The sequence below is a fragment of the Mucilaginibacter sp. P4_C11 genome (genome assembly GCF_056402115.1).
Genome location: NZ_JBFUIA010000019.1, coordinates 115,344 through 159,154 on the forward strand (window position 1 = coordinate 115,344; position 43,811 = coordinate 159,154).

Sequence of the window (43,811 nt, forward strand, 5' to 3'; positions counted from 1 at the left end):
GGGACATGTGAACCGTCGCCGCCGGTATCGGCAGCCTGTGTGGCCACCTGGCCGTTTTGATGAGGGTTGTTACTATGCTTATGCGCAGGGCATGACAGTGCCATAAAAATGGCGAAAAAAAATTCAAACATTTCTCTAAAAATTAATGGTTAACGATCCTGCTGTTCCTGCGGGACTATCCCGCGGATGGCAGATTAATTTTTGGGAAGTGAGCGTCTGAAAACGGGAGTTTGATCTGCCTCCCAAGCCGGATACTGGCTCCCGCTTTCGTCGCGCTGTTTTAAATCAATTTCGTGCACTGCCCCGACCGGCCGACCAGAGGTTGTTTTGATTATGAAGCAAAGGTATGGCGGCCCAAACGCACGGTGGTACGTTCTTCCGTTTCTTCCTTTACTTCCATTGTTATTCCGTACATTCCTTGAAGTTTCCGGAAATACCTTATTTTTAGGGTGATGTATACAGATAAATTAAATCTCTACAAGGAAGTCGTTGTTAACGCTTATTTTCAAAAGCGCGCCAAAGGAGAAGATGATTGGCTTAACCGGCTCACCCGGGATAGGATTAGGCGACAGTGCAGTCAAAAGATCGAAAACGGGTTGGAGAGGCGCGACGAACGTACCTTGCATCGCTTTCTGGAAATGGATTTGACTGACGCTGATTATTTAACTGCAATAAGGGATACCGATGGAGACGATTTTCAGGGCTTCAAGAATTTCCTGGATAATCCGGGGATAAAGACGTCACAGGAAAATGTAGAGTTATTGGCCTGGTTAATTGATTTTCCTGATCGGCCGTATTCAAAATATTTAGACGCCGGAAAGGATAGACCGGATATATCTGAAGAGGAAGAAGTTGTTCCTCCGACAACAGATCAAGATGAAGAAACCAGGCAGCCGCAAAAAAGCACGCCACCGGAAATTCGCCCAACACCCCCACCAGTTAATAGGAAAGTTTGGCGATGGTTGCTCGGGCCTGCTGGTCTTTTGATAGGAGCGTTGGTATGGTGGCTTTTACCGCAGGATAATAAATGCATGTATTGGGATAATGACCATTACGTCGCAACGTCCTGCAGCGTGCCCCGGTTAGATACGCCGCTAATCGCGTTTGACGGTGCCAAATTGCGCGGGTTTCGCCGGATCAAACGGGTAGATACGCTGACGGGTTATTCTGTTGGTAGATTGTGGTGGGCGAGAGTTGGAGATAGCATAGAAGTGTTCACCGCGGAAGGGAGGCATCCGCTGCATCCGGATAAAAAGCTCAAGAAAGTTACGGACTATGTCGTAAATTTTTGCCGAAATCGACGCGACGGGGGCAAATAAGCCGAGGTTACGGAAAACCGTAAGAATGCAAGTGTCGGTTGCTTAATTTTGCCATAAACTTACTGATTACCAGAAGAAATACGAAATTTAATCGAACTATTGATTTGACCTTACATGAAAACCCTCTCACTGTTCCTCGTGCTTTCGATGTGCAACCAAACTAAGCCCAAAAGTGCGGCTTATCTTTGCGACAGTCCCAACGCGAAAAAGTACCATCTTAGAAATGACTGCCGCGGCTTGAGCCGATGCACGCATCATATCATTGAAATTACGCTGGAAGACGCGAAAAGAAGGAAACTGGAACTTTGCAAGTTTGAGCAATAGCTACAGATGCTTTCCGCAATGCGGACAACATTTGGCCGCGTGTCCTTCTTTCCGCTTGAATTCCTCGGAAAACCCGGACGCAAGTATGCCAGCGGGCAGGGCAAACATGCCGATACCCAGGATGGAGATGCATGCCGTCAGCGTCTTTCCAATGCCGGTAATTGGGTAGACATCGCCGTAACCGACCGTTGTCAGCGTAGCCACGCTCCACCACATGGTTTCGGGGATACTGGAGAATTTATCCGGCTGCGCGTCGTGCTCCACAAAGTACATAACGCTTGCGGCGACCAGGATCAGCGTAAACACCAGCAGCATGCTGATCATCAGTTCCTCTTTCTTAGAGGCGAACACCCTGCGTATAACCCGCGAAGCGTTCAGAAACCTGCCGAGCTTGAAAAAGCGGGTGAACCGGATCATTCTCAAGGAACGAAGCGACCGCAAGTCCAGCCCTGATAACGGCAAATAGAACGGCAGTATCGCCGCCAGGTCGACCAGCGCGCCGGGTGAAGCGATGTACCGCAGCCTACCCTTGACGGGGTGGCCATATTTCTGGACGCTGGTGCAGGACCAGACTCTCAAGAGGTATTCGATGGTGAAAATGGCGACGGAAAGCAGCTCGAAATTGTTGAACCAAGAACGGTAGCTATGGTAAAGGCCCTCGACGGTTTCCAGGCAAACGGCCAATAGGTTCAGCAGGATTAGCGACACTATGATGCCATTTACTACCCGATCCCAAAAGGTGCCGCCATCGGCAGGATCCAACAGCAAATGAACTTTTTTCTTTAATGACCTGTACGGGCCATGTCGGTCCGCACGATTAAGGGAGGGGGATTTTGCAAGCATAGCGGCAAGTTTAAAGGTCCAATCGGGATTGAAAAGATATTAGGCGGATGATCCAAATGCAAAACTTAATTGAAGATGACCATGGGGTCGTAGCCAATCTTTGCTACAAGGTTCTTGTAACTGACGAGTCTTTTTGACAGCGCACTTCTCTTTTCGCCGGGCTCGTTCGGCATCCAGTAGCAAATGATGGTGTCGCCCCGTGCGTCGCGTTCGCGGTATTGAATTACCTTATAGTAATATGCCGGCACCGTGGCGGCGAGCGCGTTGAGCGCATAGCATTGCTTCGCACCAAACGTTCCGCACCAGATTTTCACGGTGTCCGTAGCCGCTTCGCCACGGTGCCCCGTTAGCCTTCTGCAAAGTTCCTCGGTTGCCAGCTCTGTGCCGATGTTCTGTCCCTGATATTCCATCCCGGCATTAAAGGTATAGGTATTCGACAGGACGGCCGCGTCGGCGCACCAAGCCAGTAAAATCCAAGGCTGGCAGTGTCCCCTTGCGATCATATCCGTCGAATTCTTGTTGGCATATCGATAAAGCTTCGTTTCCTCGGGCTGCCCGCTTGCCGCATGCCAGGCGGCATAGGCTCCGTTGCGCGGCAACCCCAACGCTTCCTGCTGCAGCCGGTGCGCTTTCGTATAGACGTAGTAGGTAAGAAGAGGCATGTGCCTGGCGGTATCCGCGATTGACTTGTAGTAGGGGTTTACCCACAGCTTGCAGCTGGCGCAGAAATCGGATTTTTGAGCGGGATATTTTTCGTAAAGCGCCTTGACGTAGGTCGAATTGATTTCCTGAGCGGGAAGGTTTCCCGCAAAGAAACAGAAGGCAAGCAGCGTAAGGACTGATCGTTTGGGCATGACCAAATATAGTGATCGGCAAGGAAAGGAGACCTACGGTTTTCCGTAAAAGAAAGTGGCACTTTGTTTTTTCCTTTACCAAAAAAACAATTACGTCATGATGAATACTATTGAAGCAATCAAGCCAGGACCGAAACGGGAAAACGAAGACGGGACGCCCGACAGGAGACAGCGCGTGGATCCGCCCACCGCACCGAAGCACCCGGCCTTAAAACCGCACGTGCACAAGCCCGGAGAGAAGAAGCGTTAGGAACCCCAGTGGCGGCGTAGGTAACTTTGACCTATGCCGCTATTGTCAAAATCAAGCCCTCATTTTTTTTCACCTGTTGCGGTGATAAACCTTTGTCGGAAAGTATCAGTTAAGTGGTCCAAAGCGTTATAAAAACACCCCTAATAGGGGTGTTGTGGCATGCGATTAGGCAATCGTTGCCAGATGTTTTCGATCAGTTGCCTTGTGCTTGGGTATGCCACTGGCTTGCCGAACTCCCACCGCTTCGCCGCGTCAACCGAAACCTGTAGCATAGCGGCGCACTGCCTGAAGTTGAGGCCGTGGCAGTGCCGTATCTGCTTCAGCTTTCCCGCAAGGCTGTCCGTTTCGTGGCCAAGGGGATAGTAGCCGAGAAAGGAAATTATCGCCGGATAATGATGAATTTGCGGCAGGGAACGCTCGTTTTCCCAGTAGGTAAGCGTATCCTCAGAGACGCAGAGTTGTTTCGCAATATCCTTTTGCAATAGCCCGCTTTCGATGCGCTTCTTCCTGATATGCCCGCCAACCGTCTGCGGATAGTCCTCGTAGTGCTTCGTTCCGCGATTTTTGAATATATTCGTGCATGGGAGAAACGTGTACGGATGAATGCCCCTGCGGCTATTACAACCACCCCGAAAAAGAATGCATTTGCCCGCCCGGAATGGTGCAAAAATACCTGAGCAAGATATCGGGCCCGCTGCTGGATAGGATAGATTTGCATGTGGAGGTTACCCCGGTGAATTTCAACGAGCTATCGTCAGACAGGCTGGCCGAAAAAAGTGAAAACATCCGCGAACGCGTGATCAAAGCCCGCGAAATACAGATAGAACGCTTTGGCAACCGCCCCGATTTACATGCCAATGCCCAAATGAGCCCCCAAATGGTACGCGACCTCTGCAAAATAGATGCCGCCGGCCAAACCCTTCTGAAAAAAGCCATGGAAAAACTTGGCCTGAGCGCCCGCGCCTATGACCGCATCCTCAAGGTAGCCCGCACCATTGCCGACCTTGCCGCCAGCGAAGAAATTAAGCTGGAACACCTGGCCGAAGCTATTCATTTCAGGAGTTTGGATAGAGAGGGATGGGCAGGGTAGCGTAGTGAGAAGGAGACTCAAAAACACGGTAGTTTGAAGTCATAGAATCGAAAGGTAGGCTGAAAAAGGGTAGCTTGATAAAAACAGGTATGGGAATTTTAAAGAAGACGACTTTAAAAATAGCAGTATTTTCATTAATCTTATTAAGCTGCAACAGAAACGGAAGCAATTTCAATAAAAACAGGTATATATGTATCTATAAGTACAATCTAAATAATATGACGAAGGCCAAACCTATATTGACGGCTATAGCCATGATAGATGATGAACTTTATTATTTTGCACAGGATTCAATGCTTATGGCTTATAAGCAACTACCCCTTTCATCAGCAAAAAAAATCGACGACAAAGAGTTTCTGAAAATATTACAAACGTTAAATATTAATAGTCTACAGTCGCTATCGTTAAAAAAAGACTATTTGAATTGTAGTTGCTTACCACAAACAATAGAAGAATTTGTAATCAGCAAATCGAGTAAATCCAGGCTGATAGGGTTTGCTATTTCGGGAGGCTTTGCGAATTGCAGTGCAGATTCCAAATGTAAAATCCTTGAAATTATCAGTAAAAAATTCGCTGAAATTGAGGGTTTATAATGTCCATGCTTGTGTTGTTACATTGCGAATCCCCCCGGGGTATTAAAGTGGGAAAGATTATCAACAACTTACATCACAAACATCCCGATGGAATATGAGCAAAAATATTCAGTTTGCTATGACAAAGGTAGAGCCAATAAACGGCAACCCCGACCAATACCCAGTTTAGCCCTACATCCTTTGGGGCAGGCTATTTTTTATGTAAAAACAAACCTGGTTGTTTTTTGCAAATAAATTAGCTGATAAAAAAAGACATCCTGTATATGGGATATCTTTTTAGCTTAAAATAGCCTTAAAATATAAGAGAATTCGTAAGCGATAAATAAAATTACCAGCATGGCATGAAAAGTTTTGTTATTCACTTTCATGGCCACCATGCATAGTACAAAATGACCTATATTACGGATAGGGTATTCCAGTGTATAGTGGCTGTAATAGGCCTGTCCTTTTATAAAAGTATCCACCATATCTAACAGGTAACTTGCACCTAATATGCCGAATATCCATTTACGGCGCGAATAAAAGTAATCGTTGTAATCTTTATAATCGTTCAGGTCTTCGGGGTATAGCAGGGCGCATACGCTGTAATAAATTACAATATAAAAAATGACGAAGAAATACTCCAGGAACAGCCAGTGTTTAATATCGTGCAGGTTAAACTCCCACCACCAAAAATGCAGCAATAACAGGAACATGTAAAAGGCCCACAGGTTGTGCACCCAATAAGGTTTATTGCGCCCCGGATGCTGAATTTGCTTAGCCGCCCCTTTAAGCAAATGGGTAATGCTAAGGCCCAATATAATACCAATAACAGATTTGATGTGGCTGAAAAAATCCATAGATAGTAACGTGGATGGTAATAGTTAAATGTAGATATTTGATAATTAGCTTTTAAGAAAAATATTAAATATCGCGCTCCCAATGACACAAGACCTGAAAGACGAGGCTTTAGAGCAAATAGAACTGGATGTAAAGTTTGGATTTGAAAATGAGCAACAGATTTTTGAAGGTTTAGAAGATATGTTTTATGAAGAGGATGACATTGACGAAGAGTGGTTAAAACAAACCATCCACCAACAATACAATCAGCATCAAAAGGAAGCTTTGCAGTGGACAAAACCAACCGGATTTGAAAAGCTGGCCAAAGCATTCGACCAACTGATTGTGCAAAAGATAGTATGCCTGCACAACGCCGGTTATACCAAACAAGATGGCGAAGGCGATTGCATGGAGACCATAGAACGGTTGGATGAATTAGGTGTTAAAGCTAATAGCTTTTGCTATTATCACTCGCAGGATTTAGCCAGGGCTGTTGACCCTAATACCCGGAACTTGTACTTAGGTTTTGATAGCGTTACGCAAAATGATGATGAAGCTTTGCAGGTTGCCCAAATGATTGTTGCAGCACTCAGGGAAAACGGCCTCCAGGTAAAGTGGCCAGGCACAGTTACCCAACGGATAGAAATTGTAAACATCGACTGGAAAAAAATACCCGACGATGAAGAATGGGGAGCAGAGCGGGTTATACAAATGTTGACTAAACCGCGATCAGATCAGAAACCTTTTTGGAAGTTATGGTAGCGAGAGTAAACAAAGTAACAGGCTTACAAACAAAAAACGATGCCCTTACTTTAGAACATCATTTTCACAATAGAAAATCTTAATAGCCCACTAAAAAATCGCCTCCGCAATCCTTTTAGTTGGCCCGGCGTTGCTCATGGTATAAAAATGCAGTACCGGTACGCCAAAAGCTATTAACTCGCGGCATTGGTTTATCATCCATTCTACACCGATATCCCGTACGTCTTTTTCTGATTTGCAGCCGTTAACCGCGTCGCATAAATCTTCGGGCATATCAATATGGAAGGTTTTTGCTAAACCGATTAACTGTTTTGAGTTAGTAACAGGTTTTAACCCTGGTATGATAGGCACATTGATGCCGTTGGCCCGGCAATTATTCACAAAATCGAAGTATTTCTGGTTGTCAAAAAACATTTGGGTAACAATAAAATTTGCACCCATATCCACCTTTTGTTTCAGGTATTTAAAGTCGGTTTTAAGGTTTGGTGCCTCAAAATGCTTTTCGGGGTAGCCGGCAATGCCAATGCAAAAATCGGTTTTCAGGCTATCGTCGTTATGTTCATGCAGGTATACGCCGTTGTTCATGTTCACTACTTGTTGCAGCAAATCGGTAGCGTAGTTATGCCCGTTGGGGGTTGGCACAAATGATGCATCGCCCCGGCGTGCATCCCCGCGCAAAACCAACACATTCTCGATGCCTAAAAACTGCAAGTCGACCAGGCCATTCTCCGTTTCATCCTTTGTAAAGCCACCGCACAATAAATGTGGAACGGTATCTACCTTGTACTTATTCATGATAGCCGCGCAGATGGCGATGGTACCCGGGCGTTTGCGATAGCTCAACTTCTCCAGCAAGCCATTATCATGCTGCTTGTAAATAAAGTCCTCGCGCAGCGAAGTAACATCAATAAACGGCGGCTTAAACTCCATTAATGGGTCAATGGCATCGTAGATGCCCTGAATGCTCTGACCCTTCAGTGGTGGGATAAGTTCAAAGGAAAAAAGTGTTTTGCCTTTTGCATTAGCAATATGTTCCGTTATTTTCATTGTTTGTTCTGGTACGAGTTTCTTATTATATCCGTCATTGCGAGGTACGAAGCAATCCCCGATTTGCAAATCCGCCCTGTATAGTTCGGGATTGCTTCGTACCTCGCAATGACGGTTTGTTGTATGTTATTATCAATATTTTTTAATGTAGTGACGCAACATTTTGCGTCTCCCGCATGCAAATCCAACCTTGCAAATCCGCTTGTCTGGTGGGAGACGCAAAATGTTGCGTCTCTACAACAACCCCGGTTGCAGCCATGTCATTACTTTTTTTTCCAGCTCCGCTGGTGAATACTCGCAATGACGGTTTTTTGTTTATTCTACTTTTAATAATTTATGTTAGGACCAAGCCAACGTTCAACATCCTCAATTGTCATTTGCTTCCTCAAAGCATAATCCTCCACCTGATCTTTACTTATCTTACCTAATCCAAAATACCTGGCCTGAGGATGCGCGAAGTAGAACCCGCTTACAGCTGCTGCAGGTGTCATGGCTAAACTTTCGGTAAGGTGCATTTTGGCATTGTCCTCGGCCTTCAATAACTCAAATAAGGTTGTTTTCTCTGTGTGGTCCGGGCAGGCAGGATAGCCTGGGGCCGGGCGGATGCCTTGATATTCTTCCTTGATGAGGTCGTCGGTGCTTAGCTGTTCGCCTTTGCTGTAGCCCCAGTATTCTTTACGCACCAGTTCGTGCATTTTTTCGGCAAAGGCCTCGGCAAGGCGGTCGGCAAGGGCTTTGGCCATAATGCTGTTATAATCGTCATGGTCGGCCTCAAATTCAGCAACCAGTTCATCACAGCCAATACCTGTGGTTACGGCAAAGCCGCCAAAATAATCGGGCACACCGCTTTCTTTTGGTGCGATAAAATCCGATAGCGCATAATACGGGTCGCCTTTAACCTTTTCGGCCTGTTGGCGCAGGGTATGGATGCGGGTTAACAAAGTAGTGCGGCTTTCGTCGGTATACAATTCAATATCGTCTCCAACACTATTGGCCGGCCAAAAACCGATAACACCGTTGGCGTGTAGCAGCTTTTCTTTTACTATCTTTTTTAACAATACCTGTGCATCATCAAAAAGTTTTTTAGCCTCATCGCCCACAAATTTATCGGCAAATATCTTAGGATAGCTGCCGCGCAATTCCCAGGTATGGAAAAACGGTGTCCAGTCGATATAAGGGACTAATTCTTCCAGTGGATATGATTCAAATACTTTGGTACCGGTAAACGTTGGCTTAGGCGCTACATCGCCGTCCAGGCTAACCTGGAAACGGGCTTGCCTTGCCTGGTCGATAGTAACAAAACGTTTATCCGATTTTTTATTCAAATGCGCTTCGCGCGATTTTGCGTATTCTTCTTTAATATTTTTGATATAGGCATCCCGGCCATCACGGTTCATCAGGCTGCTGCACACGGTAACACTGCGCGATGCATCAAGCACGTGGATTGCAGCACCCGAGTAATGCGGATCGACCTTAACAGCCGCATGGATACGCGAGGTAGTAGCCCCGCCAATGATTAACGGAATAGTAAAACCTTCGCGCTCCATCTCTTTGGCAAAGTGGACCATCTCATCCAGCGATGGCGTAATCAAACCACTGAGGCCGATGATATCTACATTTTGTTTTTTAGCCTCTTCAATAATGCGTTGCGCCGGTACCATTACGCCCAGGTCAATCACCTCGAAGTTGTTACAGGCCAAAACTACGCCTACTATATTTTTGCCAATATCGTGCACATCGCCTTTTACGGTGGCCATCAATATTTTACCGGCATTGGCACGGCTGCCGCTGCTGTCTTCGCCGGCATCAATAACCCGTTGTTTTTCCAGTTCGATGAATGGCAACAGGTAAGCCACCGCCTTTTTCATAACCCGGGCCGATTTTACTACCTGTGGCAAAAACATTTTGCCGGCGCCAAAAAGGTCGCCAACAATGTTCATACCGTCCATTAGCGGGCCTTCAATAACCTCCAGTGGTTTGCTGTATGTTTGGCGGGCTTCTTCCACATCGTCATCCAGGTATTCAATAATACCTTTTACAAGCGCGTGCGATAATCTTTCCTGAACGGTTCCTTTGCGCCATTCTTCATCGCGCACAACTTCTTTGCCTTTACTTTTTATAGTATCGGCGTATTCAACAAGGCGTTCGGTGGCATCATCGCGGCGGTTAAGCAGTACATCTTCTACCAGCTCAAGCAGGGTTTTATCTATTTCCTGGTAAACCTCCAGCATGCCGGCATTCACGATACCCATATCCATGCCGGCGCCAATGGCATGGTACAAAAATGCCGAGTGCATGGCTTCACGCACCACATTGTTGCCCCTGAAAGAGAAGGAGATATTACTTACCCCGCCGCTCACTTTGGCATGTGGCAGGTTTTGTTTTATCCAGCGCGTGGCTTCAATAAAATCAACCGCGTAATTGTTATGTTCCTCCAAACCGGTTGCAACGGTTAGGATGTTGGGATCGAATATGATATCCTGAGGAGGGAAACCAACCACATCAACCAGTATATCATATGATCTTTTACATATCTCAATACGGCGTTGTAACGAATCGGCCTGGCCGGTTTCGTCGAAGGCCATTACAACCGTGGCAGCGCCATAGCTCAGGATTTTGCGGGCCTGCTCAATGAACTTTTCTTCGCCCTCTTTAAGCGAGATGGAGTTTACGATACCCTTACCCTGGATGCATTTTAAACCAGCCTCAATAACGGTCCATTTTGATGAATCGATCATGATAGGCAGTTTGGCAATATCCGGCTCGGATGCTACCAGGTTCAGAAATTTTACCATTACCGCTTTCGAATCAATCATGCCCTCGTCCATGTTGATGTCGATAACCTGGGCACCGCCCTCTACCTGTTGCAGGGCAACGGCCAAGGCGGCTTCATAATCTTCAGATAAAATAAGTTTCGAGAATTTTGGCGAACCGGTGATATTGGTACGCTCGCCCACATTTACAAATATGCTGTCGGGCTTTATGGTAACCGCTTCCAGGCCGCTCAGGCGCAGGTCGGGTTCAATTTCGGGGATAAGTCTTGGGGGATATTTGGCCGCTTTATCGGCTATGCATTTGATGTGTTCCGGTGTGGTGCCACAACAACCACCCACAATATTAACCAACCCGGCTTTAATAAAATCATCAACCTGGTGCGCGGTTTCATGCGCGGTTTCGTCGTACTGGCCAAACTCGTTTGGTAAACCAGCGTTAGGATATGCAGAGATAAATACGTTTGCCTTTTCAGAAAGTTCGGCCAAATGCGGCCTCATTTCTTTGGCACCCAAAGCGCAGTTTAAGCCCACTGAAAGCAGGTTGGCATGGCGTATCGAGTTCCAGAAAGCTTCAACAGTTTGCCCCGATAAGGTACGACCAGAGGCATCGGTAATAGTACCGGAGATCATGATAGGCAAATGCTTGCCCGACTCATGGGCGTATCTATTGATAGCGAACAAGGCCGCTTTGGCGTTCAAGGTATCAAATATGGTTTCAACCAATAATAAATCCGATCCGCCATCAACCAGGCCACGTACCTGGTCGTAATAGGCATTGGCCAAATCATCAAAGGTAACGGCGCGGTAACCAGGGTCGTTAACATCTGGCGACAAGGACGCTGTACGATTGGTTGGCCCAACGGCACCCGCCACAAAACGCGGCTTTGATGGATTTTTTTGATTGTATTCGTCGGCCACTTCGCGGGCAATACGCGCGCCTTCGTAGCTAAGTTCGTAGGCCAGCTCTTCCAGCTTATAATCGGCCAGTGAAATAATTTGTGTGCTGAAGGTATTGGTCTCGATGATATCGGCACCGGCATCCAAATACTCGGCATGAATGGCCTTGATGATATCCGGGCGTGTAATATTCAAAAGGTCATTATTCCCCTGTAGATCGCTGATGTGATCTTTAAACCTTTCACCACGAAAATCCTTCTCGGTAAGCTGGTACCGCTGTATCATGGTACCCATAGCCCCGTCAATTACAAGGATGCGTTTTTCTAATTCTTTTCTAATGTCCATGGTTAGTATCAAGTAGTTAGTATCAAGTATCAAGTACGGAAACTCCGGCCCATGATTTTTAATTAGATCAACACAAAAAAATCTTGCTACTTGATACTAACTACTTGCTACTAAAAAAAGCTTACATCGAAAAGTCGGGTGTTCAATTGACTTTCGCTTATCTTTCCAGGGGCTGTTTAGCCGGCCGGGTAGAATGTAGCACCTTGTGAAGCACAGGTTGCTAAGACATCGCAGGGTCTAATCCCTCCGTCTTTCTCCATAAGCACTGCAAAGGTGCATAATAAAGCCGTAAAATGCAATAGTTTATATGCCCGGCTATGTGTACGCTAAGTAAATTTATGTGTACAAAAAAAGCTGCCTTTGCGGGGCAGCTTTTAAATAATAAATATTGGTTGCTTTATTACCTTCTTCTGCCAAATAAACGCAGAATCATCAGGAAAAGGTTAATGAAATCAAGGTATAAGGTTAAGCCACCCAATAGCGCCATTTTTCCCGCAGAAGCATCGCCATATTCAAGGCCTGCACCAATACGTTTTAATTTTTGCACATCGTAGGCGGTTAAGCCAACAAATACCGCAATACCAATATAGCTAATAATGTATTGCAATTGACTGCTGCCTATAAACATGTTGAATACTGATGCGATGATTATTCCAATTAACCCCATCATCATTAACGAGCCAAACTTGGTTAAATCGGTATTGGTTGTATAACCGGCAATTGCCATTATCCCAAAAACAAGCGATGCTGTAACAAATACGCCGATTACGGAGCCGGTGGTGTAAACAATGAGTATATAGCTTAAGCTGATACCCATTACCGCCGAGAAAGCTACAAATAGCAAGGCCGCCATAGCATATGAAAGGCGCTGAAAGCCAAAAGAAATGATTAAAACAAATGCCAGCGGCGCAAACATTACTAATGTGCCTAAGCCGGTATTACGCCCGGTTTCCGGATCTCTGAGCGTTTCATATAGAGCTTGGTTTTGAGAAAACACATAAGCACAAATAGCTGATATGCCTAAAGCCACAAACATCCATAAAAATACATTGGCTATAAATTTACGCGATGCGTCTTGTTCTGTTATTTGGATTACATTTTTGTATTCGTATCCAGGATCTTTAATTTCCATTTTTTTATTAATAAATTAATACACGAATATACGAATAATCGGTGAATATATTGTGAAGGAAAGTATCAGGTATCAAGGCAATTTTGCATATTGAACCAGTCCGGAAGTCAAAAATCTTGTTCCTTGATACAGGGCAAACGTATCTAATTGGGTTAACATAACTTAACACATTTTCGATAAAATTATTGCAAATATTTAATAATCAATATTTTATATTTTATCATGGTTAACATCAAACTGACCGCGCAATTTAGGCGCGTCCAAATACTGTGCCTGTTGTTGGCCAATATAAGCCTCTTCGGTAGCTGAATCATGTAACCAGCATCAGCCGATAAAAACAAGGTGTCGTTTGAAGCTTATATCTTCCCGACGCCATTAGCTATTTCTATTTAGATGGTTTTGTCCTGCTACGTGATACCGATTACTTGCTGCTATCCTTACTTGCGTCCGTTTTTAAATGACCCTGAAGCTGTGGATTTTGCGGGGGGAGCTTTTTTACATCCCTTTCTACCTCGGTTTGCTGTACAGATACGGCATAATCTGCAGGTTCGATGTGGCTGCCCGATGCTTCGGCATAAACCTGGGTAAACTCGGCACCAATGTATAGGATAGCTGATGTGTAATATATCCAAACCAGGATAACTATTATTGAACCGGCAGCGCCATAAGCCGAGCCCTGCGCCGTGTATTGAATGTATAAGCTGATAACGTACTGGCCCAGCATAAACAACAGGGCGGTAAAAAATGCACCTGAGCGCACATCGCGCCACTTGATTTTAACATCGGGCAAAAATTTAAAAATGATGCCAAATAATGTGGTAATTACGATAAGGGTGATTGCCAGGTTAATTCCTTTTAAAAGAAAACCGGTTACAACCGGTATAAAATTATGTATCTTTTCTTTAAGCGCATCAAGAATAAGATTAATAGCAAGGGTTGTCAATAATAAAAAACCAAGGCTGATGATAAGTGAAAATGAAACAAATCTGTTTTTGAGCAATTGTACCCAACCGCGTTTAGGTTTGGCTTTTACACGCCAGATGATATTTAATGAATCCTGTATCTCGATAAAAATACTGCTGGCACCTAATAATAAGGTAATTACGCCAATTACCACAGCAACACCTGATTTGCCCGAAAGCGCTAAGTGTGTTAAAGCATCCTGGATTTGCTGCGCAGGTCCTGGGCCAACGTAGTGAGCTATTTGTGGATAAAGCCGGTGGGTTGCAGCATCCTGGCCAAAAACAAGGCCCGCAACAGAAATGATGATGATTAATAAGGGGGCTATGGAAAAAACAGTATAATAAGCCAAAGAGGCACTTAGCTTTAAGCCATTATCGCTTATGAAGCCGCTAAATGTGGCTACCAATACTTTCCAAAGTTGCTTTAAATATTCTTTGCTCAAAACTTTCATGCTTACCATTTTAATCAATTATTACCCGGCGATAGCTAAGCAATTATAATGCCTTGGTGTAGCCCGCCTCTAAATATCTGCTCATAAATTTAATTTATAATGCCGTAAACGGAATATCGGCCAGTTGATAATTGCGCCATCCGTCAAAATCATAATGCCACCACTCGGTGGGCAATACGGTAAAGCCATGCGCGTGCATAATTGTTTTAAGTAGCTCGCGATTGGCGGTTTGTAGTGTTGTAGCCCCGGGGTAATTGGCCGATGCCTTTTTGCTAAAACTATCAAAGCCAGTGGGCATCTGCAGTTCTTTTCCCGTTTTAAGGTCAATCAGCGTAAGGTCGATAGCGCAGCCCCGGTTATGTTTGGAGCCGAATTTTGGGTTGGCCACAAAATTAGTATCGGGCGTGGTTTCGTAAAACGCTATGGTGACTGCGTAAGGCCGGTAGGCATCAAATATTTTTAAGCCCAGCCCCCGCGTTTTTAAATCAGCCTGAATATCCTTTAAAGCTTTTACAACCGGCAGTCTGGCATATGCTTTAGCTTGTTTGTACATAACCCGATGCATAAAGTTGTTGGTTGTGGCGTATCGGATATCCAGTTTTATAGCCGGGATGTATTTTACAATCTCGACAAGGCGTTTATTTGAATCGGCCTTTACCTGTGCTTTATACCCTGCAATACCACAAACGCGGGTACTGTCGATATATTTATAGTGCTGCGCATGGGCATTAAGGCTAAGCAAAACAAAAGCAAACAGGCAATAACGCATCATACCATTACCTGTGCGATACGATGAGGAGGTCAAGATCCTTACACGGAATGGAAAACCGCTCGCCAATGTACTTATTGGTGAGCTGGCCCTGGTAAATATATACCGCGTTGCGTACACCCGATTTTTGCCATATCACGTTTTTAATACCTCCCTGTTCGCCTATATCCAGCAAAATAGGAGCAAAAATATTGGTTAGTGCATAGGTGGCAGTACGGGCAACCCTTGAAGCTATGTTGGGTACGCAATAATGAATAACATCATATTTGCGGAAAACCGGGTGCGTATGATTGGTAACCTCCGAGGTTTCAAAACAACCGCCCTGGTCAATACTCACATCTATGATAACCGAATCGCGTTTCATGCGGCTTACGGTGGCTTCGGATATGATACACGGGCTGCGACCATCTTCGGCACGGATTGCGCCAATAGCCACATCGCAGGTAGTAATGGCTTTCTCTAACACAATGGGCTGCACCACCGATGTAAATACCCTTGCGCCAATGTTGTTCTGCAAGCGCCGCAGTTTGTATATTGATGGATCAAAAACTTTTACTTCAGCTCCTAATGATATGGCTGTACGGGCGGCATATTCGCCAACGGTGCCTGCGCCTAATATTACAATTTCGGTAGGCGGCACACCGGTAATGCCTCCCAGCATCAGGCCTTTACCTTCAAAAACGTTGCTTAAATATTCGGCTGCTATCAGTATGGATGTGGCCCCAACTATTTCGCTCATCGCCCTTACTACCGTCAACGAGCCGCCTTCATCAAGCAAATGCTCAAAACAGAGGGCGGTAACATTTTTTTTCATGAGGGCATGCAGGCTATCAGCCTTAAGGGTGGCCAGCTGCAGGGCCGAGATCAGGATTTGGCCATGTTTCATCATTTCAATTTCCTGCACCATTGGCGGGGCAATTTTAATGATGATATCGGCCTCGTAAACCGTTTTAGTATCATAAACAATCAGAGCACCTTGCTCGCTGTAATCCTTATCACTAAAGTTGGCAGCCTGCCCGGCATTGCTTTCCAGCATTACCTGGTGCCCGTTATTCACTAACAGCGCAACCGAAAGCGGTGTAAGCGGAATCCTGTTTTCCTGGAAGGAAATTTCCTTGGGAATGCCAATAAATAATTGATTCTTTTTGTTTTTGACCTCCAGCATTGATTCCTGGGGTTGCATCATGGCCTGTTTGGCAACATCCGAAAACCCACTGTATTTCCCTGAACTCATGTATATGTTTTTTTCTGGCTGATGAAGATAAGAAAAAAGGATGTATCCTGAAAACTAAATATTTTCCACGCCAACCCACCTTGCACCGTCATCCAACACCTTAATGGTTATGTTTGAATAATGTTGGGGCAGCAGGTCGGGTATCTTTTCGGGCCATTCAATAAAGCACCATGCGCCGGCGTAAAAATATTCTTCATAACCCATGTCCAGCGCTTCGGTTTGATCTTTAAGGCGATAAAAATCAAAATGATAAATTTTATCCTTTGCCGTATGGTACTCATTAACGATAGAAAACGTAGGACTGCTAATATTATCCGTAGTGCCCAACGCCTTGCATAACTCTTTGATCAGGGTGGTTTTACCCGCGCCCATATCGCCGTAAAATAAAAAAATACGGTTATTGCCGGCATGCTCAATAATGGCCCGGGCTGCCTGGGGTAAGTTGGATATGGATGGAATAATTAGTTGCACAATGTTATAATAATTAACCGCCATGTCATTGCGAGGAACGAAGCAATGACATAAAAATGAGTCCAAAATTAATCAAATATTCCCAACCAAAAATTTCAAAAATCTATCGGGCCCCTGCATCACCGCAGTCTCAAAAAATATTTTCAAAAAAGCTCATCAATCCATAACAAAACCTGTTGTTTTGTATATAACACGGTACTATGAGCAATATCCTTCATATCCTTAACGGCGATTCAACATGGCATAGCTTTAACCAAACCGGCCTTGATGGCGATGTAATGGTTTGGCGCGAGGTTTTATCAGAAGGCCCCTTGCAGGAAAACATCTCGTCGGGCACTTTCTGGAGCAATCGATCCAAATGGATCAGAAAAACTTTTAACGAACCGGAAGATGAATATCAGCATAAGGTGATTGACGAACTGGGCAAACTAAACAGCCAGTACGACGAGGTTAATCTCTGGTTTGAGTTCGACCTGCATTGCCAGGTAAACCTGCTGGGCGTAATGCGGATGCTGAACCAGCAAACCAATATGTCGGCCCCTGCTGTATTCCTGATTTGCCCCAATGAGTTTCCCGGCATTGACGATTTTAAGGGCATTGGCCAGTTAAACGGCGATCAACTTGAAGACCTGTATGACAGCCGCGAACAATTGAGCGACTGGGAATTTGAGCTGGCTGCCGAAGCCTGGCCGTTATACGTTAACGGCAATGCCGATGAATTGGAGCGCTGGCTTAATGAAAATTCCTTTTGGGGTGCTTTACACCTTATGAAGCCGGCGCTGCTTGCGCATTTGAAACGCTTAAGGCTAAATACCAACGGCCTAAATTACATTGAACAAAAACTGCTTGACATTTATAACAGCGGTATAAAAACCAATCCCGAAATGTACCATGCATTCTGGTCGACAGAAAAAATATATGGTATGGGCGATAGCGAGATTGATATTTACCTTGACCGCCTGACGGAAAAACAACTCATACATTATTAGCCCCCGGGCACATCGGCCCTACGGCACCGTGACCGCGATGGTTGGCGATCGATCGCTTTCGTTCTTCATCCGGTCAAGCGCGGTTACCACGTAAAAATAGGTCTTACCCTTTTGTACGGTATTATCATCATAACCGGGGTTGGCGTTGTATTCAATTTTGAGGATGTTTTTAGGGTCGTCTATATTTATTTTCTCGTTATCAAAACGGTATATCACATAGCCGTAAACAGGCTCTTCGTCTTTAGCCAGCCCCGGGGCCTGCCATCTTACAGCTACGCCACCTTTTAAGCCGGGGCGGGCCGTAACGTTTTGGGGTGGGTTGGGCGCTATAGAATCGCGCCAGAGCATTACCGGCGGCAACGCAGGGTACCGGTAATAATTATCCCGCAATGAATCGGTTATCCCCAACGGATTATTGGTAAGCGAGCTGGAACTGAAATATACACTCCCCTGTACCCTCGGGTTATTCCTGATGAGGTTTATCTGGCTGGGCAGCTGGCCGGGGTTTTTAAAAGCCAGGGTTTTACGTTCATTAATACGGTAAGCGGCCTGGCCTATATAAAGGTGCCTGCCGTAGGTATTATCGCTCCACCAGCTTAGTAGTTTATCAAACGCGGCGGCACGGTTGCCAATAGGCCAGTACAATTGTGGGTTTATGTAATCAATCCAGCCTTCCTGCATCCATTTGCGCGAGTCGGCGTAGTTTTCGTAGTATGATGATCCACCGTTGGTTTCGGAGCCCACTTCATTTTGTGACTTATTGGCCCAGATACCAAACGGGCTGATACCGAATTTGATATTAGGATCGTGCGCATGCACACTATCGGCAATCATTTTTATTAGCAGGTCAACATTGTGGCGGCGCCAGTCTTTGATATTATCAAAGCCCTGCCCGTATTTGGCGTAGGTATCCTCATCGTTTATTTTTTGGCCTGCAATGGGATAAGGATAAAAATAATCGTCCATGTGTACTCCGTCTATATCATAGTTATCTACCACATCCAATATTACCTGTACTATATAGTCGCGCACTTCGGGCAGGCCGGGGTTAAAGGTTTTGATGCCGCCGTAGGTAAAAAACCAGTCGGGCTTTATCCTGGTGATGTGCTGGGGGCTAAGCGCGGCAAAGTTGCCATCAAAAGTTGCCCGGTATGGGTTAAACCAGGCATGCAGTTCCATGCCGCGTTTATGAGCCTCGGTAATGGCGAATTCCAAAGGATCGTACCCCGGATTTTGGCCTTGCCGGCCGGTTAAATATTTTGACCATGGTTCGCGGCCTTTGGCATAAAGAGCATCGGCAGCGGGCCTTACCTGCAGCATAATAGCATTAATCCCGGTTTCCTGGTGCGAGTTCAGGATATCCAGCAATTGCTGCTTTTGCTTTTCCATGGTAAGTTTAGTACTTGTTGGCCAGTCGATATTTACAACCGTAGCTATCCAAACGCCCCTAAATTCGCGCTTGGGTTGGGTTTTAACAGCGGCCGGGGCATTAGCCGGTTCGGCCGGCTGCGCCTTAACGCTTGTTATAATAAACAGGGTAAATATCAATAGTAAAATATGGCGGGATATATGCATTAAAGCCGATTTATTAAAGCTGCAAAGATATAAAACTCATATTGCAGGTGTTTTATTATAAGTCATAAAATTTGCTTGTATGTTGTGTTTTTGGCATTTTGTGCTTAATTTTAGCCGTCACCAATACATTTTTCAACCTGCATTTTTTTTGAAAATCATATTTTTAACCTTTTTACGTTTAATATCGCTAAAGAGTTAACCACTTAAAAAAACAGTTAGAATTGCAATAAAAAGCATGTAATATCAATTAATATGAATATGCTTGTACATTAACATTCCGGTTAAAAGGGTAGATTTTTAAAACAGCTGCCGTTTTAAACTGTATTTAAACTTTAAATAATTAATTGCTATGGAAAATCAATATGGGCAACCACCTAAGAAAAATTCAAACGTAATTTATTTTCTGATTGTGGTGGTTTTGGCTTTGTTAGGTACCGACGTGTATTTGTACTTGCAAAAAAACAAGTCGGATGTGCGGATAGTTACCCAACAGGATGAACAAACCAAACTGAAAGCAGACCTGGACAGCCTTGAACACCAGGTTGAGCTGGTAAATGCAGGCAAGGCCAAAATGTCGGCCGAAATGATAGCCAAAAACGATTCATTAAAAGAAAAAATTAAAGTTTTACGGGTACAATTGGCAAAAGGGAAGCTTACCAAGGCCGAATTGGTAAAAGCCGAAGAAGATGTTAAGCAACTGCGTTATTTTGTAACCAAATACACCGCCGATATTGAAGAACTGCATAAGCAGAATGTCACGCTTACAACAGAGCGGGATACACTTAAGAACAACCTGGCCACGGTATCTAAAAAAGCCGATACCCTTACCAAGCAAAACCAGGACCTGGATGCCAAGGTAAAAGTAGCGCAGGCCTTAAAGCTGGCCACATCAAATATTGTGGCCTACAAAATAAAGGGTAGCGGTAAAGAGGTTGATGTAACCCGCGCCGGGCCTGCAAAAAAAATAAAGATAAATTTTACAGTTGCCAGTAATACGTTGGCCAATAAAACTATGCACGATATTTATGTGCGTATTATTGACCCTACCGGTAACCTGATAACCGCGCCCGATGGCGGTACATTTAGCGCCGATAATGCCGACCTGCAATACACCTACAAAACATCCATAGATTTTAAGGATGATGGCACCGAGTACACTATTGACTGGGTTAACCCAACCCCGCCGTTTGTAAAGGGCACTTACACTGTGTTGCTTTATGCCGATGGCAGCACCATGGGAAAAACAGGTTTTACACTGAAATAAAATAATTCAATTTAATTAATGAAAGCCCTGTTCCGGATGATGGAACAGGGCTTTTTTGATTTATTGCCGGTATGGCGCCGGTGCCAGGGACTGGGTGTTATATGATCTGATTTTCAATGAGATATTATATAGATTCGCCCCAAAATCCGTAAAAACACCTTTGCAATAACGTAGTTTTACGTGGCAATATCCACTGCGGGGCGGCTAAATTTACTTAGTCAATTAAATCAAAATTCCTGGCATTATGGATCGCGCCATTATCGAAAAAGACCAAAGGCAACGTGAAAAAATATTGCCGGTCCTTTATTTTTGTTCAAGCTTTTTTGGGCTTGGGCTCATAAGCGCACTTATTTGGGCGCATAATGTGCAAGCGGCCATGACCGCGGTGGAATGGATTATCGCCTGTACCATTAGTGGTGGTTTCATCGGTTTCCTTTTTGGCATCCCCAAAGTGGTGCAAAGCGCGGGCAGCACTGCCGGCGGCGATAATTACCGCCAGCAGGTTAATACCAATCTATCAGATATATCAGATTGGCTCACAAAAATTATAGTGGGTTTGGGATTGGTAAAGCTTACTAAAATTCCCCCGTATTTAAAGGGAATAGCGCAGGCCTTTGCCACCGGCCTTAATGAAGCAGGTAAAACCGAAGCGCCCACAGCCATGGCTTTTGCGTATGGCCTTGTTATCGGTTACTTTGTGGTTGGCTTTTTGTTTGGTTACCTGGTTACCCGCCTTTACCTGGCTGCCGAATTCAGGGAGGTAGATAAGGCTGCTACGCTAACCGAACTAAAAAATCAAATTGACACCGCACAGGCAAAAATTGAAAACGTAGAGGCCGGGCAGTCAATGCTCACGCAGTCGCTCATTCAGAACGCCCCGGCCGCGGTAGCCGAAGATAAACAGGCCAACCTTGACAACCTGAAAGCACAGGCAGAGGCCTATATGAGTATCCGGTCGGGTGATTATGGTACGCGTGTGCGTATGAAGAATGCCAGCGCGGGCAATATGGCGGCCTATGCATTAACCAATAAAATTACCAAGGATGAGATCCTGGAGCTAAACGCTACCTCCTTTAACCAGGGGCTTATTGTGGCGCTTGCTACGCTGATCATCACCAAGCCCGAACCCGGCGACCTTGACCGTTTGCTGCAATATGCCGAACAGGTAACCTGGAAACACGTAGAGTACCGCGTGCTGAATGCCATTAGCCAGTTAATGGCCCAAAAGCTTGTAAAGGATGCAGATAAAAGCCGGATTAATAAACTCCTTGATATCTACCGTAAAAATGCCGACAGCTCTATACTCGACCGGATAAAAATACTGGGTGCCCAAGTGACAGATTACAGCGAAAAATAGGATGTTGGTATACCATTGAACCGTTTACGGTACGAGGGAATTATTTGGGTAGTATTTAGTCGGAAGTCTTAAGCCCAAAGTCGAAAACAGGAAAATTATGCCCGAGACTTTCGACTAATGACTTTCGACTTAACACTTGTGCCTCCCAATAAATCTTTAATTATTGCTATAGCCTAATTTTTATTATTTTTGGGCACATAAAATTTAACGACATGAATTTTCCCGCTGAATTAAAGTACACTAAAGACCACGAGTGGATAAAAGTTGAAGGCAATGAAGCTACAATTGGCATCACCGAATTTGCTCAAGGCGAGCTTGGCGATATTGTTTATGTGGATATTGCATCCTTAGGGAAAGAAGTTGCTAAAGATGCCGTTTTTGGCACGGTTGAAGCAGTAAAAACAGTATCAGACCTGTTTATGCCTGTAACCGGTACAGTTACCGAAATTAATCCCGCACTTAACAACCAACCCGACCTGGTAAACTCAGATCCTTATGGCGAAGGCTGGATGGTAAAAATCACTGTTGCCGATCTTTCGGAAATTGAAGGCCTTTTATCTGCTGATGACTATAAATCTGTTGTTGGCGCTTAATGAAAGCAACGCTAAAATATCAGGGGCCCGCAATATTGTGGGCCTTATTTGTTTTGATAATTTGCTCTGTTAACCTGGGATCATCGGGCAAATTCCCGCTTTTTTTTAAAGGTTTTGATAAGATTACACACACCGGGTTGTTTTTTACCTTAACGGTACTGTACTGTAATGGCGCCATAAGGCAACAAAAGCCGGTAACTTTCTCGTATAAGCAGGCATTCATAATCGTGGTAGCCGGTATTTTTTACGGCGGCTTAATTGAATTATTGCAATGGGCATTTTTTACATGGCGCAGCGCCGAATGGAGTGATCTGTTTTGCGATGTGTTGGGAACTTGTATGGGTATTTTTGGTGTTATGCTAACAGTAAGTGCAATTGGCAATGAAGAAAAGTAAACTTATTATCTTGGGTGCAGCAATCCTGCTAACTGGTTTTTCATCATGCGGCATCTTCAAAAAAGGCTGCGGTTGCCCAACTTTTGGAGTTACCAAAATTCAGAGCAATTTGAAAATTTGTTAATTTGAAAATGCCGTGCCCCGATATCTTTTTCGACTTTACATCATATTAAAATCATTTTCAAATTTTCAAATCCTCAAATTTTCAAATAATATAAAAACGCCATGGCTGTTTATTTGGATTTAATATAAATAAGCTTACATTTGCTCAGGTTAATTTTATACGATGAGACTTTCACAACTTGAAGTAGGCGAAATAGGGATTGTTAAAGAATTTACTGACCTTGAAATGTCGGTTAAATTGATGGAAATGGGATGTTTGCCGGGTGAAGAAATTAAAATTTCGCGCATAGCACCCCTTGGCGATCCGATAGCTATTCATGTTTCAGGTTATCAGTTAAGTCTTCGTAAATTTGAGGCCTCCACTATTATTTTGCAGTAGTTTTTGTAACCATTGAAAGCCGATATCAGAGTTGCGCTTGTAGGAAATCCAAACACCGGTAAATCAACTCTATTTAATATACTAACCGGTCTTAATCAAAAAATAGGAAATTTTCCGGGGGTTACTGTCGACAAAAAAACAGGCTTTTGCCAGCTGCCCGATGGACGCACCGCCGAAATTATCGACCTGCCAGGCACCTATAGCATCTACCCCAAAAGTAAAGACGAATCTATAGTATTTTCTGTTTTAGCCGACAAAGCCAAAGGCATGGTGCCCGATTTGATCGTGGTAATCCTGGATGCTTCTAACCTTAAACGCAACCTACTGCTGTACACCCAGATAGCCGACCTGAAAATTCCGGTTGTTGTTGCCCTTAACATGATTGATGTATCAGAAAAAGCTGGTATTATCATCGATGTTAATTTGTTTGCCCAAAAGTTGGGTGTACCTGTGGTACCTATATCTGCCCGGAAAATAAAAGGGATCGATCAGCTTAAAACAACTATAGCCTACGCTAATAAAATTGCCCTGCAGCAGGATACTATTGATGTAGATGCAATTGCACCAAAACTGGTAGCACAAATTCAGGCCGAATATAAAATTGATAATCCTTATTTAGCCCTGCAGTTGGCGCACCAGCACGAAACACTGGGCTTTTTAACGCCTGCCGAAAGCGACCGCATTGAAGAACTGGAAAAAGAACATGCTTTCCACTCACAAAAAGCGCAGGCCTCTGAAACTATTGCCCGCTATAACTTTATAAACGACCTTTTATACGATACCGTTACGAAACCCGAAACGGCGCATGACGAAACTGTAAGCAACAAAATAGATAAAATACTTACACATAAGGTATTTGGCTTTATCATTTTCTTCGCTATACTGATGTTTATTTTCCAGGCTATATTCTCCTGGTCGGCTTACCCCATGTCGCTTATCGAGCAGCTTTTTATAAAACTGCAAAGCTTAATAAGTAAAACCATGCCGGCCGGCCCTTTAGTGAGCCTGGTAAGCGATGGTATAATTGCCGGCTTAAGCGGGGTAATGGTTTTTGTGCCCCAGATAGCCATCCTTTTTGCATTAATATCCATACTGGAAGATACGGGGTACATGTCGCGCGTTACGTTTATGATGGATAAGGTGATGCGTAAAGTGGGGCTCAACGGCAAATCGGTGGTGCCACTTATTGGTGGCTTTGCCTGCGCGGTACCATCTATCATGAGCACCCGTAACATCGAAAACTGGAAAGACAGGATGATTACCATTATGGTTACCCCATTGGTTGCCTGCTCGGCCCGCTTACCGGTTTACACCTTATTGATTGCGCTGGTAGTGCCCGACCGTAATGTTTGGTGGGTATTTAACATGCGGGGGCTTGCGCTTACTGCCATGTACCTGCTCAGCATTGTATCGGCTATTGTAGTAGCCTTCGTTATGAAATTTATCCTGAAATCGCGCGAACGCGGCTACTTTATTATGGAGCTGCCGGTTTACAGGATGCCGAGGTGGAAAAATGTGGCATTTACTATGTATGACCGTTCTAAAACTTTTGTTTTTCAGGCAGGTAAAGTAATTATAGCGGTATCCATCATTCTTTGGGTGCTAAAATCATACGGCCCCGGCGATAGGTTTGCGCAGATAGAAAAAACTTTTAGTCAGCCCAAATACACTAAAACCATGACACCCGATAGCCTGGATAAAGTTATTGCGTCAGAAAAGCTGGAAAACTCCTATGCCGGTGTATTTGGTCATGTAATTGAACCAGTTATTAAGCCCTTAGGGTTTGATTGGAAAATAGGGATAGCTCTCATCAGCTCGTTTGCTGCCCGCGAGGTTTTTGTAGGCACTATGGCCACTATTTACAGCGTAGAAGGCGATGCCGATAAAATGGAATCGGTTCAGCAAAAAATGCATGGTGCTACCAATCCCGATACAGGTAAGCCTGTGTTTACTTTGGCCGTAGCTTTTTCACTGATGATGTTTTACGCCTTTGCCATGCAGTGCGCCAGTACTGTGGCAGTGGTTTACCGCGAAACCAAAGACTGGCGCTGGCCCGCTGCCCAATTTGCCTACATGACAGCCCTGGCTTATTCGGCCAGTTTTATGGTGTATCACTTGTTGAAATAGGTTTGGGTTCATGGTTGATAGATCATGGTTCATGGCCTGGTTCTTCCAGACTGCCATAAAGTTCCTTTTTAAAGAAATCTGAGGTGCGAACTTTCGAAGTTTTGCATTATTCAATGCCGGGTGCCCGTAGTTTAGCTTGCGGGTTTTATGGTTTAAATCGTTAAATTTGTTTGACAAACAATCACCGTAGCAATTGTATCATGAAAGAAGTAACCATAAAGTATAAAAATAGCAAAACGCTGGATGCTTTAAAAGACCTGGGAAAGTACCTGGGATTTTCTGTTTCCGAGCAACGTCCTGCCGTCAAAAGAAAGCAGGAATTTTATATAAATGGGGTTACTGTGATACCGGGCGACGAAGCCATAGATGTTTCGGAACTGCACGAGGTTTTTACCGGCAAAGGAATGGATGCAACTGAATTAAGGAAATCCGGATGGCAGCGGAAAAGATAATTTGCGATACTGACGTTATCATTGACTATTTTGATACCCGTAAATCCCGTCACGAAGAAACCCGGATTATACTTGAACAAAAAATAGGCTTTCAGCATATATTGATTTCCTCCATCACAAAAATGGAACTTATTTCGGGTGCCAATAACAAAGCCGATCTGCATAAAATAAGTAAAGATATCAACAGGTTCGGTGTCCTTTTAATTAACCCCGAGATAAATTTACGAGCCATAAATCTTGTGCAATCCTACAGGTTAAGTCATGGTCTTGCAATTGCTGATGCCATGATTGCCGCTACCGCTATTCAAACGGAGCTAAAGTTGTTTACCTATAATATCAAGGATTTTAAATTTATATCTAAACTATCTTTGTATAAACCATAACAGGGCAGTTTAAAAAGCAATTGGTGCTTTGTTGTAATCTAATTTCCTTGTTCGTTACCGTTACTGGCCATAATCTATGAACCATCAACTATGAACAATAATAATCTCTTTGTAATTACTTAAAAACTTCGGGCTGTCATCCATTGGCTGTGACCTGTGAAGCTGATGAAATCATTATATTTGTGTTGAGGTAAAAATTGGATAAAGTAAAAGTTTTAGAAAGGTATCTTCCACCTGATGCTGCCCCGCTCATCGGCCGCTGGATTGACTACTTTAAATGCGAGTTTAAAATTTCGCGCAACCGCGGCACTAAGTTTGGCGATTATCGGTCGCCATATGCCGGTAAAGGTCACCGTATATCGGTTAACTATGACCTTAACCCCTATGCATTTTTGGTAACCACTGTACATGAGTTTGCGCACCTGCATACCTGGAACGAGCATAAACAAAAAGCCAAGCCGCACGGTACCGAGTGGAAAGGCAATTTTAAAAAAATGATGCAGCCTTTTTTTGAAAAGGATATTTTCCCGCCCGATGTAAAGCACGCCATTACCAGCTACCTGGATAATCCGGCCGCCTCCAGTTGTTCGGACCTGAATTTGTACCGGTCGCTCCGTAAATATGATGCGCCCAAAGAGGCGATGTTAACGGTTGAGAAAGTTCCCTTTAAAGCCCTGTTTAAAATAAAAGGCGACCGCATTTTCAGGAAGGAAGAGCAGCTGCGGAAGCGTTTTAAATGCGTGGAGGTAAAAACCAAACGCGTTTATTTGTTTAGCCCTGTAGCCGAAGTGGAATTGGTGGAGGAGTGACAGCGTGAAAAAGGGCTGTCATGCTAAGTGATAAAATTTCGCGAAATTCTGAAGGGGGAATGACATCGTGAAAAGGGCTGTCATGGTGAGCTTGTCGAACCATAGCGGGCAAAGGCCTCTCCGCGCGACCCTTCGACGGGCTCAGGGTGACAGGCCCGTTTTTTGAGGGAAATATATGACTAAAACAAATAAGTCATAGTTAGATACTATGCAGTCTACGCTTTTTACCGCGTTTTTAAACTCATCCCCGCCCAACAAATTAAATCCGTACTTTTACCCCATGGCAAAAGTTATATCATTTGAGAACAACCCTTACCAGGAGAATACTTACATTTTATATGATGAAACCGGCGAATGTGCAATTATTGATCCGGGAATGTATACCGCTACCGAGCAAAATGTGGTGGTGAATTTTATAAAGGATAATAATTTAAAACCCGTTTTATTACTAAATACCCATTGCCATATCGACCATGTACTGGGTAATAAATTTGTATTTGATAAATACGGGCTCAAACCCAAATTTCACCAGGGCGAGTTGCCGGTACTAACCGCAGTAGTATCGTACGCTCCTCAAATGGGCATCAGGTATGAGGTATCGCCCTTGCCGGATGAGTATCTGCCCCAAACAGGCAGCATAAAGTTTGGCAATACCGTGTTAGAACTCATCTTCGCACCCGGCCATTCGCCTGCATCATTGTGTTTTTATGATAAGGAGGCCAATATTTTAATTGGTGGCGATGTGCTGTTCAGGCGTAGTATTGGCCGTACCGATTTACCCGGCGGCAATTTTACCCAGCTAATGGATAGTATTGAAAAAAAGCTGTTTGCCCTGCCCGATGATTGCACCGTTTACCCGGGCCACGGCCCCGAAACAACTATCGGTTACGAAAAACAAAATAACCCGTTTTTGACTTAGCAATTGGTGCGGTTATACGTTGGACGCGCATGCTTAGAAAATTGGGGAGGTTATACGTTGCACGTTTTACGTTATACGTAGCCGGAAGAAATGAAATTAAACAAAAAACGTATAACTTACCACGTAAAACGTACACCCTAAATTGAACACCTCGGTATACATAGCTAAAAGATACTTGTTTTCGGGCAAGAAGATGCACGCCATCAATATCATCTCGGGCATATCCATGTTGGGGGTGTTGGTTGGCAGCGCCGCGCTTATTATTATTCTATCGGTGTTTAACGGGTTCGAGAAGGTGATCCTGTCGCTTTACAGCAATTTTACACCCGAAATTAAGATAGAGACCCGCCTGGGCAAGACGTTTGACCCCAATACACCTTATTTTACATCGCTGCATAACGATCCGCAGCTGTTTTCATTTACCCAGGTGCTGCAGGAAAAAGCTTTGATAAAATATGGCGACAAGCCGTTTTTGGGGACGATAAAAGGCGTAAGCGACGATTTTTTAAAAAATGAACAACTGGACAGCACCGTACAAAACGGCTCCTTTACGCTGAAAAGCGGCGGGCGCAACTTTGCGGTGGTTGGTGCAACTATCCAGGGAAACCTAGGCATTAATGTACATGATGCGCTGCTGCCTATCCAGATATTTTCGCCCAGCCGTACCGCGGTAAACTCCGCAAATCCGTTGGATGAGTTTAGGGTACGCTCCATAAACCCATCGGGCGTGTTCGGTATCCAGCAGGATTTTGACGATATTGTGGTAACACCTATTGAATTTGCCCGCGATCTGCTCGATCAGCCTAAGGAAGTAAGTTCATTGGAGCTTATTTATAAAAAAGGCACCAATCTTGAATCGGTTCAAAACAAAATTATAGATGCCATAGGTAAAAGCTACACGGTAAAAAACCGGAAGGAGCAAAATACGGAGTTGTATAAAACCCTGAACTACGAGCGCTGGAGTATTTTTATGATATTAACCTTTGTGCTTATTATTGCAATATTCAATATCATTGGCTCGTTAACCATGCTGGTTATTGATAAGCGCGCAGATATTGCTATTTTGAGCAGCCTGGGGGCCAATAAAATGCTGATACAGGGTATATTCTTTTTTGAAGGGATGATGATATCGATATTTGGCTGCATTATAGGTATTGCCCTGGGGCTGGGCGTTTGCCTGCTGCAGCAGCACTATGGTTTAATAAAAATGGGAGCAACCCTATCGGTGCTCGACGCCTATCCCGTGGATTTGGAAATAGGCGATTTCGGGCTGGTTTTTTTAACCGTAGGGGCTATTTCTGTAATTGCATCGGGAATAAGTGCACGATTAAGCATCAAAGGATTGGACGAAATCAAACAGGATTTGTAAATTTGTTATATGAGGATAAGCTATTTTCAGTATCTGGCCTTTTTATTTGTTTTTTTTATAGCGGTATCCTCATGTAACAGGAAACCGGATGAAGCAGATAAGCCTGTTGTTTATAAAGGTTTATATAGTTTTGGCCCCGAGATAAAATCATTTAAAGATTGCGATAGCGGGCAGGAGTTTTGGGTAACCGATAGCTCGGCACGGCTGGAGCTGCAATACTCTCAAATGAATTTCGAAAAACCTTATGAGCCGGTTTATGTTGAGGTAGAGGGGTTAAAATTAAAATCGGGTAAAGAGGGTATGGGATCGGAGTATGACAGCACCCTTGTGGTAAAAAAAGTAGTAAAAATAACAAAAGAGATCCCGCAGGATATGTGTAATTAGCTTTAAGTCCAAAGTCTTTAGTCCAAAGTCGAAAAGTTTATTTCTCTTTTCTGCTTTTAACTTAAGACTTCCGACTAAAGACTTCCGACTTCCTAAAGGGAACCAAATAAATAAACATCTGCCTCAATTGGCGTTAACTTATCAACATGGAATCAAAACGTCAGCAAAAATTTGCAGGGGTAATACAGGAAGACCTGGCCGCCATTTTTCAGCGCGAAGGCATGAATTATTTGCCTAATACCCTGGTAACCATAACCAAAGTACGTGTTACCCCCGATTTGGCCATAGCCCGTATTTTTTTAAGCTTTTTTGGCAACACTAATTTGCAGCTGGCCTTGCAAACCGTTAAGCTGCATGCCTCCGAAATTCGTTACAAACTGGGTGCCCGCATTAAAGACCAGGTAAGGATTATCCCCCAGCTGGAGTTTTTTGTGGACGATACCAGCGAATATGTAGAACGTATGGATAAAATCTTCGACAAGATAAGCAAAGAAGAACGCCAGCCCGATACCGAATAGCAATTTAAGGCTTAAGTTCTAAGTCGGGATGAGTCTTAAGTCAATAAAGATAAAACCATTCTTTAGGCTTAAGGCTTGGGGCTAATGACTTAAAATGATCAATACTTCATGCACCGGCACCAACAGCTGAAAACTTATTTACAAAACAACCCCGATGCCATTGGCAAAGTGGTTGACTATAATGCCGGTACCGACCGGCTTTTTCCGTTGGATTTTACCGCCGCCAATACCGGGTTGAGTACTGCCATCATTGGCGATACCCAACGGTTTACCAATTGGGTAAGCGATAAACTGAAAGCAAATAATTGCCGCTACGGCATTGGCGGCTACCTGGAACACCGCACTATTTACGCCGTAAGCGCCCACTTTGATACCGAAGGCGAGCCACGTCGCCTGCATTTGGGTGTTGATATTTGGGGCCCGGCGGGTACTCCTATTTATACGCCTTTTGCCGGCGAAGTACACAGCTACCAGGACAACAACAACCTGGGCGATTATGGGCCCTGCATTATACTGCAACATAACCTTGATGGTTTAATACTGTATAGCCTTTACGGCCACCTGAGCCGCAAAAGCCTGGAAGGATTGACTGTTGGTATGCCGGTTGAAAAAGACCGGCAAATAGCCACCCTTGGCGATAATACCGAAAACGGCCGGTGGCCGCCCCACCTGCATTTTCAACTGATGTTTGATATGGAAGGCAAGTTTGGCGATTACCCGGGTGTATGTAAATACTCGGAGATGGAAAAGTATAGGGCCAATGTGCCTGATCCGGGATTGGTGCTGGGGTTTTAACGTTGTTTTAAAATAATTTATCCAGAAGCGGGCTATCCCATTGCAAATTAAGAAATCCCAGACCTACCAGGTTCTAAAAACTTCGTAAGTCTTCGCCCACCTGTCGTTCCCCTTTGCAAAACCCCGCCAACCACCCCCAACATTCCACCAATGACTAATGACCAGTGACTAATGACTATATTCCAACCCCAACATTCCACCAATGACTAATGACCAGTGACTAATGAACTAATGAACGTCAGCGAAATCCTCCGCTTTGGTAAAATACTCCAGCCCTAAAATCAACAGAGTCGACGTGGCGAAGTTTACCTTTTGTATCGTGGGCAGCAGGTCCCAGTTGCTGGTGGCCCACAGGTATACGCCGTAGTAAAAAAGCAGCAAACAAACAATACAAAGCAGCTTAAACAGCCGCAGCCTTGTTTTCAGGATATACACCGTAATGATCACTATGCCCGTCCAAAACAAACTGGTTGATATAATCAGCATCAAATCGTGATAACGGGTTACCGTTAAAAACGTGAAAACTACGTTAGCCAGCCCCAGGTATTTGAGTATAATGCCCGCATTTTTTACAGGTATTTTGCCGGCCATACGCACAAAAAACAGCGCATAACAACAGGGGAACAGCAGCATCCCCGCGTATGCCCAAATCATGGCCGGGTTTGGGGCACCGTTTAGGGCCCTGGCACCAAACAGGTTACTTATAAAATTCCGGCTCCAGCTAAAGCCCACGGTAGTTTCATCAAACATGGTGCCGCCCGGGTAAAGCCCAATGGCTACCCCCATCAAAATCAGCCCAATTACTACACCAATTAAAACAGCATGTTTCTTCATCATTTGCCCAAAGTGTCGGTTTATAAATTGGGTATATGATGCATTTACCGCGCCATTGTTACCAATTTATTTGCCCTCGCCCATAAATATCCCTTTTACAAAAACCAACACCACCAGGCCGACCGCCGATGTGATGCCCATGAGCCCCCTACCAATCCACCAACCACCTCATGAACGTACTACTTATAAACTGTACTACCAACAAACTAATGAACCTTGAATTAATGAACCATCCCACCAATGACTAATGACCAGTGACCAATGAACTCCAACTACTCCACCACCCACCAATGAACCTTGAACTAATGAACTTCCCACCAACGACTAATGACCAGTGACTAATGACTATCCCACCAATGAACTTCCCACCAATGACTAATGACCAATGACGAATGACGAATGATGAATAATGGCGTTGCCTGCGGCCCGTGCTGTACGTTCATACGCGCACAAGGCATTAGGCGCGGGCCGGTATCCACTGCCATCACTAACGCGAGCTGCGGGGGTAATTGTTGATTTGTGCTACAAATGAGCGTTGCGATTAGCATGCGGACTACAAGGGAGACGATAAACTGTATGTAACTATATACCTGATAACGAGAAAAATTGATCCCCTACAGAGACTACTCACTATAATCAAAAATCACGTGATACAAAGATACTTTTCCACTTGCTTTATACTGAACGGCATTACGGCTGTCTCCCTGACTTATCCGCCAAACATCCACTTCATTCATTTTTAAAGCTACAACTAAACTAACAAGTGTAAATGGCTTTGGGCCAGAAGGGGCAACAATTACTCTGAAAGACTCTTTGAGATAACTACACAAAGAAAAAAGTTGTCGTTCAGTATATTCTAAATCATTTATTGGATACTGAAAAATATTCTGCTCAGGTGTTTGTTCAATTAAATCAAAATTTATCTTTTCTATTTCTGCTGCAAAACGTTTGTCAGAAGAATCTAAGTTGTAGAATAGAAAAGTTTCAGCATCAAAATATTCTGTAAGACCAAATGCCTTGTTTTTCTCGTAGCCAAGGCCTATAATTAATGCGGTGGGTTTATTCGGTACCGAAAAGTATGAAAATCCTTCTATTGGGCTTACGTATAGATTTCGTGAACTATGTTCAGCAGGAGGTTGATACGATGCAAAACTGTAACCAAATGTAATTTTAACATTTTTGTGTTCAGAATTATGATTTCGAAAAAACGATAAAACCTCGGCATACCAGACCCTTGTCATTGACGAATAATCTATAAATATACTGATTGATTCTTTATTAACGGATTTTAAAAAATTGCCCAATATATCATTTACCGCCTTTGGGTTATTTCCATCGGCTTGCGTAATTACCTTTTTTTTACTTTTGAAAAATGCGTCGTTCAATTTTCGCGTGTTGTGGTCATTGAAACTTTCAAATCCTAAAACTATTTCTTTATTAGCTTTGATACCTTTTGAAAATAGATAGGTTGACCTTGGTTCATACCCTGAAGTGAAGACAGCCAAATCAAAGTTATTTTTAAATACTTCTTGTCCGAGTTGCTTCGTATATATCTTCATTTTATAATTCAAATATTAATTGAGCATCAATTTGTTTGCTTTTTCCTTTATATAAGATACTGGAAAGATTTACGCTATTATATTCCCTTTTGGGAAAATCAAAAATAGGGTGAAGTAAATAACAGAGACGTAGCTTTTTCCCCATAAGTCCATTTTTACTTATACCCTCATCAGGATCTAAATAAATAAGTGCCCCTAAATGAACACCCAACTCAATTAGACTTACTATGCTTAACGAAACTTTCTCATCCACAACAAACGCTCCAACAGGGTCCATACTAAAATCCCCATATAGAAGCCTATCTCTAAAAAAAGCACCAATTTTGGCAATTATGTCACCCAAATTAATTAGATGATTTTTATAGATTTCTCTATTAGCATCAGGATGAGCTTTAATTAACTCTAAATATTTATTAGATGTCTGAGTTACAATTGAGGATTGTTTATTTATATCAATTACAAACTTGTCAGTTAGTTTTATCTGAGTTATCAATTGCTCTAATAGATTCATGAGAAATCTTGGATTACCGTCGCATATTTCATACAAAAACGGAACGCCATAAAACAACGCAGGATTTTTTCGAGATCTACGGCCCTCACTTTTATTAAATTGATATCTGAACACCACGATTGGAAGTATTTTCCTATAAATTTTATCCTTCTCATCTTTAGATTTTGGTGTAGGATTAATACTAGACAAACCTTTTTTAACCAGAAACTTAAAAAAACTTGGATCAACTATAGCTAGTTCTTTGAATACATTCCAGTAATATCCTCCTTTATCGTATTTCGTCGAAAATTTCACAGTCTCATCTACACGAAAGGAGAGTTTCAAATTTCTTTCATATGTCGATTCCCCAAAAATCTGCTCCGGATCATTCTTCAAGTCGAAGGATTGCTGTAATTTATTTATTGTCAACCTCTTGGAGAATTCGTTCCACCGAGAAGTACATGAATCGTTATAATTCCAGGTCCTAATAACTTTGTAATCTTCATTTTCCGCAGCGTTAATATTATTAGCATCAATCTTGTTTACTAAAGAAATTATAGGGCTGGTAACAAGTTTAAAATAAAACCGCTGATCTACAGACCTCAATTTATCAATTAATTCAAATTGTAACCATTCCGGACTTATTTCTAATTCATCAAAGCAAAGAGCCCATTTCCTTGGAGTCCCTTTACAAAAAGTCATTTCAAAGGATGTACAACCGTTCGACAACAAACTGTAGTAATCGTTAAAATAATATTCAGGAATTTCATCAATCAACTCAGGCTCTATCGTACTATATCTTAATTTATTAATCAATTTATTACACGTGGTAATTCGTTTATCAAGTATTTTTTGGATAGCCATTAAGTTTGGACTAATTGGCGTATCAATTTCGAAATCATCAATTAAAAGCTTGCATAAATCAGCTTCCATATTAAGACAATCTTGAATATCATATTTCGTTTTAAATTCAAATTCAATTACATATTTAAAAGCATTGACTAAGCACAATAAAATATTGGTAGTAACCAAGAATCTGGATATCACTTCTTTCTTTTGTTGAGGAATATTTGCCTGATTATAAAAGTGTTCCATTTGCTTTTTCCACTGAACATCAGAAGGAATGTAAACAGCTATATATGGGGGGGGAGGACTATTTTTATTGCTTTTGTTGAGATAAAAGTGACCAGGAGGAGTCAACATTTTCAGCAAGGTGGTCTTTCCGCTTCCTCTCGGCCCCATTAATAATGAGTGATTGTTTTTTAATAATTCAGTATACTGATCTGTCGTGATAAATGTCTTCGCTATTTGGTCGAAATCTAAATACCTCGCATTAAAGGAGTCAAAAAAACTATTTTGATTAGTCATTTTTTGAATAAATTAAACCAATATATTTTGGTTGGTTAGGTAATTCAGGCGTTAATTGTACCTTATTTGCTAACAACGCCTGGTTAAATAGATGCTGATCGTTGGGTGTTAGGAAATCAATTTCTTTAAATTCTTCTCTTAATAACCTGAACTCTGTAATCGACACACCCTTATCTATCAACCATTTAGCACACCTCCCCGCTAGTTCATCTAAACTCCCACGAAATCCGAACCCAGTATAACAAGGAAAAAAGGTATCCATCTTTTTTATCCATCCTTTTTTCGGTATTAATACCCAAGATTCTATCGTACCCTTGTTTTCAAGCTCATGTAGTTCCATAACATGGAAAGTGTTTTCAATTCTTAAATCACTAACGTTTTGAGTAGAAGATAAACTGCCAGCACAGAAAACAGGAACAGAATTTTTGTAAGATAATCTAGGTTCATGTTTGTGACCGTGGATTACTACTTGAAACCCATATTTTTCCAGTAAGTCAACTAAATCATCGCCATTACTAATTAAATCAACATCTGGATTATTAAGATTTCCGTGGTTGATAGGGTGATGATGACACATCGCTATTTTATGATTGAAATTCTTGTCTTTTATGACTATCAGTGCTTTCTCAACGTTTTCTAAGTGAGCATGATCAATAAAAGATTTCCGACCGCTTTCTGCATTATGATGGGAGTAGCAGCTGTTGAAAATAAAAATAGCACAATTTCCATGCTCGTAAATGCAAAAGCCAAACTGCCAATATAATAAATTAAGATCCAAGTTTGGAGCTGGAAAATTAGCATCCAACACTCTTAACGCGTCATTTGGATCTTGATCCGCCGCACATTTAACATTCACATCGTGATTACCTATCGTTGCTATGAGTAATTTAGCGTTTAAAGATCTTTGGATTGCTTCCAAGTAACCCCATCCCGAGGTTAAACCTTGTGGATCGGCTTTATCAGCTATATCTCCGGGACACAACAAAATTTCAGTTTCAATTTCTTTTTCCTTAATCAATTCCTTTAACGCCTTTATCGGATTGGTCATTGCCGTACCAGTGATGTCATCGGAATATAATAGCGTTGATTTAGTAGTTCCTTCAGATGAACTATGTTTGCAGTGCAAGTCGCTGACAATGGCAATTCTAATATTTGGGCTCAATTGATTCAATGTTTGTGATAATAATTTCTTGCTCCATTTTACGATGTTGCGCAAAGCCTGAGATATTCCTTACGGTTGAAACTAATCGATAATTCCAATGCTTACTGATTTCCATAGATTCTTCACAATATGCATAGCTTAAGACAAATTTGGCTTGCCTTCTGTCTATTTCACTAATGACCTCTTTTAATCGTTCAATATCATTTAAGCCAAAAGTATCTGGGCTATATTGATGAAATATTCTACGATTTTTTATTGCGTAAGGAGGGTCCAAATAAACGAAATCATTTGCTTTACAATTGTCAAGTACTACTTTTTGGAAATCCCCGGTAACTAGTTGTGCTTTCTTCAAGTATTTTGATATTTCAATCAATGAATCTCTATTAATTAAATTACCACTACTTTCAGAATACGGAACGTTAAATTTTCCAGCGAGATTAGTTCGATATAATCCATTAAAACAATACGTATTTAAATATAGAAACAAAGCCGAATTATAGATACTGTCTGAGCTTTGGTTATATTTATTACGAATTTCATAATAAGATTCCTTCCCTTTAGGAAACTTAGTTAACTGTTCATACACTTCATTTGGGTTGCTTCGAATATTAGAATAAGTAGTTATCAAATCAGTATTTATATCGCTCAACACTGCAGCTTTTAATGGCAATCTAAAAAACAACTGCCCAGAACCCACAAAAGGCTCTAAATACTTATTGTAACCAACATTAAAATACTTTTCCAATTCGGGCAAAAGTTTCTTTTTACTTCCAGCCCATCGTAGAAAAGGTTTAGGCAATGTCTTTATCATATAAAAATATTCAAACCAATTGCTTGTCAGCTCTTGGGTAAGTGATAAAAATAACTTCAATAATTAGGACTGTAAAGTACTAAATTTTAATTTTAAATTGATCACTACCAATTAAAGCACGTAACACCTATATTTATTAAAGCCAGTCATTGCATTATAGCTTTCTATATATACATCTTAAATAATAAGTCATCGCGGAAACTGCGCTGGCGGCAGCTAGCGATTGATACTTCTTATTATTGGGATCATTTTTATCACCCTCCCCATAATCTGAAATCCCCCTAATTACCACCCAATCAATTTTATATTCAGCGCAAGCGGGAGCAAAGCCGCTGCCCTCCATTTCGGCAGCAATAATTCCCTTGCCGTTTGGTAAACTTTGTTTTAATTTATTTAGTGTTTTTTCGTCAGCAATTAACTTGGCGCCTGACGCGATAGTACCAGTTTTGAGTTTTGCATTTTCAACGGAAAATTTTGGCAAAGCAGTCGAACTTACATCTAACCCTATATTTTCAATATTTGATTTAAAATCGGCTTTCCAAGCTTCTAAATTTAATGGTATTTTTCTATTCATCTGCCCAACTCGAGTTGTCACATTAAAATGTTTCGGCCTCATAACAATATTATCTATTTCCAATCTTTGAAACTCGTAGGCCACTATATCTTCCGCAATTACTGCATCATATTTATTTAAATCTTCTTTATTTCCAGCGGCTATACCACAGAGCACGGCCAAATCACAATCAAATTCATTAAACGTTGTGTGACAAGCCATTGAACAGTCTACATCTCCCGCGCTTCCAATCATCGTAATTAGACAAGCTAGCGAAGTGCCATTATCCAATAGAAATGAATACTCATAATACCAAAGGCCTCGTAGACAAAAATCTTCTCGTTTCCCCTTGGGAGCAAATTTTAAAATTTTATTTAGGGTGATAAATTCAACTGGAACCACCGTAAAAATGATTACATCATATTTCTTCCTTGGCGAGTTTTTCTGTTTATATATTACCTCGTTAAAATTTTCATAAAATGAAGAATTTTTGAAAGTCTTAAACATGGATAATACATCAAAAACTGACCATATTGTGTTTTGATTCGGCAAATAAGGATGGCGCCAGTGCCCATATTCATTCCCTTCCATTAAAGATAAAATACCTTGATATATGAGCTCTGTTTCTTCCGAATTCACCCTTATTAATGCTGCTAAAGCGTAAGGTAAAGGCATGTGATAGAATGTTATACGCTGAGATTTTGTTCTTTCTTTAACCTTATATGTAAGATCTATAATTTCGACATAACCCATCACTAAATCCCTATCAAAAATTTCGGTATGCAAAGCTTTTACTATGAAAATAACGCCTTTTTTTATTTGACTTGTGTTAGCTCCCATTCCAAGGTCAATCAGAGTATTTATGGCAATAGCGGTATGGACTAACGTTGAGCTGCTATGAAATATATCTCCCCAGCCGCCATCTGGGTTTTGCGCACGTTTTACGGTTTGTAGGCCTGTTCGAAATTGGTTTGACTCGCTTTTGAAGAGCTTCAACGTTTTTAATGCAATACAAGTGGAGTAAAGCCTAAATGTAGCGTCATTCAAACAGTTCCAACCACCCGCCTTTTCTGAAAATGAATTTATTAACCATTCTATTCCAGCATCTATTCTTTTATTGTACTTTTCTCGCCTAGTATTTAATGCTTGTAGGGCCCAGCAGGTGCTTTCAGTTACTGAATGATCGGAGAGATTAGTAATATAAGACCACCCGTTATCTGATGATCGCTGTTTCCGGGCTAAAAAAGTAAAGGCGTTTGCCGTTTCCGGGAAATCAATATTGTAATTACTTAACAACAAAATAGCTTGAGCGCTTGCGACTACGCCAACCTTTTGACTTTTAAAAAATTGATGCCAGCCACCAGCATTATTAATAGGGTGATAATCATTAGTAACTTCATCAACTGATTGATCAATTATTTGGCTTAGTTTTTCCTTATTACTTAACGACATCTTGCTCAAAAATTGGTTTTAATCTTTCTAATCCTGAATTAATTAAGGGCCAATTTTGGTACGTAAACCAATCCCAAGATGAACTGTTTTGCATATGATCTGCGGTAACCGACCTTAAATATTGCCGTTGAACTTCCCCACTAGGCTGGTACATTTTGATTTGACCGTCGTCCACCAATAAATAAGATTTATGACCAGCATGATAAGTTTTTCTAAAATCTGTTAAATCATCAAGGGCGGTACCGTTATATTTAGCGGACACTACGTTATTCATTTCAAAATGGACGGGAACGAAATGCATATGAGCATGGTAGCAATGCTTGCTACTGGAAGCCACCAAGCAAGACCCAGCCCTGCCATGTTCATAGGCAATGGACTGGCCATAAGTCTCTTTTAATAACTCCTTTATCCAGTTATAAAGTGTATCAAATTCAACTGCATTTTCCTCAGAGATTCCTGCACAGCACTCGATATGCTGTTTTGACACCAGCAATAAATAGCCTTCAACAATTGGCCCCAAGGAAAGCATGATGTAAAAATTTTCGGATTCAAATAATATGCGATTTTTGTCGGGAGGGTTACAAAATCTGCAATCGGGGTCGATCATAATAAGTGTTCTATTGGTTGTTAGTCGCAAATTTAAATTAATAATAATACCAAGTGAGATTAACGTAGTTAATTCGTTGATTAAATAGCTTTTGACATCGACGATAATTTAAATCAGCCTCTCCTTAGCACAAATGTTATGTCCCTCCGCTGGCGCACGCGTGTCGCGTGTGCCCCGTTGACAGGTAACAACCGCGACATCGTATCTCTTTTTCAGTTCGGTAGTTGGAAAACAACAACCGCTACACACGTGCGCCAGCAGACGAATACATTTTGTTTTATGATTATAAACCTACTGCCGGGGTTTTGGTATTTTCTTGAAACCTACAGTATCTAATCTAGACAAAAAATAATCCAGGTGGATATTCGGCAACCGGAACTGTTTATTGTCATTGTAAGCAAGCGTCAAATCAAAATCATGCGCGGACGACTGCGGCGCGTAGAGGCTGATACTAAAATGGTCGGAATCTTTGGGCTTAACCCCCCTTAGCGCAAGTGTTGTGCGGCCGCCTGCGCGAGGGTCACTTGTGAGTTCCGTCAAACAAATACCGATCAAAGCACAGGTGAGTCAACGCCCAAAATGTTAATCAATACCTGTGCTAAAACGTATTAGCATTTCCCCCCCCTTTAGCGCAAGTGTTGTGCGGCTGCCTGCGTGAGGGTCACTTGTGAGTTCCGTCAAACAAATACCGATCATAGCACAGGTGAGCCAACGCTGAAGCCCTTGCTCAACACCTGCGCTAAAACGTATTAGCATCTTCCGCCTTTACTCATTTTAATGTTCGCGCTAAACTGTTTTAGCATTTATACCAAAGGTGCCGTACTTGGGTTTGTTTCCCGGCGTTCGCGTTAGGGATGGCAGCGGATACAGGCCCGTGAGCGTAATGCCTGCAGGCGTATGAGCGCACAGCCCGGCCCGCAGGGAACGCCCTTTTTAGTATCAAGTAGTAAGTATTAAGTAGCAAGACTTTTTTTGGAGGGGATAGGAAGAGTTAAGAGGTTAGAATTAAGACTTTTTTGGTGATTTGCGGGGAGGGGGCATTTTAGTATCAAGTAGTAAGTATCAGGTAGCAAGACTTTTTTTGGAGAGGATAGGAAGAGTCAAGAGGTTAGAATCAAGAATTCGTTGTCCCCTCAGGGTCTCTTTGAAAAAGGACCCTGAGGGCGCATGCCAGGCGATGAGGTTATGTGGATACCACGGGCATCGTCCCTCAGGTTCCTCGCTGAGAGAACCCGAGGGAACAGAAAAGGTCCCTGAGGGCGCATGCCAGGCGATGAGGTTATGTGGATACCACGGGCATCGTCCCTCAGGTTCCTCGCTGAGAGAACCCGAGGGGACAAAATTCCGAAATCCGAAAATAAAAAAACCGAAACCGAACATCCGGGATCCGAATTCATTGGCTTAACACACCCCTCCGCCCCGCTCAAGAGGGGTTCGCACGGGGCCGCTGCTTTTGTGTCTCCTGAGGGGGTCCCCTTAACTCAAGTGTTGTGCGGCGGCCTGCCTAAGGGTCACTTGTGACTTCCTTTAAACAAATACCGACGATAGCACAGGTGACCCAATGCTGAAACCTTTACCCCACACCTGCGCTAAATCATGTTAACCATGATAAAATACAAAGCATTGACTATCAAATACTTACAAAAAATATTTTCGAAATGTGTTAAGTTATGTTAACCCAACTTATATGCGTTTTCCCCTGCGTTGCCGTTGATTGAGGTGGCGACCTATGCCGCCACCGCTGCCATTTGGCAATTGGAAAATAACACGCGTAACACGACTGCGCCGGCAGCAGGTTAAACCATAACCTCGGGATAATACCTGGCTATTAAATCCTGTGATGGTTTATCAAGCTCTTTAACCAGTTTGGGCGCGTCCTGCGGGCGGGTATCTTTTTGGTTTATTACGTTGATGAGGCTCCAGTTTTTTACGGGATGTGCAGGGCTTGGGTCGGTAGGTTCGGTGGCCTTTAAATCGTAGCGGGTAAAGTCGATTACTTTGGGTGCGGTGTTCAGGTGCCAGTCGCGCAGCGTAGCCAGCCTGAACTCCTTGTTCATGTACCATTTAATTTCCAGGTTGTTGTAGGAGTCGCCCAGGCCCGAGCCGCGTTCTTCAAACCGGTAGTTTAGCTGGTTGTTATTTTTATTTTGGTTTCGCCAGATGTTGCCATACTCGCCAAAGGTTACAAAATGGGTATCGGGCCAGCGTTTTTTGGTATCGGTTACCCACATTTCAAGTGCGTTGCAAATTAAATCTTTGCCCATCTCGTAAACCAGCTGTGCCTCCCATATATTGGTTACCCAGCCAAATTTGTTTAACTCGAAGCCCTTATCAAAATGAATAGACTGGGTGTGCATTACTTCGCGGTGCCCCAAATCTAATCCCCAGCCCACATACGTTTCCAGCGGGCCTACACCACGGCGGCTGTTATAGCCGTCAATCTTTTGGCCTATGGCCCCGCTGCGGCGGGCGCAAATAAAATCCATGGTCCAGCCGTCCAGGTTTACACAATCAATAAAATCTGTACTGCCCTGCGCCGGCTTGCAAAAATGTTCAGTTGATGGATAAAAGGGGTACGAGGGCGAACCGTCGGCACCCCCGCCATCAATATTAAACTGGCTCCAGATAACGGCGTGCGCCGCGTGGATATTTTCCTGCTCGGCCAGGTATTTTAAATTATCGGCAGATAAAAAACCGCCCATGATAGCCTGCGGCCGGTAGCCCTTGCCTACAAAATTGGTAATGATCTGGATGGCCTCGGTCATTTCTTTATTGATCCTTTCACGGGGCAGGTACATGGCCGGGAAGTAACCGGGGAAATAAGATACCTCGTCGCCATATTTTTGCTGGCACTCTACGGTATAAGCGCGAATTTCGGCATAGTTTTTACGTTTATCTTCCAGCGCGTTCAGGGTAAAACCCCAGGTTAGCCGCCCGTCGGGGTTGTTTTTGGCAAAAGCTTCACGCATAGCCTTAACGCCGGCCAGGGTATGCCAGTTGGCTTCATCGCGCGGGTGCAGCTTTACATCCCTGGATACCTCCCATGGCGTAGTACGTATCATGATGCAAAAGGTAACAAAGCGGTTGCCGTTTAAAGTTAAGGGTGCAGCCGCGCTGTTAACAGGCGCAGCAAAACCCTTTAAAAACTGCGGACCGGCAATTAAACCGGCCCCAGTAATGGCCGATGTTTTGACAAAAGCACGTCTATCCATGGTATGTGTTTGATGTTATGAAGCCAAATATACCGGAATTGGGGAATGGTTGAAGAAGAATCAAGAGGTTAGAATCAAGAGCTAAGACTTTTTTACCACAAACGTGTACCTTTTGTAAGCTAAATTCAGCAAAGCAAGGTTTACTTCCTAAATATAGGACCTGGATGCCCAATGCCAATTGGTGTTAAACGCAAAAACCCCTCATCAATATGATGAAGGGTTTCACGATTCAGCCTTTAAGGCGGATAAGATTTGGCACCGACCTACTCTCCCACGTTTTACCGCAGTACCATCGGCTCTGGCGGGCTTGACTTCTCTGTTCGGAATGGGAAGAGGTAGACACCGCCGATATAGGCACCTGAATTTCTTTTGAGCTGAAAGCTCAAGGCTGAAAG

Annotated in this window: 39 protein-coding genes, 1 rRNA gene, 1 pseudogene and 1 riboswitch (1 of these 42 only partly in view); of the genes and pseudogenes, 19 read left to right on the forward strand and 22 right to left on the reverse strand. The window is 43.1% G+C overall.

Going from position 1 to position 43,811, the window contains the following annotated elements; all coding sequences use genetic code 11:
• Window positions 1-131: the 5' portion of a hypothetical protein gene (locus AC1DU2_RS18360; protein ID WP_477385851.1), read on the reverse strand. The gene continues 37 nt to the left of window position 1, outside the view; the window shows 131 of its 168 coding nt (coding positions 1-131); the start codon lies at window positions 129-131; its stop codon lies off the left edge, out of view.
• A gap of 321 nt (window positions 132-452) precedes the next feature.
• Between AC1DU2_RS18360 and AC1DU2_RS18365 the strand changes: the two genes are divergently transcribed.
• Complete coding sequence (locus AC1DU2_RS18365) at window positions 453-1,319, forward strand: hypothetical protein (protein WP_477385853.1); 867 nt, start codon at window positions 453-455, stop codon at window positions 1,317-1,319.
• A 324-nt stretch (window positions 1,320-1,643) separates the two neighbouring features.
• Here AC1DU2_RS18365 and AC1DU2_RS18370 read toward each other — a convergent pair whose 3' ends face one another.
• The 3 genes from AC1DU2_RS18370 to AC1DU2_RS18380 form a co-directional block, all read right to left on the reverse strand.
• Window positions 1,644-2,486, reverse strand: coding sequence for an ion transporter (locus tag AC1DU2_RS18370; protein ID WP_477385855.1), 843 nt, complete (start codon window positions 2,484-2,486; stop codon window positions 1,644-1,646).
• A 65-nt stretch (window positions 2,487-2,551) separates the two neighbouring features.
• Complete coding sequence (locus AC1DU2_RS18375) at window positions 2,552-3,340, reverse strand: DNA/RNA non-specific endonuclease (protein ID WP_477385857.1); 789 nt, start codon at window positions 3,338-3,340, stop codon at window positions 2,552-2,554.
• Between the two features lie 390 nt (window positions 3,341-3,730).
• The gene (locus tag AC1DU2_RS18380) at window positions 3,731-4,276 is read right to left on the reverse strand and encodes a helix-turn-helix domain-containing protein (RefSeq protein ID WP_477385907.1); all 546 of its coding nucleotides are present in this window, start codon (window positions 4,274-4,276) and stop codon (window positions 3,731-3,733) included.
• On the opposite strand from AC1DU2_RS18380, the pseudogene AC1DU2_RS18385 reads away from it, so the two are divergent.
• Window positions 4,195-4,680 (forward strand): annotated as a pseudogene (locus AC1DU2_RS18385) (magnesium chelatase subunit ChlI family protein); the annotation flags it as partial. The gene AC1DU2_RS18380 and the pseudogene AC1DU2_RS18385 overlap by 82 nt on opposite strands.
• 218 nt (window positions 4,681-4,898) lie before the next feature.
• Window positions 4,899-5,273 (forward strand): hypothetical protein, encoded by a 375-nt coding sequence (locus tag AC1DU2_RS18390; protein WP_477385859.1) that lies wholly within the window; start codon window positions 4,899-4,901, stop codon window positions 5,271-5,273.
• Between the two features lie 281 nt (window positions 5,274-5,554).
• Here AC1DU2_RS18390 and AC1DU2_RS18395 read toward each other — a convergent pair whose 3' ends face one another.
• Window positions 5,555-6,112: a hypothetical protein gene (locus tag AC1DU2_RS18395; protein ID WP_477385861.1), complete on the reverse strand. Its 558-nt coding sequence runs from the start codon at window positions 6,110-6,112 to the stop codon at window positions 5,555-5,557.
• Between the two features lie 82 nt (window positions 6,113-6,194).
• Here AC1DU2_RS18395 and AC1DU2_RS18400 point away from each other — a divergent pair, with 82 nt between their 5' ends.
• Window positions 6,195-6,854 carry a DUF6891 domain-containing protein gene (locus tag AC1DU2_RS18400; RefSeq protein ID WP_477385863.1) on the forward strand — a complete coding sequence of 220 codons (660 nt, stop codon included), beginning with the start codon at window positions 6,195-6,197 and terminating at the stop codon, window positions 6,852-6,854.
• 90 nt (window positions 6,855-6,944) lie between these two features.
• Here the strand turns inward: AC1DU2_RS18400 and metF are convergent, their stop codons facing one another.
• The 7 genes from metF to tsaE form a co-directional block, all read right to left on the reverse strand.
• Window positions 6,945-7,901 carry a methylenetetrahydrofolate reductase [NAD(P)H] gene (metF, locus tag AC1DU2_RS18405; protein WP_477362580.1) on the reverse strand — a complete coding sequence of 319 codons (957 nt, stop codon included), beginning with the start codon at window positions 7,899-7,901 and terminating at the stop codon, window positions 6,945-6,947.
• Window positions 7,902-8,227: 326 nt separating this feature from the next.
• Window positions 8,228-11,917 (reverse strand): methionine synthase, encoded by a 3,690-nt coding sequence (metH, locus tag AC1DU2_RS18410; RefSeq protein WP_477385865.1) that lies wholly within the window; start codon window positions 11,915-11,917, stop codon window positions 8,228-8,230.
• A 154-nt stretch (window positions 11,918-12,071) separates the two neighbouring features.
• A riboswitch (SAM riboswitch) is annotated at window positions 12,072-12,182 on the reverse strand.
• Between the two features lie 135 nt (window positions 12,183-12,317).
• Entirely contained in the window at window positions 12,318-13,049 is a 732-nt protein-coding gene (locus tag AC1DU2_RS18415; RefSeq protein WP_477385867.1) for a Bax inhibitor-1/YccA family protein, read from the reverse strand.
• Window positions 13,050-13,470: 421 nt separating this feature from the next.
• On the reverse strand, window positions 13,471-14,463 hold the full coding sequence (locus AC1DU2_RS18420; protein WP_477362574.1) for a YihY/virulence factor BrkB family protein: 993 nt from the start codon (window positions 14,461-14,463) through the stop codon (window positions 13,471-13,473).
• A 94-nt stretch (window positions 14,464-14,557) separates the two neighbouring features.
• Entirely contained in the window at window positions 14,558-15,235 is a 678-nt protein-coding gene (locus AC1DU2_RS18425; RefSeq protein WP_477385869.1) for a M15 family metallopeptidase, read from the reverse strand.
• A 4-nt stretch (window positions 15,236-15,239) separates the two neighbouring features.
• Window positions 15,240-16,466 (reverse strand): alanine dehydrogenase, encoded by a 1,227-nt coding sequence (locus AC1DU2_RS18430; RefSeq protein ID WP_147054882.1) that lies wholly within the window; start codon window positions 16,464-16,466, stop codon window positions 15,240-15,242.
• Between the two features lie 54 nt (window positions 16,467-16,520).
• A complete protein-coding gene (tsaE, locus tag AC1DU2_RS18435; protein WP_477385871.1) occupies window positions 16,521-16,937 on the reverse strand; it encodes a tRNA (adenosine(37)-N6)-threonylcarbamoyltransferase complex ATPase subunit type 1 TsaE in 417 nt (138 codons plus the stop codon).
• 200 nt (window positions 16,938-17,137) lie between these two features.
• Here tsaE and AC1DU2_RS18440 point away from each other — a divergent pair, with 200 nt between their 5' ends.
• Entirely contained in the window at window positions 17,138-17,926 is a 789-nt protein-coding gene (locus tag AC1DU2_RS18440; RefSeq protein WP_477385873.1) for a DUF1835 domain-containing protein, read from the forward strand.
• An 18-nt stretch (window positions 17,927-17,944) separates the two neighbouring features.
• Here AC1DU2_RS18440 and AC1DU2_RS18445 read toward each other — a convergent pair whose 3' ends face one another.
• Window positions 17,945-19,501: a glycoside hydrolase family 10-like protein gene (locus AC1DU2_RS18445; protein WP_477385875.1), complete on the reverse strand. Its 1,557-nt coding sequence runs from the start codon at window positions 19,499-19,501 to the stop codon at window positions 17,945-17,947.
• 349 nt (window positions 19,502-19,850) lie between these two features.
• On the opposite strand from AC1DU2_RS18445, the gene AC1DU2_RS18450 reads away from it, so the two are divergent.
• From AC1DU2_RS18450 to AC1DU2_RS18515, 14 genes are all read left to right on the forward strand, one after another.
• Window positions 19,851-20,765 (forward strand): hypothetical protein, encoded by a 915-nt coding sequence (locus AC1DU2_RS18450; RefSeq protein ID WP_477385877.1) that lies wholly within the window; start codon window positions 19,851-19,853, stop codon window positions 20,763-20,765.
• A 244-nt stretch (window positions 20,766-21,009) separates the two neighbouring features.
• Window positions 21,010-22,122 (forward strand): hypothetical protein, encoded by a 1,113-nt coding sequence (locus AC1DU2_RS18455; protein WP_477385879.1) that lies wholly within the window; start codon window positions 21,010-21,012, stop codon window positions 22,120-22,122.
• 212 nt (window positions 22,123-22,334) lie between these two features.
• A complete protein-coding gene (gene gcvH / locus AC1DU2_RS18460; protein ID WP_477362560.1) occupies window positions 22,335-22,715 on the forward strand; it encodes a glycine cleavage system protein GcvH in 381 nt (126 codons plus the stop codon).
• A complete protein-coding gene (locus AC1DU2_RS18465) occupies window positions 22,715-23,110 on the forward strand; it encodes a VanZ family protein (protein WP_477362558.1) in 396 nt (131 codons plus the stop codon). The genes gcvH and AC1DU2_RS18465 overlap by 1 nt, the downstream gene beginning before the upstream one ends.
• Before the next feature lie 286 nt (window positions 23,111-23,396).
• On the forward strand, window positions 23,397-23,612 hold the full coding sequence (locus AC1DU2_RS18470; protein ID WP_477362556.1) for a FeoA family protein: 216 nt from the start codon (window positions 23,397-23,399) through the stop codon (window positions 23,610-23,612).
• A 12-nt stretch (window positions 23,613-23,624) separates the two neighbouring features.
• A complete protein-coding gene (gene feoB, locus AC1DU2_RS18475; protein WP_477385881.1) occupies window positions 23,625-25,739 on the forward strand; it encodes a ferrous iron transport protein B in 2,115 nt (704 codons plus the stop codon).
• 200 nt (window positions 25,740-25,939) lie between these two features.
• Complete coding sequence (locus AC1DU2_RS18480) at window positions 25,940-26,191, forward strand: hypothetical protein (RefSeq protein WP_477385883.1); 252 nt, start codon at window positions 25,940-25,942, stop codon at window positions 26,189-26,191.
• A complete protein-coding gene (locus tag AC1DU2_RS18485; RefSeq protein ID WP_477385885.1) occupies window positions 26,173-26,574 on the forward strand; it encodes a PIN domain-containing protein in 402 nt (133 codons plus the stop codon). Before AC1DU2_RS18480 ends, AC1DU2_RS18485 begins: the two co-directional genes overlap by 19 nt.
• A gap of 197 nt (window positions 26,575-26,771) precedes the next feature.
• Entirely contained in the window at window positions 26,772-27,383 is a 612-nt protein-coding gene (locus AC1DU2_RS18490) for a SprT-like domain-containing protein (RefSeq protein WP_477362552.1), read from the forward strand.
• Window positions 27,384-27,663: 280 nt separating this feature from the next.
• On the forward strand, window positions 27,664-28,302 hold the full coding sequence (locus tag AC1DU2_RS18495) for an MBL fold metallo-hydrolase (RefSeq protein ID WP_477385887.1): 639 nt from the start codon (window positions 27,664-27,666) through the stop codon (window positions 28,300-28,302).
• Between the two features lie 142 nt (window positions 28,303-28,444).
• Window positions 28,445-29,671 (forward strand): ABC transporter permease, encoded by a 1,227-nt coding sequence (locus AC1DU2_RS18500; protein ID WP_477362548.1) that lies wholly within the window; start codon window positions 28,445-28,447, stop codon window positions 29,669-29,671.
• A gap of 9 nt (window positions 29,672-29,680) precedes the next feature.
• The gene (locus AC1DU2_RS18505; protein WP_477362546.1) at window positions 29,681-30,055 is read left to right on the forward strand and encodes a hypothetical protein; all 375 of its coding nucleotides are present in this window, start codon (window positions 29,681-29,683) and stop codon (window positions 30,053-30,055) included.
• Between the two features lie 146 nt (window positions 30,056-30,201).
• The gene (gene rbfA / locus AC1DU2_RS18510; RefSeq protein WP_477362545.1) at window positions 30,202-30,573 is read left to right on the forward strand and encodes a 30S ribosome-binding factor RbfA; all 372 of its coding nucleotides are present in this window, start codon (window positions 30,202-30,204) and stop codon (window positions 30,571-30,573) included.
• A gap of 108 nt (window positions 30,574-30,681) precedes the next feature.
• Window positions 30,682-31,368: a peptidoglycan DD-metalloendopeptidase family protein gene (locus tag AC1DU2_RS18515; protein WP_477385889.1), complete on the forward strand. Its 687-nt coding sequence runs from the start codon at window positions 30,682-30,684 to the stop codon at window positions 31,366-31,368.
• Window positions 31,369-31,596: 228 nt separating this feature from the next.
• Here AC1DU2_RS18515 and AC1DU2_RS18520 read toward each other — a convergent pair whose 3' ends face one another.
• The 9 genes from AC1DU2_RS18520 to rrf all read right to left on the reverse strand — a co-directional run bounded on the left by AC1DU2_RS18520 (window position 31,597) and on the right by rrf (window position 43,778).
• Complete coding sequence (locus tag AC1DU2_RS18520; protein WP_477385891.1) at window positions 31,597-32,205, reverse strand: hypothetical protein; 609 nt, start codon at window positions 32,203-32,205, stop codon at window positions 31,597-31,599.
• 620 nt (window positions 32,206-32,825) lie between these two features.
• Window positions 32,826-33,761, reverse strand: a complete 936-nt coding sequence (locus AC1DU2_RS18525) for a hypothetical protein (protein WP_477385893.1) — start codon at window positions 33,759-33,761, stop codon at window positions 32,826-32,828.
• Window position 33,762: 1 nt separating this feature from the next.
• On the reverse strand, window positions 33,763-35,619 hold the full coding sequence (locus tag AC1DU2_RS18530; protein ID WP_477385895.1) for an ORC-CDC6 family AAA ATPase: 1,857 nt from the start codon (window positions 35,617-35,619) through the stop codon (window positions 33,763-33,765).
• The gene (locus tag AC1DU2_RS18535) at window positions 35,612-36,781 is read right to left on the reverse strand and encodes a metallophosphoesterase family protein (protein WP_477385897.1); all 1,170 of its coding nucleotides are present in this window, start codon (window positions 36,779-36,781) and stop codon (window positions 35,612-35,614) included. Before AC1DU2_RS18535 ends, AC1DU2_RS18530 begins: the two co-directional genes overlap by 8 nt.
• Window positions 36,765-37,652, reverse strand: a complete 888-nt coding sequence (locus AC1DU2_RS18540) for a DNA adenine methylase (protein WP_477385899.1) — start codon at window positions 37,650-37,652, stop codon at window positions 36,765-36,767. The genes AC1DU2_RS18535 and AC1DU2_RS18540 overlap by 17 nt, the downstream gene beginning before the upstream one ends.
• A gap of 94 nt (window positions 37,653-37,746) precedes the next feature.
• Window positions 37,747-39,597: a 5'-methylthioadenosine/S-adenosylhomocysteine nucleosidase family protein gene (locus tag AC1DU2_RS18545; RefSeq protein ID WP_477385901.1), complete on the reverse strand. Its 1,851-nt coding sequence runs from the start codon at window positions 39,595-39,597 to the stop codon at window positions 37,747-37,749.
• A complete protein-coding gene (locus tag AC1DU2_RS18550; protein WP_477385903.1) occupies window positions 39,584-40,204 on the reverse strand; it encodes an HIT family protein in 621 nt (206 codons plus the stop codon). Before AC1DU2_RS18550 ends, AC1DU2_RS18545 begins: the two co-directional genes overlap by 14 nt.
• A gap of 1,796 nt (window positions 40,205-42,000) precedes the next feature.
• Window positions 42,001-43,416, reverse strand: a complete 1,416-nt coding sequence (locus AC1DU2_RS18555; RefSeq protein ID WP_477385905.1) for a DUF3863 domain-containing protein — start codon at window positions 43,414-43,416, stop codon at window positions 42,001-42,003.
• A gap of 250 nt (window positions 43,417-43,666) precedes the next feature.
• Window positions 43,667-43,778: ribosomal RNA gene (rrf, locus tag AC1DU2_RS18560) — 5S ribosomal RNA — on the reverse strand.
• Window positions 43,779-43,811: the final 33 nt, after the last annotated feature.

Bases quoted from the DNA above. Each gene is read 5' to 3' on its own strand.
- AC1DU2_RS18365 (WP_477385853.1), top strand. From the start codon at position 453: ATGTATACAGATAAATTAAATCTCTACAAGGAAGTCGTTGTTAACGCT.
- AC1DU2_RS18370 (WP_477385855.1), bottom strand. From the start codon at position 2,486: ATGCTTGCAAAATCCCCCTCCCTTAATCGTGCGGACCGACATGGCCCG.
- AC1DU2_RS18375 (WP_477385857.1), bottom strand. From the start codon at position 3,340: ATGCCCAAACGATCAGTCCTTACGCTGCTTGCCTTCTGTTTCTTTGCG.
- AC1DU2_RS18390 (WP_477385859.1), top strand. From the start codon at position 4,899: ATGACGAAGGCCAAACCTATATTGACGGCTATAGCCATGATAGATGAT.
- AC1DU2_RS18395 (WP_477385861.1), bottom strand. From the start codon at position 6,112: ATGGATTTTTTCAGCCACATCAAATCTGTTATTGGTATTATATTGGGC.
- AC1DU2_RS18400 (WP_477385863.1), top strand. From the start codon at position 6,195: ATGACACAAGACCTGAAAGACGAGGCTTTAGAGCAAATAGAACTGGAT.
- metF (WP_477362580.1), bottom strand. From the start codon at position 7,901: ATGAAAATAACGGAACATATTGCTAATGCAAAAGGCAAAACACTTTTT.
- metH (WP_477385865.1), bottom strand. From the start codon at position 11,917: ATGGACATTAGAAAAGAATTAGAAAAACGCATCCTTGTAATTGACGGG.
- AC1DU2_RS18415 (WP_477385867.1), bottom strand. From the start codon at position 13,049: ATGGAAATTAAAGATCCTGGATACGAATACAAAAATGTAATCCAAATA.
- AC1DU2_RS18420 (WP_477362574.1), bottom strand. From the start codon at position 14,463: ATGAAAGTTTTGAGCAAAGAATATTTAAAGCAACTTTGGAAAGTATTG.
- AC1DU2_RS18425 (WP_477385869.1), bottom strand. From the start codon at position 15,235: ATGATGCGTTATTGCCTGTTTGCTTTTGTTTTGCTTAGCCTTAATGCC.
- AC1DU2_RS18430 (WP_147054882.1), bottom strand. From the start codon at position 16,466: ATGAGTTCAGGGAAATACAGTGGGTTTTCGGATGTTGCCAAACAGGCC.
- AC1DU2_RS18440 (WP_477385873.1), top strand. From the start codon at position 17,138: ATGAGCAATATCCTTCATATCCTTAACGGCGATTCAACATGGCATAGC.
- AC1DU2_RS18445 (WP_477385875.1), bottom strand. From the start codon at position 19,501: ATGCATATATCCCGCCATATTTTACTATTGATATTTACCCTGTTTATT.
- AC1DU2_RS18450 (WP_477385877.1), top strand. From the start codon at position 19,851: ATGGAAAATCAATATGGGCAACCACCTAAGAAAAATTCAAACGTAATT.
- AC1DU2_RS18455 (WP_477385879.1), top strand. From the start codon at position 21,010: ATGGATCGCGCCATTATCGAAAAAGACCAAAGGCAACGTGAAAAAATA.
- gcvH (WP_477362560.1), top strand. From the start codon at position 22,335: ATGAATTTTCCCGCTGAATTAAAGTACACTAAAGACCACGAGTGGATA.
- AC1DU2_RS18465 (WP_477362558.1), top strand. From the start codon at position 22,715: ATGAAAGCAACGCTAAAATATCAGGGGCCCGCAATATTGTGGGCCTTA.
- AC1DU2_RS18470 (WP_477362556.1), top strand. From the start codon at position 23,397: ATGAGACTTTCACAACTTGAAGTAGGCGAAATAGGGATTGTTAAAGAA.
- AC1DU2_RS18480 (WP_477385883.1), top strand. From the start codon at position 25,940: ATGAAAGAAGTAACCATAAAGTATAAAAATAGCAAAACGCTGGATGCT.
- AC1DU2_RS18485 (WP_477385885.1), top strand. From the start codon at position 26,173: ATGGCAGCGGAAAAGATAATTTGCGATACTGACGTTATCATTGACTAT.
- AC1DU2_RS18495 (WP_477385887.1), top strand. From the start codon at position 27,664: ATGGCAAAAGTTATATCATTTGAGAACAACCCTTACCAGGAGAATACT.
- AC1DU2_RS18505 (WP_477362546.1), top strand. From the start codon at position 29,681: ATGAGGATAAGCTATTTTCAGTATCTGGCCTTTTTATTTGTTTTTTTT.
- rbfA (WP_477362545.1), top strand. From the start codon at position 30,202: ATGGAATCAAAACGTCAGCAAAAATTTGCAGGGGTAATACAGGAAGAC.
- AC1DU2_RS18515 (WP_477385889.1), top strand. From the start codon at position 30,682: ATGCACCGGCACCAACAGCTGAAAACTTATTTACAAAACAACCCCGAT.
- AC1DU2_RS18520 (WP_477385891.1), bottom strand. From the start codon at position 32,205: ATGATGAAGAAACATGCTGTTTTAATTGGTGTAGTAATTGGGCTGATT.
- AC1DU2_RS18525 (WP_477385893.1), bottom strand. From the start codon at position 33,761: ATGAAGATATATACGAAGCAACTCGGACAAGAAGTATTTAAAAATAAC.
- AC1DU2_RS18530 (WP_477385895.1), bottom strand. From the start codon at position 35,619: ATGACTAATCAAAATAGTTTTTTTGACTCCTTTAATGCGAGGTATTTA.
- AC1DU2_RS18545 (WP_477385901.1), bottom strand. From the start codon at position 39,597: ATGTCGTTAAGTAATAAGGAAAAACTAAGCCAAATAATTGATCAATCA.
- AC1DU2_RS18550 (WP_477385903.1), bottom strand. From the start codon at position 40,204: ATGATCGACCCCGATTGCAGATTTTGTAACCCTCCCGACAAAAATCGC.
- AC1DU2_RS18555 (WP_477385905.1), bottom strand. From the start codon at position 43,416: ATGGATAGACGTGCTTTTGTCAAAACATCGGCCATTACTGGGGCCGGT.